This is a genomic window from uncultured Eudoraea sp. (assembly GCF_947260015.1).
In the GTDB taxonomy this organism is placed as follows: Bacteria; Bacteroidota; Bacteroidia; order Flavobacteriales; family Flavobacteriaceae; genus Eudoraea.
This window is the reverse complement of record NZ_CAMYOM010000007.1, coordinates 1-57,671: the sequence shown is the minus strand read 5'-3', so window position 1 is coordinate 57,671 and position 57,671 is coordinate 1. Positions and strand designations below refer to the sequence as shown.

The following is a 57,671-nucleotide window of genomic DNA, read 5'->3' as shown; positions in this document are numbered from 1 at the left end:
AAACTGCACAAAGAACGCCTACAAGTAAAGGGATAAGCCAACACCAGATGTTTATACTTTCAAAATTCATAAGTTGATATTAATTAATTAGTTTTTATACAACAATTCATTATTGCTCTTATCATTGGCCTTTTCCAAATTCATTGCCTTTTTAGCAATAGAAGAATCCACCCGTTTTAAGGAGGCAAGGTCATCTTATAATCCACATTCACTACAGTACATTACAAAAAAATAAATCCCTGCTAATATGGTAATTATAATCCCAAGCAAGTTTGTTGTCTTTTTGGTCATTGTAATTGACTATTTTTTGTTCTGAATACAATGTATTAAAAAAATCTTAAATTTTGTTAAAATTGTAAGTCTTTATAAATTGAATTATCTGGTTAATCCTCTAATAATGGCTAAGATGCTCTTTATTAATATTAATAAAACAAGACATACCTTAATAACTACCAATTACACATTTTTTTGCCCAATTTATAACTTCCTTACATTGAAATAAGCTAAAATTTAGGACATTTGTCATTAATTAAGCTGTAACGCTATTTCTCCCGACGAGGATACGGCATTGAAATAGTGTTCAATTAATACTTCCTACTAGTTTGAGTTAGTTTGGTTAGTTAAGAATCCCGTTGTTATTTATTTCATAAATAGCAGCGGTTTTTTTTGTTTTCTTCAAATTATACAATCCAATCTTCCAATTGTATATTTTTTTATACAAGTGACACATAGTTGTAAAAATCCCTTGTTATTTAATAGTACTTTGAAGTCATATTAAAACATTAGGCAGCAATGAAAAATTTAAAAAAACGAATTCAGGAAGGCTTCACTTTCTGTTGCATGGTGGTAATACTCGGGATTCAAACTTTAGTTCATGGGAGCTGGTCTGTCCAAAAGCCAAATTCATTAAGGGAAGAACAGAAGTCTTTTAAATAGCTGCACCTCACTAAATAAAACACAGTAATATATGTGTTTCAATAATATACCTGCAGGCACATTGAGCCAGTTCCATTAAGATGGGATGAAGGAGCTAATGCGCCTGCATGTATTAATTTACAGATCAAATTTTATTCCCTGAGCCAAAGGTAATTCAGTAGTATAGTTAATTGTATTAGTTTGTCTTCGCATATAAACTTTCCAGGCATCAGAACCACTTTCACGTCCACCTCCTGTCTCCTTTTCTCCTCCAAAAGCCCCTCCAATCTCAGCACCCGAGGTGCCAATATTTACATTGGCAATACCACAATCACTTCCAGCGGCTGAAAGAAAATTCTCGGCTTCCCTTAAATTATTGGTCATAATGGCCGAGGAAAGTCCCTGAACAACACCATTTTGATATTTTATTGCATTTTGTACATCACCTGAATATTTTAATAAATAAAGAATAGGTGCAAAAGTTTCATGCTGTACTATTTCATAGTTGTTATCTGCTTCAGCAATGGCCGGATATACGTAACAACCACTTTCGTATCCTTCCCCATCTAAAACACCGCCATCCACGATCAAGTTTCCACCTTCTGCTACCACCTGCTCAAGAGCCTTTTTATACATAGCTACAGCATCTTTATCTATTAAAGGGCCTACATGATAATTCTCATCCAGCGGGTTTCCAATACGTAGTTGCTTATAGGCAGTAACTATTGAATCTTTTACCTGGTTGTAAATAGATTCATGTATGATAATTCTTCTTGTAGAAGTGCATCGCTGGCCTGCAGTGCCAACTGCTCCGAATACAGCTCCAATAACCGTCATTTTTATATCTGCATCCGGGGTAACAATGATCGCATTATTACCACCTAATTCAAGGAGTGATTTCCCTAATCTTGCGGCAACTGCCTGTGCAACAATTTTCCCCATCCGAATAGAACCTGTCGCCGAAATCAAAGGGACCCTATTGTCATTGGTCATCATTTCACCAACTTTATAATCCCCATTTATTAAACAGGAAATACCTTCTGGAAGTCCATTTGCTTTGAACACCTCAGCCGCAATATTTTGACAAGCTATACCGCAAAGTGGTGTTTTTTCTGATGGCTTCCAAACACAAACATCGCCACAAATCCATGCAAGCGCCGTATTCCAGGCCCATACGGCTACAGGAAAATTAAAAGCAGAAATAATTCCTACTACACCCAAAGGATGGTATTGTTCATACATCCTATGCCCTGGTCTTTCTGAATGCATGGTTAATCCATGTAATTGCCGAGATAACCCTACAGCAAAATCACATATGTCTATCATTTCCTGTACTTCACCCAGACCTTCCTGATATGATTTCCCCATTTCATATGAGACTAACTTGCCTAAAGGTTCCTTTAATTGGCGTAGTTTATCTCCAAACTGGCGAACAATTTCGCCTCTTTGGGGAGCGGGTTTTAATCGCCAAATATGAAATGCTTTGGAGGCAGTTTCTATGACTTTTTCATAATCATTTTGGGAGGTGCATTTTACTTTACCAATTAAAGCACCGTCTACCGGGGAAAATGACTCGATAATTTCCCCTGAAGAAAAATAATCGGTACCTGTTGAGGTACCATTATTGATTTCCTTTATTCCTAATTTTTCTAATGCTTGGTCTATCCCAAAATCTACAGCAACTAGTGTCATTTTATAACTTTTAAAAGGTAGTTTGTTAGATTCTGACAAAGCTACGAATAATAGTGATTATGTAACGCGAAAGTTATGTAATCTTAGGCCTGATTAATAAAGATTAGAAGTAGTGCAATCAGAGCAGGTAGTGCCTGCACAATGAATATTTTTTTATCAGCAGTTAGGGCTCCATAAATACCAGCAATTGAAACACAACTCAGAAAAAAGATAGAAATATTTACACTCCAAAATAGGTCCTGAATAAAAAAAGTCCAAATAAGGCCAGCAGCTAAAAAGCCGTTATACAGGCCCTGGTTTGCAGCAAGAGATTTTGTTGGTTCAAACATGTCTTCAGGAAATTTTTTAAAGATCTTTTTACCCCTGGTAGTCCAGGCAAACATTTCGAACCAAAGAAAATATAGGTGCAGTGCCGCCACAATTCCGATAAAAATAGTAATCGTAAGTTTCATTTTTTATCTTTCTTTTATATCAGTAAATCTATCATCAACAGACATAACCGTTCCACAATTATCACAGGTCCTTAATTCTTCCGAACCGTAGAAATATGAAAAATGCGATAAAAAATCTTTTTCAATATCGTGTAGTATAAAATAAGTTTCATGAAGTTTATGGTTGCAATTATCGCAAAACCAAAGTAGACCGTCCTTTATTTGCATTTGGTTTCTCTTACGTTCTATAACCAAACCAATGGAGCCTTCGTGCCTAACAGGAGAATGGGGGACTTTTGCAGGATGCAGGTACATATCACCAGGCCCCAGTTTCATTGTTTTTTTTTGTCTGTCTTCCTGCACGTGAATATCTATATGACCTTCTAATTGAAAGAAAAGTTCCTCTGTTTCATTGTAGTGATAATCTTTTCTTGCATTTGGCCCTGCAACGATCATAACTATATAATCACCGGCATCTTTATATAAATTCTTATTTCCAACAGGGGGTTTTAGTAAGTCTCTGTTTTCTTCAATCCACTTGTGAAGATTAAATGGAGGTTCTATAGACATTGTTTTCTAATTATTAAGGAATGATATTAGAATGTATTAAAAGTAATACTCCCTGTCAAATGTAAGAAAAGAAAATTTTCTGGAGCAGACTAACGGTAGAACAACTGAGTAAAATAGAATTTACCGCTGGAGTCTTTCTTTACGCTTACGGCAGTGTGTGTAAATTCGCCTTCAATTGTTTTACGATGATTAGGACTATCAAGCCATTTCTCTAAAGCTGTGGTAGCATCTGGGTAATCTTTGGCAACATTTTCAGCTACGTATTCAGCATTTACTGCGCTCGAAATTTTAGAGGCTCTTGAACTAAAGTTATCATGACTTAAACTGCCATTGGAAATCATATAATCGGTATGAGAGTTGGCATACTCATAAGCAACTTCGCTAAAAAGTAATGATGAATAACCCAAACTGTTCCTATGGTCATTTACAATATCCAAAAGTGCCTGTTCTACCAAAACGGCATTTTCAGAACTCGGAATATTTATATTTTCAATTGGCTCTGTGCTACAAGATCCAGCCAACAATACAAATAAAACCAAGACAGCAATAGGCAATCTCATTTTCATATAGTGTTCTATTGTTCTATTTGTAAGTAGGGTAAAGGTAGAGTGGGGTGTTCTCTTGGATCCTTATTAAAAAGATCATCTTGGTAATATTAAAGAAATTATGAAAAAAGCATGTGAAAAACCCATTTTTTTCGATGAACTGCACTTTTCATCAATTATCAGTCATTAAATACTTCAATTACGTTTCCAAAAACCAGAGCGCCCATATCTCTGACCGGTTTATAAAGAATAGATTCTGCAACCGTATTATTTTCAATTAGATTAAATGAAGAACTTGCACTTTCAAAAAAATACAAAAGTGTACCAAGGATAACGGTAGTTTTTAATACACCAAATAACCCACCTGCAAGTTTATTGAGTAATCCAAGCATGGCAAAATTTGCAATTTTTGTAAGTATTTTTCCAGCCATATTAACCAGAAGCACAATAGCTACAAAAGTAATTATGAATGCCGTTAATTTTATGTAATTTTCATCCCAATCCATGTTTTGAGAAAGGTAGTTACCCGTTAAGTAAGAAAATTGAATTGCACCATAAAGTCCAATAATAATGGCGGCTAGAGAGGCGATTTCAACAAAGAGACCATTTTTCAGACCTTTATAAAGGCCATATGCCAGTAATAATCCCAAAATGATATCCAGAAGATTCACGGAAATTTGTTTGCACAAATATAGAATTTTGATTTGTACCTTTGATTTTTTCTAAAAGAGGAGTTCAGGATTAATTTTGATTTTTAAATTTTTTTTGATAATAAAAATGAGCAGAGATATTCAATTAAAAGACAGGTGGGAAGAACTCATTAAGAAATTATCTGCCAGGTTTTCCGATGGAGATCCAATGGATGTAGATGGGATTATTTACCTTATTGGCATCCAGGAGCTAGGTCAATATCACAGGACGTATAAAAAGGAAGAAAAAGTTAACCTGATGCATATTGCCATATGCAAACTATTGGAACCTTATGGATATTATGAGTTTGAGTTTTTTGACGAGGAAGGTTGGCCACACTATATTATCAAGGAGTCACTTCCGCCATTAAAGGCAGGAGAGCAATCTGTATTAATGAAAGAGGCTATAGTGAATTATTTTGTAGAACGAGCTTTTATATATTAAACGGTCATGATAAAACCTTATTATGCCGTAATCTTTACCAGCACCAGGACTTCCGGGGATAAAGGATATGGTCTAATGTCCATACAAATGGAAGAATTAGCCAAAAAACAATCTGGTTATTTGGGTTTTGAAAGCGCAACGGGGGAATTAGGAATATCTGTAAGTTATTGGGAAAACCTGGAATCTATATCAAGATGGAAATCCAATCTCAAACACCTGGCTGCGCAGGAAATAGGGAAAAAAGAATGGTATAAATGGTACAAAATAAGAATCTGCCTTGTTGAAAGGGAATACGAATTTACAGCCACACATTAAAACAAGCTATCGTTTTTTTTTATTGCTTCAATAATAACCTTTACTTAAAGCCTTAGTATTAGTGAAAGGGGTATTAACCTTTATATTTGTAATTGGACCTAAATAAATTTACTTTGATTTATAAAAACGTGCAGGAGAACGTACCATTTTCAAGCCTTGACCGGAATGAAATCATTCAAAACTTAACTAATACCAAATTCGATCTTGTAATTATTGGAGGTGGAATTACCGGAGGTGGTATTGCCCTTGACGCAGCTGCCAGAGGGCTAAAAGTGGCTCTGTTAGAAAAAGGGGATTTTGCATCAGGAACCAGTAGTAAATCTACTAAGTTAATTCACGGTGGCCTTCGATATCTCAAGCAGTTTGATTTTTGGTTGGTAAAAGAAGTGGGATCTGAACGGGCTATAGTTCATAAACTTGCACCGCACCTGGTGCTTCCCGAAAAAATGTTACTCCCGTTAATTGACGGTGGGTCATATGGAAAATGGCTAACATCTATTGGCTTAAAGGTCTATGATATTCTGGCACAGGTTTCAGGCGATGACAAGCGTAAAATGCTTGAAAAAAAAGAGGCATTAGAACTGGAGCCGTTATTGCCAAAGAAGAAATTAAAAGGGGCCGGTTATTATGCTGAATATCGCACAGACGACGCCAGGTTAACAATTGAAAATATAAAGACCAGCCTTACATTCGGTGCGGTAGCATTGAATTATGCTGAGGTCACAGCCTTTGATTATACTGACGATATTATTTCAGGGCTACATTTTAAGGATGTTATCGCCGGACATGAATTTACTATTAAATCAAAATATGTGATAAGTGCTACCGGCCCATGGGTAGATGAATTGCGAAGCATAAATAATTCTAAAAAAGGGAAACGCCTTCATCTTACAAAGGGGGTTCATTTGGTATTTCCGCATTCAAAAGTACCGGTAAAGCAATCTGTTTATTTTGATGTTCCTGACGGGAGAATGATTTTTGCTATCCCCCGAGGTAAAATTACCTATGTGGGGACAACCGATACAAATTATGATCAGGATAAAGATGATGTTAAACTGGATTTGGCTGATGCCCTTTATTTAGTATCAGCGGTTAATAATATGTTTCCTAAGATAAATTTGGAATTGAAGGATATTATCTCTTCCTGGGCTGGTTTGCGGCCCTTAATACATGATGAGGGAAAATCTACTTCCGAATTATCCCGTAAGGATGAGATATTTATTTCAGATACCGGTCTTATAAGTATGGCTGGAGGCAAACTTACCGGGTATCGAAAAATGGCAGAAAGAGTTGTAAACCTGCTATCTAAAAAAATGGAAGAGGAAGAAGGAATTGAACTTGAAGAATGTACAACTGTTCAGATTCCGCTATGCGGTAATGATTTCAGGAAATCCAAACACGTCAAAAAGTACATTTCAGAAATATTTGAACGAATAGCAGCAGAAGGTTTTACAGAATATGATGCTTGGTACCTGGTGACAACCTATGGCAAGCAAACTGAGGCTATTTTAAAGGATTACTCCATACTAAAAGATGAAGATCCATACATAAGAATGGCCAAAGCCGAACTTCATTACGGAATTAATTATGAAATGATAACTTCTCCCATGGACTTTTTTATCCGCCGAACGGGGCGCTTATATTTCGATATTGAAAGCATACCTTTTTTACTGGATCCGATTCTTGGTGAATTCAAGTCAATTTTTAAATTGGAAGATTCACAAATTCTTTCCTGGAAAGAAAAAATGCTTCAAGAAATACATGAACATTCTGTTTTTTCTTTAGACCGGATTTAATATTAATTTTCTAAAAAGTAATGTCCCGGAATCAGAAATTAATATGTAAATCGGGCTATGGTTGGCACCTCTTTACTTTTTTTCTAATATTATGGTCCCTCCAGGTATTGGAATTGAGTAAAATCCATTCTCATCCAGTGTTACAGGAAGCATGGTGTCCCAACATTATGCTTCAGGCATCAAGCCACTCCTTTTTTAATGCATCTTCCGCATCACTTAAATCTCCTCCGGCTTTAATAGAAGTGATTACAAAATTTCGGGGTCAATCTAATTTATCTGTAAGTGCCTTGAAAGTTAATTTGGCGCTCTTCTGCATATAAAGGATATCATACACAGCATCAATAATTGGAGTCTTAACTTTCTTTTTAAATGTTGATTTTAATTTATAAGCACTTTCCGTTGCGTAATAACCTTCTGCTATCATTTTCATTTCCATCATAGCACTTTTTACTCTATACCCTTTGCCAATCATATTCCCGAACATCCTGTTCCGACTAAAAGTTGAATAACCCGTAACAAGTAAATCCCCCAGATAGGCAGAATTGTTAATATTCCGTTTCATCTTGTGAACTCTGGAAATATAACGTTTCATTTCGCGGATAGCATTGCTCATTAAAACAGATTGGAAATTATCGCCATATCCTAATCCGTGAGCTATACCTGCCGCCAATGCATAAATATTTTTAAGCATTGCAGCATATTCAGTGCCTATGATATCATCGGAAATTTTGGTCTTAATATAATGGCTGTTCAGATGTTCAGATAGCATCCTGGCTTTAGCGGTATCTGCACAGGCAACTGTTAAATAGGACAAGCGCTCCAGGGCCACTTCTTCGGCATGACAAGGACCAGTAATCACCCCAATATTTTCAATGGGAATATTATACTTTTGATGAAAATGCTCTCCAACAATTAAACCAGTTTCGGGAACAATTCCTTTGATAGCTGAGAATATAATTTTGTCCCTTAAAGGGATAGTAAGTTTTTTGAGTTCACTCTCTAAAAAAGCAGATGGAATTGCAAAAATCAACAGATTAGCCATGGAAACCGCCTCGTCCATATCATTGGTAAGAACTAATTGTTTCAGTTGAAACTCAACAGAAGTAAGATAATTAGGGTTGTGTTTGTTGACTTTTATATATTCTAAAGCATCCTCATTGCGCATATACCAGATTACTTTATCCTGGTTTTCAGTGAGCATTTTTACAATAGCTGTTGCCCAACTTCCACCACCAAGAACTGCAATTTTTAATTCTTTTTCCATCAAATTAAATTAGACCATCAAATGTAATTAAAAAAAATAACGACTTAGATATTTGAAAGTCATAGAGTTATAATAATTTACGAATAAATTGGCTATGCAAGAGACTAACAACCCCTCAATTTAGAAAACGATGAAATGCATAAAATTTTAACATCGGTTTACCTGTTTCTGTGCAATGAAAACTTTGAATTACGCGTTATTAAAGATAGTAGAGAATGGTATGAGAATGAAAAATTATTTTTGGTTGGTTATTTAGTTAGAAACCGCCCTGGATTTAAATCCAAGGGCGGTTTTTTTTGGTCATTAATTATTTTGGAGACCATTACTAATTTAAAGCTATTTATTGGTGTAGGATGAAAGTAAATTTTCCGGGTTTTGGGTACTAATAAGAATTACCTTTTCAGATATCTTTTTTTAAAATCAGAAGGATTTTCATTCGCAATTTTTTTAAAGATACGATTAAAATAGGATAGACTTTCATAACCACAGTCGTAGCAAGTCTCACTGATATTTCTTCCTTTCAAAAGTAATCGTTTAGCCTGGCTAATACGATATTGGTTTAAAAATGACGTAAAAACACTTCCTGTGGCACCTTTAAAATATCGGCAAAAAGCTTCTTTACTCAAATTGGAAAGTGCTGCCACTTCTTTAAGCTCAATTTTCCTTTGGTAGTTTTCATCTATAAATGCATAGATGTTTTTTAAGCGGTCCTGTTGTTTTTGACTGTATTTATTTATTACCGGATAATCATGTAATAATACATACTCCTTAGAGGCCGCTAAAATGGAGAAAATATGCAGTACTTCAAGAAACTGTGAAAAGGGTCCCAAAACATAAAGTTTTTTGAGTCTTGAGCCAATATTTACCTTTGTTTTTCCGGTGAAAGCTATTCCATGCTGAGATTTTTCAAAGAGTTCAAATACTTCATTTAGCTCTGGGATTTCAGTAAATATTTTTTTCTTGAATGCCGAACTGACATGTAAAACCTCTTTTTTGTATTCGGTCTGAATACCATAATCGAAGTTCAAATGAGGAATATTAGACCCTATTAACACCAGATCACTATGTTCATATTGAGAAATATGATCCCCTACGTGCCTCGTTCCATTAGCCCCTTCTATATACACCAGTTCATATTCCGGATGAGAATGCCAGTAGAATAAATCATTCAATCTGGGATTGTGTAGCAATCGGAAGGAGCTTTTGGCATCCGGATTTATTTGTTCTAATTGTATTTTCAAATCAAAAATTTAACAAAATTGCTATTATCTAGGTAATTAATGTTTTAGAATGTTAATATAGTTCAAATATTGATCAAAATCAAGGTGGTGATCTCCATTCGATCTATTTAGATTTGACTATCTTTTAATCACAATACAATATAAATATGGAAAAAGCAGCCTCCAAACTGGAAATGGCCAATAAGGCTCATAAGGATATTCCTGGAAACCCCTCAACGGCGACAAGTAGCAAAATGGAATTAAATGATCGGTCTAATAATGTTCCGTTAAGGGTTCTTAGCGAAAAGGACTGGGAATTTTGGAAGCATAACGGCTATATAGTAATTAAAAATGCGGTCTCTGCATCCCAGGCAAAGGCAACAGCAGATTTTTTGTGGGAATTTGATGAAAAGGACCCTAACGATAGTGAAACCTGGTATGCTCCACCAAGGGCTGAAATGCAAATGAAAGAACTAACAGGAACGGGTATGGTTGAGGTATACAATAACCAATACTTATGGAATAACAGGCAAATGCAACGCGTTTATGATGCCTTTGTGGATGTTTGGGGAACTGAAAAATTATGGGTAACAATTGATAGAGCAAATCTCAATTTTCCTCAAAGGCCGGGATTTGAAAGGAAAGGTTTTATTCATTGGGATTATGACCCTGAAACCAAACCGCAGAATGTACAGGGAGTATTGGCACTTGCAGATCAAACCGATGAGAATATGGGAGGTTTTCAGTGCATTCCATGGCTGTACCGGAATTACGAAAGTTGGAAGCTTACACAGCCGGAAGACCGGGATCACTTTCAACCGGATATTTCAGAACTGGAAGATAAAATTGTAAAAGTAAAATTAGAAATTGGTGACCTTCTTATTTTTAATAGCACGGAGCCCCATGGGATCAGGCCAAACAAATCTGAAAATAAAGTTAGGATTGCCCAATATATTTCTATGATGCCGGCAGAGGAAGAAAATGAAGAATTAAGACAATGGCGGATTAATTCCTGGAAGAACAGAATAGCTCCTGAGGGTTATGCATTTCCGGGTGATCCAAGAAATTGGGAACAGAACAGATACGATACTGCTAAATTATCTGAACTTGGCAAGAAATTATTGGGCCTTCATGACTGGTAATTTATGAAATCCATAATTCTTTTCAATTAGGGCTATTAACAGTTAATAAGTGCTATTTTTGCCCCCTTAAGATAATAAGGGTTTGAAGAAGTACTTAAATCTATTTGATTTTTCCCAAAAAGTTAATTACAAAACAGAAGTCCTATCCGGATTAACAGTTGCACTTGCTCTGGTACCGGAGGCGATAGCTTTTGCTCTTATTGCAGGCTTATCACCTTTAACCGGATTATATGCGGCATTTGTTATGGGGCTGGTTACTTCTATTCTTGGAGGGAGACCGGGAATGATTTCAGGAGCGACCGGTGCAGTGGCAGTTGTCATAGTTTCACTTGCCATGGATTATGGCGTGGAATATGTATTTGCCGCAGTGATATTGGCTGGAATCCTGCAGTTAGCAGCTGGATTTCTTCGATTGGGCAAATTGATGCGCCTTGTGCCTCATCCTGTAATATTTGGATTTGTAAACGGCCTGGCGATCATTATTTTTTTGTCACAGTTAGACCAGTTCAAGTCGTCTGATGGCTTATGGTTATCTGGTAGCACATTGTTTATTTTTTTAGGATTAGTTTTAATCACAATGCTGGTAATTTGGGGATTACCCAAATTAAGTAAAGCAGTTCCTGCCTCATTAATTGCTATCCTGGCTGTTTTTGGTCTCGTACTTGCATTTGATATTGACACAAAAACAATTGGCGATATAGCGTCTATTCAGGGCGGTTTTCCACCATTTCATATCCCACAACTGCCTTTTACTTTAGAAACCCTTCAGATCATTTTTCCTTATGCGGCCATAGTTGCGGGTGTAGGGTTAATAGAGAGTTTATTGACGCTTAATATTATTGATGAAATCACAGAAACACGCGGGCGCGGTAATAAAGAGGCAGTTGCCCAGGGAACAGCAAACATACTTTCCGGACTCTTTTCAGGGATGGGTGGTTGTGCCATGATAGGGCAGAGTTTAATCAATACCTCCAATGGAGCCCGTGCAAGATTATCGGGGATAGTAGCTTCTGTAATGCTTCTTGTCTTTATTATGTTCGGGGCTAATTTGATTGAAAAAGTGCCTATGGCTGCACTTACAGGATTAATGATTATGGTCGCACTGGGCACATTTGAGTGGGCCAGTTTACGAACCTTCAGAAGAATGCCGAAATCTGATGTTCTTGTAATGATATTAGTAACCCTGGTTACCATTTTTCTACATAATCTGGCGCTGGCTGTCTTGGTCGGTGTAATTATCTCGGCTCTTGTTTTTGCATGGGATAACGCCAAAAGAATACGCGCCAGAAAATATACTGACGAGAATGGAATTAAGCACTATGAGATCTATGGGCCGCTATTTTTTGGATCTGTGACTTTGTTTAATGAAAAGTTCGAGGTACTTGAGGACCCGGATGAGGTTATTATAGATTTTAAGGAAAGCAGGGTAGTAGATATGTCGGCCATTGAAGCATTAAACAAATTAACGGGACGCTATCACAAAGTTGGGAAGAAGGTACATTTAAGGCATTTAAGCGAGGATTGCAGGCTCTTGTTAACGAATGCAGATGCGATAATTGACGTAAATGTCCTGGAGGACCCCACATATAAACTGGCCGTAGATAAAGTTTAATTGTTACTGTATTGCGAATTTTACATTCACAGTGCTCTCTACTTTTATCTTTTCAAATTCAATTTCTATGGGTTGATCTGCATCTGATTGTTTAGACATTTGCACCCTAACCATCCTATCCGTCATCCTATTTTGTACTCCTGTGTTTAGATCAGAAATAAAAAGAGCACTTCCAAGTTTTTGATCTATAGGAATAACCATTGCTTCTGCCTGGTTTTTTGCCGCAACCACAGCTCTTTGTCTTAGATCAATTTTGAGCTTTTCCAGACTTGAATATTCGGTTTTTGCGAGGTTTATATTAGAGATTCCGATAGATTCGAGGCCCATTATTACTCTGCCTGCAGTTACGGCATCATACACTAATAATGAATATTCTTTGTCTTTTTGAACATCTACTTTCCTGAGAAAGTACTTTTTAAAATTACTCCCCAAATCAGTAAGGGTAAGTTGTTTCTCGATATCAATGCCTAGTGTTTTCAGTTTGTCGGCCATATTATTTTCTAATTTTTCAACCGAAGTTTTTCCTTTAGTGTCCGCTTCTGTAATTAGGATTGATAAATAAATACGGTCTGGTATAACTAAGGTATCTACTCTTGCAGTAGTCTCTAAATATGGTTGATCAATAAAGTTTTTACTTTGCCCGTAACTTGTGAGACTTGTTATTAAAAGAAGTGTAATCAAAATTTTCAAAGCCATTTTTTGTCGAATTAAATATTTCATATTTCCAATTTGTCTGTACGAAACTAAAATTTTCTTATTGCTTTTAAAAGATATAATGAGGGAAGTCATTACCTCAGTGAGTGTTCATTACCAATAAGAAAGTAAACACCACTCCATTGATTTAATTATTTAAAAAGAAAAAGTGCCGTACTCATCAATTTATTAACCGAGAACAGCACTAAATAAGATTCTTAAACCGTTTCTAAAGGGTACGTAAGTACTCTGCAATAGCCCTGGCATCTTCTTCACTAAGGTTTTGATTGAGCATGATGGCATTGTTGTATTCCTTTAATAAGGCTATAGCAATAGGGTCTTCTTTAAGCATAACATCCGGGTTTAAGATCATATTCATCACCCATTCCGGACTTCTGCGGTCATAAACACCCGCTAAGGCAGGTCCTATCATACGTTGGTCAGTCATATGGCAAGCCGTACAAATCGTTTTGTATTTTGCTTCACCTGCGGCAGCTAATTCGGCATCTATTTCTGCTGCAAATTCTAAGGAAGTTATAGGTCCAACTCCTTTGTTATTCAAATCAACCGGGACAGTTTCAGATTTAGTTTCTACTTTCACCTCCTTTTTGGCACGGTTCATTTCAAAACCCCCTTCTTTTTTCTCTTCTTTTTTTTCGCCGCAACTCACTAGCAGAGCGCAAATTCCAATTATGGCAAATATTTTTCGCATGTTGTTTAGATTAGAGGCACTAATATATGAAATAGCACGGATCAAAAGAATTCCTTTATAAATTTTAAACCAATTTTTTCTGAATAAGATATGTTTTGTGGACCAAAGAAGCCTACATGTCCTCCATGTTTGGGCATATCAAGAAAAAGAAGTGGATTATTCTTTGCTTCTTCTACCGGGTAGCAATCCCGACCTAAGAATGAGTCGTCCTGAGCATTGATAATCAAGGTTGGAATTTTTATCCGGTGTAAAAACTGAAGACTGCTGCATTGTGCATAATAATCCAAAGCATCTTTAAACCCATGAGCCTTACTGGTATAAATATCATCAAAATCTTTTAGGTTCCCGATGTTGTTTATTTCTTCTATGGATATTAATTCTGGGAATTTCTGCCGTTTTAAATACAATTTCTCCACGAGATGTTTTTTAAATCTTTTGGCATAAAGTGTATTTTTCAATTTTAACAATTGAATAAGAGAATCGTGCAAACTACATGGAACGGATACGGTTACAGCCCCTTTTATTTGACTTGGAACAGGCCCTTCGCCAAGATATTTTAGCGTCAGATTTCCACCTAGACTGAATCCTTTAATATAAATGCTGCTATATTTCCGGCTAGAAATGATATGTTGTATTACCTCTTTGAGATCTTCTGTTGCTCCGGAATGATAGGACCTGAATAGACGGTTGGTTTCTCCGCTGCATCCTCTGAAATTTACTGCACAACTATCTAGCCCATTGGAATTAAAATGCTTAGCGCTTCCTTTTATATATGGGCGCTGCCCATGTCCTTCAAGGCCATGTAAAAGAATAACTACAACATTACTGGGCGCAGGGGCAAAACTCCAGTCCAGATCTATAAAGTCCCCATCCTCAAGTTCCAGACGTTCCCTTTGTTGGTTAAGGTCTGTAACCTTTCTAATCAAGCCGGAATAAATAGTAGATATATGACCACTTTTAAACGGGAGGGGAGGACTGTAATGAGATTTAACCAAAGGCATTAGTAAAGGACATGGTCTTTAGGTTTAACAGGATCGGGAAGGTTTTCTTTATCCAGCATATCGTGTAAATCAATTTTAATTGTTCGGCATAAGGGGGGCATAGGCACATCATTTTGGATAAATTTCCAATAAAGCAATTTGTTCTTCAATTGCCTCTTTAAATTCAGATTTAAGTTTTTCAACGAGTTCGGTAACGGTAAGCACATTATCTACGGTAGCTGCTCCCTGACCTGCTGACCAAATTGTCTTCCAGGCTTTCGCTTCTGTATCTAATTCCTTTCCAAAGTCAACTTTAACATCCTTTTTTAGGTCTTCTTCTGTAATTCCTGCTGCGGCAAGACTGGCTCCAAGAAAATTAGCGTGCACTCCGGATATGGCAGCAGTGTAGGTTATATCACTGGCCCCTGCTTTTATGATCATCTGCCGGTAATCCTCCGGAGCTTTACTTTCAAGAGTGTTAATAAATCGAGTACCCATATAAGCCAAATCTGCACCCATTTGTAAGGCCGATGCAATATCCCTGCCTGTACTTATACAACCTGACAGGATAATGGTTTTATCGTAAAACTTTTTAATTTCTGCCACAAGGGTCATCGGATTAATCGTACCTGCATGCCCCCCTGCCCCCGCTGCAACTAATATTAGCCCATCTACGCCGGCTGCCGCCGCCTTTTCTGCATGCCTTTTTTTAATTACATCGTGAAAAACCAGCCCGCCATAGCTGTGTACGGCATCAACTACTTGCGATACCGCTCCCAAAGAGGTAATAATGATAGGAACCTTATGCTTAGCGCATAACTTCAGATCTGCTTCCAGCCTTGGATTTGTAGGATGCACAATCAGATTTACGCCAAATGGTGCTGCTTTAACTCCTGTTTTTTCTTCAAAAGTGTCTAATTCAGATTTTATTTGAATTAGCCATTCTTCAAATCCTTCACTTGTCCGTTGGTTAAGGGCAGGAAAAGTTCCTATAATTCCATTTTTGCAACATTCAATGACCAATTGAGGACCAGAGATAAGAAACATAGGCGCTGCGATAGCAGGTAAAGAAAGTTCTTTAATAAATGCGGGTTTGTTAGCCATAGTTGTATTTTATGGCATTAAAAATAAGTATAAATTCTTGGGCAGCGTCTACTCGATTTATCAAAACTATATTATTTTGAATATTCTTATGCCCGTTTAAGAACTATTAAAAATAGAAATAATATTTCCAAAGGATTTTGATGCATAAAAAAGTAATATCAGAGCCTCTGGGAATTCTGTAAAATCTGTTTATAAAATATCATAAGCAAAAGATATGTTCTGGCATGGGCATATAACGATAAGAGTTCTTAAAGTATTATTATACTCAATGAAAAGGTTGTTAATGCCATAAAAACATTTACTTAAGCATTGATTTTTAAACGTTTTGGTTTTTTACTTACCAGGTAAACTCCTAACAATACTAAACAAGCAGCACCTATTTTAACAATGGTAAGTTCGTCTTTACCTGTAATTACAGCAAATAAAATTCCAATTACAGGTTGAACATATACAAATGCACTTACTGTGGAAGCTTTTAGTTGAGTTAGGGCAAACACATTAAACAAATAAGCGCAAAAAGTAGTCCCAATTACCACAAATGCCATTTTCCAAATTGCTTCAAATGGCAGTGTTGACCATGAAACTTCTAAAAATTCAGGTAGGGCAACTGGCAAATTATATAGGATACCAATCAGGAACATCCACTTTAAAAGAGTAAAAGGGTGGTATTTTTCCAGCAATTTTTTTACAAGAATAAGATATAGTCCAAAAAATAAAGCGTTCAATAAGAAGAGAGAATTGCCCAAAGGGATATTTGATGCATCTTGTCTAATTTCATTACCGTAAAGCACAAGAAAAAGGGCACCTGCAAGACCAATTAATATACCGGCGATTTTAAGCGCTCTAATTTTTTCTTTAATTAAAAAAAAAGATAAAATAACCACTATGATTGGGGTTGTAGTTACAAGAACTGCGCTGTTTATTGGAGTTGATAATTCTAAACCTTTAAAAAACGCCAACATATTAATCGCCATGCCAAAAAGGGAACATAGTATTACCCTGCCCCAGTCCTTCCATTCGATCTTTTCTTTAGGCCCCAAAAATGAAATACTCCAAAACAAAACGGTTGCTCCAATTACCCTAAGCATTATAAAACCAAAAGGTTTAATATACACGGGCATCACCCCTTTGGCAATAGTATGGTTTAATCCATAAATTGTTGTTGCGCCCAGGGCGGCTAATATGGCTAGAGTTCTTTTGCTCAAGAATGAATAGTTTCTTTGGCTTTAGCAACTACCTTTTTGCTATTTCCAATAAATATTTGATTGTTAACCAAAATAACAGGTCTTTTTAAGAAGGTGTAATGTTCCAAAATCAGCTTCTCATAGTCCTTTTCTTCAAGTTGCCGATCTTTTAATTGGCGTTCACTGAATAGGCGTGCCCTTCTGCTAAACAAGGCTTCATAACTACCTGCTAAATTTCGCATTACTTTTAATTGCTCCGGGGTAATTGGATCTGATTTAATATCCTGAAGCTCAATATCACCAAGGGGTTTTAATTCATTTAAAATACGTTTGCAGGTATCACAACTACTTAAGTAATAAATTTTCTTCATGACTATTTTTTATCGAATTCAAAATTATAATAACTACCACTATTTTATTTAAATGAATATGCTATTTTTATTATTCGTTAGCGCATTGTTACTAATCGTAAAATAGGCACACATTGAAAAAAATATTTGATATCACAATTCAAAACAGGAAGATACTATACAAAATATTAAAACGAACTCCTCCCGAACTTCTATTTGAAATTCCCGAAGGCTATCGCAATAATATTTGGTGGAATATAGCTCATGTTGTTGCTACTCAACAAATACTTATTTATAAAAATAGTAATCTCCCTGCGCGTATTGATGATTCTCTAGTTCAAAAATTCAGAAAAGGGACATTGCCGGATATAAATCCTACCCGTGAAGAGTTAGATCATATTGGCGCTTTTTTACTTTCCACGGCAGAATGGGCTCAGGAGGATTATGAAAATGGGGTTTTCAAAGAGTATAATGAGTATAAGACCAGTACCAAGGTCACATTGCGAAATGTTGAAGACGCTTTGGCATTTAATCTATTTCATGAAGGCTTACACCTTGGTGTTATACTTTCTTTCGAAAAAATTCTATTAAAAGAAAAGGCGCTCTAAGTCTTGATGTTCCCTGATAAAAATTTTTGGATATCCTTATAAGGAAGAGTCAGTTCTATAGGGCCATCTGCAAAGGAGGCCACTTCATATTGATTATACAATAGTTTGAGCCCTTTCTCAGTAAAACCAATATTTTCTGGTAAATAAAAATGGTCTTTCTCAAACATAAAACCGGTACTGTTAATTGGATTATTTACCGGGATATTCTGTTGTAACCTGAATTGGGTTTCTGCATACTGTTCAAAACCTTCCTTATCTTCAAATAACTCCCAGTCTTCCATTTCCTTCCCTCTTTTTTTATTAAAATTTAAATAATCAGTTGATCCATAACCATGAGCACCACCGGTAAATAAATAAGACTGCAGTTCAATAGTGAGGAGTTCATTATCCTCATAGGTAACCATTCCATTTATTTTTGCCTTCCATCCAATAGTTTCATCAGGATAGATTTTTTTTAATTCAAAATAGCCATTTGTAAAGGACTCAATGGCCTTCTGAATGGTTTCGGCATTAATTTCATCATCAAAAGTTAATTTAGAAATAACTTCTTCCTGTAAAGCGAGATTAATAGATTTAGCCAGTTTGTTATTACCCAATGCCTTCGGCAATTCAATGGAAACTTCGGGGCATTCCTTACATTTAGTATTCGCCAGTGTTAATGCTTCAAATGTAATATTACCGCTGTCCTGGCAGCCAACAATTTGGGCTAGAAAAAAAAGGTAGGTTACAATACGCTTCATTGAGATGAATTTGGATCTATTGCAAAACTAAGGATTCATTGGTTTCTCCAAAAGATAACAATACATTTGTGAACATAAATTTACAATATGAGTGGAAAGGAATTGAGATTTAATAGCAAGGTAATACATGGGGGACAAAAGCCGGACAAGGCTTATGGTGCAGTGATGCCCCCTATTTATCAGACATCTACCTATGCTCAAACTAGTCCGGGCGAGCATATGGGGTATGAATATTCCCGCAGTGCCAACCCAACAAGGAGTGCGTTGGAAAATTCGCTTGCCAGTATTGAAAACGGGAATTTCGGATTGGCATTCGCCAGTGGATTAGCAGCGATGGATGCAGTTATTAAACTATTAGGGCCAGGTGATGAAGTGATATCAACTAATGATCTTTATGGTGGAAGTTATCGTCTTTTCCGACAGATCTTTGAAAAGTATGGAATTAAATTTCACTTCATAGGCATGCAGGAAGTATCTAAAATTGCTGCATTAATTAATTCAAACACGAAACTAATTTGGGTTGAGACTCCGACAAATCCAATGATGAATGTTATTGACCTTAAGGCGGTTTCAGAATTGGCCAAAAGCAATAAGTTGCTTATGGCGGTAGATAACACTTTCGCAACACCATATTTGCAACAGCCTTTAGATTTAGGGGCCGACATAGTCATGCATTCTGCGACTAAATATCTTGGTGGGCATAGCGACGTGGTCGTGGGAGCTTTGGTTGTTAATGATGAGGTATTGGCAGAGAAATTGTATTTCATTCAGAATGCCAGCGGGGCAGTATGTGGCCCTATGGATAGTTTTTTAGTACTTAGAGGAATTAAAACATTGCATGTAAGAATGCAGCGGCATTGTGAAAACGGGAAGCACATTGCAGAATATTTGCTTGCACATCCTAAAATTGAAAAAGTATACTGGCCCGGCTTTAAGGATCATCCCAATCATGAGGTTGCCACAAAACAAATGAAAGCATATGGCGGAATGATATCTTTTGTGCCCAAAGGGAGCAGTTTTAAGGATTCCATTGCAATAGTAGAAAAGCTAAAGGTTTTTACACTTGCAGAATCATTAGGAGGGGTGGAGAGTTTAGCGGGTCACCCGGCAAGTATGACTCATGCCAGTATTCCTAAAAAACAACGGGAAAAAAGCGGGGTTGTCGATTCACTTATTCGACTTAGTGTTGGAATTGAAGATGTCCAAGATCTTATTTCTGACTTGGAACAGGCAATCGCATAAATTTTATCATATTTTTAAAAAAGGCTACTTTAAATTGCAGAAAAGATATAATTTTGCTCTGTAATTTTTAATTCAATAAAAACTTTAGCTAATCAATTTTAATATGAACACAAATATCGAAGCATTTATGGACGAGGTCAGGACCCGAAATGGTCATGAACCGGAGTTCATCCAAGCAGTACAGGAAGTAGCTGATACGGTAATTCCTTACATAGTTCAACATGAAATCTATTACGGGAAAAACATCTTGTTGAGGATGGTGGAACCGGAGCGGTTGATTTCCTTTCGAGTTTCCTGGGTAGATGATGACGGTGAAATACATGTAAACCGGGGATATCGCATACAAATGAATTCGGCAATAGGACCTTATAAAGGAGGACTTCGTTTTCACCCATCAGTTAACGCGAGTATTCTTAAATTTCTGGCTTTTGAACAGGTATTTAAAAATAGTTTAACTACCCTTCCCATGGGCGGGGGAAAAGGTGGTTCAGATTTTGACCCAAAAGGTAAATCTGACGATGAAGTTATGCGGTTTTGCCACGCTTTTATGACAGAGTTAAGTAGGCATATAGGACCTAATACAGATGTTCCGGCAGGGGATATTGGAGTAGGAGCAAGGGAAATCGGATTTCTTTTTGGGATGTATAAAAAGATAAGAAATGAGTTTACCGGGGTACTTACAGGTAAAGGTTTATCGTGGGGTGGATCCAAAATCCGCCCGGAGGCAACAGGATACGGAACCGTTTATTTCGCTCAAAGTATGCTAAAGACAAAGAATGAAGAAATTAAAGGAAAAACAGTAGTTGTTTCAGGTTCAGGAAATGTTGCCCAATTCGCTGCGGAAAAGGTTATTCAAATGGGAGGAAAAGTAGTAACATTATCAGATTCCGGAGGATATATTTATGATAAAGACGGGATTGATAATGAGAAGTTGGACTTCATTATGGATCTTAAAAACAATAAACGGGGAAGAATATCCGAATATGTTGAAATATTTAAATCAGCGACTTATCATGACGGGGAACGTCCCTGGGGTGTTAAGTGTGATGTTGCCTTGCCATGTGCCACTCAAAATGAATTGGATGGTGTAAATGCCGAAGAATTAATTGCTAATGGATGCATTTGTGTGGCAGAAGGAGCTAATATGCCTTCTACACCTGAAGCGATCCATGCCTTCCAAAATGCAAAAATTTTATTTGCGCCAGGAAAGGCCTCCAACGCCGGTGGGGTAGCTACTTCTGGCTTGGAAATGTCTCAGAATTCTTTAAGAATCAGCTGGACCAGAGAAGAAGTAGACGAAAGGCTAAGAGGAATTATGGAAGACATTCATGATTCATGTATTGAATTCGGAAAAGAAGCAGACGGGTATTGCAATTATGTTAAAGGAGCAAATATTGCAGGTTTTGTAAAGGTTGCAGATGCCATGCTTGCACAAGGTGTGATCTAAGTAATAATTTGGGGATTGGCAATTACAGGAACGGAGCTATAATTTTTATAAAAGATTTGGTTCCTGTAATTGCCAATCTTATTTTATTGTTAATTCAACCTATCTTTGCTTTATTCTAAGCGTAATAGATGCAAATTACTACTAAAGCTTTAATTCTATCTTCTTTAAAATATGGAGATACAAGTTTAATAGTTAAAGCTTTTACTTACTCTGATGGATTGAAATCGTATCTGCTCAAGGGAATCTTAGCCTCCAAAAAAGGTAAACTAAAAACTGCCTATTTTCAACCCTTAACGCAACTGGAAATAGTTGTGAATCATAAAAACAAGGGGACCCTGGAACGACTTATTGACGCTAAAGTCAATTATCCATACCAAACTGTACATACAGACATTGCTAAAAATGCAATGATCTTATTTTTGGCGGAAATGCTGGTCAACAGCATTTTTGAAGAAGAACAAAATAAAGACTTATTCCATTTTCTGGAAGCATCACTTCAATGGCTTGACACACATGATAACATTAGTAATTTTCATTTGTTTTTTCTATTGGGATTATCAAAATATTTGGGGTTTTATCCAGACACCAGGAAAATGAATTACCCGTATTTCGATTTAGTGGAAGGTGCTTTTATTGAGTACCCGGGCATAAATCCAATTATCAAGGAGGAAGCTCTTGATCTTCTCAAAGTATTTTTGGGCATAAATTTTGATACAATTCATTCGGTCAGGATGGGCAAAAAAACCAGGCAAGAACTATTACAATCCCTTGTACTCTATTTTGAAGTACATTTGCACGGATTTAGAAAACCCAGATCACTCGCTATTTTGAACGAAGTTTTTAGCTAAAATGCATAGGGGAATTTTTCTTGTTATACTTCTTTTTATTAACGTTATATCTGGTCAGGAAATAACGATTCTTGATGTGGAAACACAGGATCCAGTCATTAATGCGGTTCTTTACAATAACGATAAGTCAAAGACTGTCCTGTCCGATTTTGAAGGAAAATGTGATATTACTGTTTTTAACAGGAATGAGCGTATTACGTTAAGGCACCTTAGTTATCAGACCAAAAGATCCACTAAGGAACTGCTTATAAAAAGGGGGGGGAAGGTTTATCTTAGTTTAAAGCGCGAACAGCTTGATGAAGTGGTGATGTCTATTTCCAAATGGGAACAACAAAAAAAGGACATACCCCAAAAAATAGTTACCATTAACGCACAGGCAATAGCATTTACAAATCCACAGACTTCAGCAGATCTTTTACAAAACAGCGGGAAAATCTTTGTCCAGAAAAGTCAGTTGGGTGGCGGTAGCCCAATGATCCGAGGTTTTGCAACAAACAGGCTTGTGTTAACTGTGGACGGAGTACGTATGAATAATGCCATTTTTAGGGGTGGTAATATACAGAACATAATATCCATAGACCCATTTACCGTTAAGAATACCGAGGTGGTTTTTGGACCTGGTTCTGTGATATACGGGAGTGATGCCATTGGTGGAGTAATGAATTTCATTACTATTAAACCACAATTTTCAACCACTGATAGTTTAGATATTTCAGGAAATATGAATTATCGATATGCGTCGGGGAATGATGAAAATACAGGGCATTTCGATATAAACCTGGGGTTGCGTAAATGGGCTTTTTTAACCAGTGCTACATATAATAATTTTAATGATTTAAAAATGGGCCAACATGGTCCGGATTCTTATCTCAGAAAACAATATGTAAAGCGATTGAATGGGCTTGATGTATTGGTCGAAAATGAAAATCCCCGTATCCAATTCCCAACAGGGTATGATCAGATTAATCTAATGCAAAAGATATCCCATAGACCTAATAACAATTGGAGCTATGATTTGGGAATGTTTTATTCCACTACTTCAGATTACTCGAGATACGACAGATTAATAAGGCCAAACAGCAATGGAACCGGATTGCGTTCCGCAGAATGGTTTTATGGACCACAAAAGTGGTTTATGGGTAATTTACAGATCTACAAAAAAGGCCGTGGTAAGTTTTATGATGGTTTAAAAATTACAACGGCATACCAAAATTTTAAAGAAAGTAGAAATAAGAGACAATTTCAGGATCCCATTCGCTATACAACAAAAGAAAATATAGATGCACTTTCCTTAAATATTGATTTTGAAAATAAAAAAATTGGAAATTTAAGACTGTATTACGGGGCGGAATATATTTTTAATAAAGTGGGATCTATTGGGAAACAAACCAATATTGAAACCGGATTTGTAGAAGCGGCCCAGTCCAGGTATCCCGATGGTTCTTCCTGGCAGACCCTGGCAGCTTATGTGAATAGTGAATTGAAATCTAAACCAAATTTCTCCTGGTTGGCGGGGATTCGCTATAGCCATGTCTGGATTAATGCAGATTTTGATACAACTTTCTATCCTTTTCCTTTTGATAATTCAAATTTAAATAATGGAGCTTTGACAGGAAACATAGGATTTAGCTGGTTTCCTAAGGCCGACTTGCAGTTCACACTTAACGGAGGGACTGGTTTTAGAGCACCGAATATTGACGATATAGGTAAAATATTTGATTCTGAACCAGGGTCTGTTGTAGTGCCAAATCCCTATTTGAAACCGGAATATGCCTATAATGCAGAATTTGGAATACAGAAGAATTTTAAGGATAAAGTAGTGCTAAAAGGGGCTACTTATTATACTTATCTGGTAGATGCTCTGGTTCGAAGAGATTATCTGTTTAACGGGGAAGAAGAAATTCTTTATAATGGGGAATTAAGTAATGTGCAGGCCATTCAGAATGCTTCCAATGCATATGTGTATGGTTTCGAATTTGGTTTGGAGGCATTTCTTTCAGATAATTTCTCCATACTATCAAATCTCACTTTGACTGAAGGAAAGGAAGAGGACGAAAATGGCAATGACACTCCGGCAAGGCACGTACCACCAACTTTCGGCGATTTTCACCTCATTTGGAGGAATCAAAGGTTGAAAACAGATCTATTCCTGAATTACAATGGTCAAATATCCTTTAATGACCTCGCTATTTCAGAAATTAATAAAAGTTATATTTATGACAAAGACAAAGATGGAAATCCTTATTCACCTTCCTGGTACACTTTAAATTTAAGGTCTCAGTATCAAATTGCTAATCCTTTAAAACTAACATTTGCTATTGAGAATATTACCAATCAGAGATATCGTCAATATTCTTCCGGAATTGCAGCAACAGGAATTAATTTTGTACTGGGAGTGACTTTTCGTTTTTGAGATTATAAAAGGACATATTATTTAAATTAAAAACTTTTTCATCCTTCTACCCCCTTTTAACTGATATACCGTGTTATTACTTTTAGAAGATCAGGGAATACGGAAAAAACTCACTGTATTTATCATATATCGACATTTTTGAGAAAGACTCATAATTTCATTCTAATTCGTTAATTTTGCAGCCTTAATTTATATCAAAGGAAACTGTTTGTATGAAGTTTGCGGAATATAGAGGATTGGATTTATCTAAGGTTGGGGAAGAAATGCTTCAATTTTGGAAAGCCCGACATATTTTTGAAAAAAGCATTACCACAAGGGAAGGGCTGGAAACTTATGTTTTCTATGAAGGCCCACCTTCCGCAAATGGGATGCCTGGAATCCATCACGTTATGGCCAGGACTATAAAGGATATATTCCCCAGATATAAGACCATGAAGGGTTTTCAGGTAAAACGAAAAGCAGGCTGGGATACTCATGGTCTGCCAATTGAACTGGGTGTAGAAAAAGAACTGGGAATAACTAAAGAGGATATAGGGGTAAAGATTTCTGTAGAAGAATATAATGAGGCCTGTAAAAAAGCCGTAATGCAATATACAGATGCCTGGAATGATCTTACCGAAAAAATGGGGTATTGGGTAGATATGGATAACCCTTATATTACCTATAAGCCCAAATACATGGAAACCGTTTGGTGGCTGTTAAAACAGATTTATGATAAAGGACTTATCTATAAAGGATATACAATTCAGCCTTATTCGCCAAAAGCAGGTACAGGTTTAAGTTCTCATGAACTGAATATGCCCGGCACTTATCAGGACATAACCGATACAACTGTAACCGCTCAATTTAAAATTATTAGTAGTTCATTGCCCAAATTTCTGGAACCGTTTAAAGACGAACTTTATTTCCTGGCATGGACAACTACTCCGTGGACACTTCCATCAAATACTGCGCTGACAGTTGGGACAAAAATCGAATACGTTTGGGTAAAAACGTACAATCAGTATACATTTAAACCCATAACCGTCATCTTGGCAAAAAACCTGGTAGGCCAGCAGTTTTCAGGTAAATTTGTAGAGGTTGAAAATGAGGGAGAACTATTATCTTTTTCTCAGGAAGATAAAAAAATACCTTATTATCTAATCGGATCCTGTAAGGGTGGAGAATTAGTAGGAATAAAATATGAGCAACTAATCGATTATGCAAAGCCCTACAACAATCCTGAAAATGCCTTCAGGGTAATAGCTGGTGATTTTGTTACTACGGAAGATGGTACAGGGATAGTACATACTGCACCCACTTTTGGCGCAGACGATATGCAGGTAGCCCAAAAGGCAGAACCACCCGTGCCTCCTATGTTGGTATTGGATGAAAATGGGAATGCTGTCCCGTTAGTTGATTTGCAAGGCAGGTTTCGAAAAGAAATGGGAGACCTGGCAGGCAAATATGTCAAAAATGAGTATTACGAAGATGGGGAAGCGCCGGAACGCTCTGTTGATGTTGAAATTGCCATTAGATTAAAAGAAGAGAACAAGGCATTTAAAGTTGAAAAATACTTACATAGCTATCCCAATTGTTGGCGCACAGATAAACCAATTCTATATTACCCTCTGGATTCGTGGTTTATAAAAATTACGGATGTAAGGGAACGCATGTATGAACTTAACCAAACTATAAATTGGAAGCCTAAAGCCACAGGAGAGGGAAGATTTGGTAACTGGCTTGCGAGCGCAAACGATTGGAATCTTTCAAGATCCAGATTTTGGGGAATACCATTACCAATTTGGAGAACTGAGGACGGTAAAGAAGAAATTATTATAGGTTCTGTCGAACAATTGAAAAAGGAAATGTCGCGGTCTGTTGAGGCAGGCCATATGAAATCTGAAGTGTTCAGGGATTTTGAAGTGGGAAATATGACAGAGGAGAACTATGATAAGATAGATCTTCATAAAAATATAGTAGATCAGATTGTCCTGGTTTCAGATTCGGGGAAACCGATGAAACGAGAAAATGACCTTATTGATGTTTGGTTTGACAGCGGATCTATGCCCTATGCACAATGGCACTATCCTTTTGAAAATAAAAAACTTATTGATAAGCGGGAAACTTTTCCAGCAGATTTTATAGCAGAAGGTGTTGACCAGACCAGAGGGTGGTTCTATACACTGCATGCTATCGCAACAATGGTTTTTGATTCCGTCGCCTATAAAAATGTGGTCTCCAATGGGCTGGTGCTTGACAAAGAAGGAAAAAAAATGTCGAAGCGACTTGGAAATGCTGCAGACCCATGGATGACTATAAAAGAATATGGCCCGGACGCAACACGTTGGTATCTTATTTCCAACGCCAACCCATGGGATAACCTTAAATTCGATCCCGAAGGGATTGCGGAGGTAAAAAGAAAATTTTTCGGAACACTATACAATACCTATTCATTCTTTTCTCTGTATGCAAATATTGATGAGTTTAATTATTCTGAAAAGGAAATACTTTTGGAAAATCGTCCGGAGATTGATCAATGGATTTTATCGGAGTTACATACCCTGATAAAAAAAGTAGATGAGGCATATGATAATTATGAGCCTACCAAAGCTACCCGGGCTATTGCATATTATGTACAGGAAAACCTTAGTAATTGGTACGTTCGTTTAAGCAGAAGAAGGTTCTGGAAAGGGGATTACCAGGAAGACAAAATATCTGCTTATCAAACCCTTTACACATGCCTTGTTACTATTGCTAAACTTTCTGCCCCGGTTGCACCTTTCTTTATGGACAGGTTGTTTATAGATTTGACCAGTACAACAGGAAAAGATGTTTTTGATAGTGTTCACCTGGCTCACTTTCCAGAATATGATTCTTATTACGTTAATAAGGAATTGGAAAGTAAAATGCAAAAAGCACAAACCATATCTTCTCTTGTTTTATCTATTCGCCAAAAAGAAAAGATTAAGGTACGCCAACCTTTGCAAAAAATTATGATTCCTGTTTTGGATGAAAAACAGCGTTCAGAAATTGAAGCCGTGGCAGATTTGATAAAAACCGAAGTCAATGTAAAAGAAATTAAACTTTTGGATGACGCCTCCGGGATATTGGTAAAACGTATTAAGCCCAATTTCAAAGTATTGGGCCCCAGGTTTGGTAAAGACATGAAACTGATAAGTGCTGCCGTTAATAAGCTGGATCAAAAAGATATTCAAAAAATTGAACGTGAAGGTCAAATTTCACTTGTAATAGAAAATAAATTTATTATATTACAGTTACAGGATGTAGAGATATCTTCACAGGATATAGAAGGTTGGCTGGTCGCCAGTTCGGGTTCACTAACAGTGGCATTGGATATCACCATTGATGAGGCGTTAAAACAAGAGGGGATAGCTCGGGAACTTGTAAATAGGATTCAAAACCTGAGAAAAGATTCTGGTTTTGAAGTAACAGATAAAATAGATATAAGAATTTTAAAGGACGGTTTAGTCGAAAGAGCAGTTAAGAGTAACATTAGTTATATAAAAAACGAAACTTTAACCTCTGAACTTAATTTTGAAGAAAAAATGGAAGATGGCGTGGCCATTTCCTTTGATGATGTAAACACAAAATTGTCTATCCAAAAACACTAAAATTATGGGACAAGATTTAAAAATAAGGTATACCGATAAAGAATTAGAAGAATTCAAGGTTCTTATAGAAGAAAAGATAGAGAAAGCTCAAAGCCATCTCGATTTACTTAGGAGTTCCTACATGAATGACGGGAATAATGGTACTGATGACACCTCTCCAACTTTCAAGGCATTCGAAGAAGGCTCTGAGACAATGAGCAAAGAAGCCAACACTCAGTTAGCTATACGCCAGGAAAAATTTATAAGGGATCTTAAAAATGCATTGCTAAGGATAGAAAATAAAACCTATGGTATTTGCAGGGTAACTGGGAAGCTTATAAATAAAGAAAGGCTCAAGTTGGTACCTCATGCTACTCTTAGCATTGAAGCCAAAAACATGCAAAAATAAAGATCAGCTACTATTTATCTTTTGTTTATCAATCTTATTGTTAGCACTGTGATTAATTCCAGTAGAAATTCTTTGTTATCTGCTTGAAGGTATAAGTATTACTTTCGCCCGGGTAAATTCTTGTTATCGATTGGTTACTTTTAAATGAATATCCTGGCCTTTTGTTGGTAGAATAATCCCTATTTTAGCCGAATCTATTTTGAAAAAGAATGAATACTAAAAGTTCACTGCTGATTATTGCGATTGTTTTATTAATAGATCAGCTTAGTAAAATATATATTAAAACCCATTTTGAACTGGGAGAATCAACGGAAGTTTTTTCCTGGTTTAGAATTCTTTTTATTGAGAACGAAGGAGCCGCCTGGGGTGCCAAATTAAGTGATATTTTACCGATATCAGACAAAATCGGCAAATTGGTTCTCACTGTTTTTCGCCTTTTTGCAATTATTGGAATTGGATATTGGCTTTATGACATTATTAAGAAGAAAACAACGGCAACGCTTATTACTGCTGTTTCCCTAATTTTTGCCGGAGCACTTGGAAATATTATTGATTCTTTATTTTATGGGATACTTTTTAATGACAGTTATAACCAGGTGGCAACACTATTTTCTGAAGAACCATATGGCAGTTTATTTTATGGTAAAGTAGTTGATATGCTTTATTTTCCGTTAATTGATACGAATTGGCCGGAATGGGTTCCTTGGGTTGGAGGGGATAATTTTCGATTTTTTGAACCTGTATTTAATGTGGCCGATACTGCCATTAGCACCGGGGTAGGGATATTAATCGTATTTAATAAAAGGGCTTTTGAAAAAAAAGCATCTTAAAAAACATAGACTTTCTTAGGAGTAACACAGTAATCCATTCGAATATCATGCTTCTGCGTATCACTAATTTTATCCACAGGCTTAAATAAGGAAAGACCAATTTTAATAACATCTTCACGGCATTCCTTTAAAAACTTATCGTAGAAACCTTTGCCGTAACCTACCCTGTATCCAAGTTTATCAAATGCCAAAAGGGGAATAAATACAACATCTATTTTAAGCGGAGGCACCTCTAATCCGTCCACAGGTTCCGGAATGTTCCATTTGTTTTTTCTTATAATGGTATTATCCGTTAGTAAATAATGAACCAGCTTAGAATCGTCCAACACTTTTGGGAGTGCAATATTTTTATCTTTTCCCTGCAGGACAGACAAAATAAAAGCAGTATCAATCTCATTTTTCTCTGAGATTGATAAAAAAACGTGATATAAATTGAATGTCCATACAGGTAATTCCAGTACCCTGTTTGCAATTTCTAAACTGTAGTTTGAAATTGTTTCTGAAGACAATTCATTTCTAAATTGAAGGTAGTTTAATCGAAGCTCTTTTTTTAGCATAAATACCGATTAAACCTGTAACTAGTTTGGGGAACTATTTTAAAAAAAACTAATCTTTTGCCGCAACAGCAAAATATATTTTAAAAAACAGCATCAAAATAAGGTACATACCTAAGGTGATGACATAATTTTCCATGCAGTAAATAAATTTTCTGGATAAATATAAATAAAAATATGTCAGTTATCCTATAAAGAGCACAAAATAATCGATGAAATGCACAATATTTACAATTTACTTAACATATTCCTTGCTACTAAATATTACAAAAACTTTAAATATATGATGTTAAAAAGTTGATATTCAATTGATTATCTAACGGGCTAAAATATGTAGTCTCTTTATAGTAAGAAATTGTTAATTGAAGACATTTACAAATCATCATTTCTATCCCTTGTGATTTTAAACTTAACAGAAGGGTTAACCGTTTATAATAATTTAAATGTAACTTATCTTTGTATTGAAGAGAACCATTCAGTATACAAATTTATGCCCGAAATACCATTGGAGATTAAACTTAGCACATTGCCTGACAGTCCTGGAGTATATCAATTCTATGATGCGGATGGTAAAATATTGTATGTGGGTAAGGCAAAGAATCTCAAAAAAAGGGTTTCTTCTTATTTTCATAAGACCCATGAGTATGGAAAGACTCGTGTATTGGTAAAGAAAATCGATTCCTTAAAACACATAGTTGTTAAAACTGAATCTGATGCATTACTTCTTGAGAATAATCTAATAAAAAAATACCAGCCAAGGTATAATGTACTACTCAAGGACGATAAATCCTATCCCTGGATTTGTATTAAAAATGAACGCTTTCCAAGAATATTTCCGACTCGAAAGTTTATAAAGGATGGATCTGAATATTTTGGTCCATATACCAGTATGAAAACCGTAAAAATTTTACTTGAACTTATAAAAAGTGTTTATCCTCTGAGGACTTGTAATTATGATTTGTCCCCTGAAAAAATAAATGCTGGAAAATATAAATTATGCCTGGAATATCATCTTGGAAATTGCAAAGGCCCATGTGAAGGACTTCAAAATTCTGAAGAGTATCATAAACAGATAGATGATATAAGACAGATAATCAAAGGTAATTTTAAGTCCTCCATTCACTATTTTAAAACGCAAATGAAGACACTTGCAAAGGAGATGCAATTTGAAGAAGCACAGCGTGTCAAGGATAAAATTGAAGTCCTGGAAAATTATCAGGTTAAATCTACTATAGTAAATCCCAAAATAAACAACGTTGACGTATTCAGCATTATTTCAGATGATGCATTTGCCTATGTAAATTTCCTTCAACTTTCTCATGGATCCATAGTTCGGTCGCATACCATGGAAATAAAAAAGAAATTGGAAGAATCTGATAAAGAGCTTTTACAATTGGCGATTATTGAAATTCGGCAGCGTTTTAATTCTCAGTCCAAAAGTCTTTTACTCCCTTTTTCATGCACTATAGGCGATGATATAAAAGTTACTGTTCCCAAATTAGGGGATAAAAAAAAGCTCTTGGAATTGTCTGAAAGAAATTCGAAGTACTATAGACAAGAAAGATTTAAACAAGTTAAGATAACAGATCCGGACAGACACACAAACCGGATTATGGCTCAAATGAAAACAGATCTTCGTCTGGCTGAAGAGCCAAGGCATATAGAGTGTTTTGACAATTCAAATATCCAGGGAAGTAATCCCGTTGCGGCATGTGTGGTTTTCAGAAATGGGAAACCGTATAAAAAGGAATACAGGCACTTTAATATTAAAACTGTAGACGGCCCTGATGATTACAAATCTATGGAGGAGGTCGTACACAGACGTTACAAAAGATTATTGGAGGAAGATTCGGGACTACCACAACTTATAGTGATCGACGGGGGAAAAGGTCAACTGTCTTCTGCTGTAAAGAGCCTTGATTTGCTCGGGCTTAGGGGTAAAATAGCAATTATTGGAATTGCGAAAAGGCTGGAAGAAATTTACTTTCCCAATGATCCAATACCATTATATCTGGACAAAAAATCTGAATCTCTAAGGATAATCCAACAATTAAGAAATGAGGCTCATAGATTCGGGATTACTTTTCACAGAAATAAGAGAAGTAAAGCAGCTATTGATTCTGAATTGGAACGTATAAGAGGAGTAGGTAAGAAAACGGCAGAAGAGTTGCTCAAAAACTTTAAATCTGTCAACAGAATAAAGAAAGCTTCAATTGAGGATCTATCGAAAACTGTTGGACATGCTATGGCAAAGAAAATTTATGAAAACTTCCATTAATCCCATATCTTAACCTGATGCAAAAATTGGCTTTGATTCTTACGTTTATTCTATGCTTCGGAGTTAGTCGGGCCCAGTTCATTGAGCCGGATAAACCGATAAAAGTAGGCTTGGTTCTTAGTGGTGGCGGGGCAAAGGGGATGGCTCATATAGGCGCGTTAAAGGTTATTGAAGAAGCTGGGATTACAATTGATTATATTGGAGGAACGAGCATGGGAGCCATAGTTGGGGCATTATATGCTTCCGGATATTCTGCAAATGAACTGGATTCATTATTTAGACAAGCCGATTTTAGTGATCTTATTCAGGACAATCTTCCACGAGGTGCTAAGACGTTTTATGAGAAAGAAGATTCTGAAAGATATGCACTTACGCTCCCTTTTAATAAATTTAAAATATCGTTCCCAAAGGCCATTTCAGGGGGTCAAAAAATTTACAATGAACTCGTACGGCTGCTATATCATGTAAAGGACGTGAACGATTTTAATAAGTTACCTATTCCATTTTTTTGCATCGCAACTAATATGGAGACTGGTACTGAGGTCTTACTTAACAAAGGATATCTTCCCGAGGCTGTTATGGCAAGTGGTACATTTCCTTCATTATTTGAACCCGCGGAAGTAGATGGCCTGATTTTAATCGATGGTGGGGTATTAAACAATTATCCTGTAATGGAAGTAAAGCAACTTGGAGCTGATATTGTTATTGGAGTGGATGTGCAGCATGGTCTGAGAGACCGTGAATCTCTTAAATCAGCTACGGATATATTACTTCAGATTAATAATTTCCGGACCATTGACGATATGAAGGAGAAGGTCAAGGAAACGGATATTTATATTAGACCCGATGTGGACGACTTTTCTGTTATGGATTTTGATTTAGCGGAGGCTATTATAGAAAGCGGTAAGTTGGCAGGCCTTGAACATTTTGAGACCTTAAAAGAATTGGCGGAAAAACAAAAAAGTATTAGAAAAAATGTCAAGAATATAGAACCCAAAGATTCCATATTTATTAATAAATTGGTCATAGAAGGTAATATTAGTTATTCCCGGGCATATGTCAAGGGGAAATTGCGGATTGATTTACCGGCCAAAACTACGTTTCAAAAGCTACAGCAGGGGGTTAGTAATCTTGCTGCTACAAATAATTTCACTTCAATTCGTTATGAGCTGGTTTCAGATGAGGTAGGCGAAGAATTAATTCTTAAGTTAAGGGAAAACCCCAATAAGGGATATTTAAGGCTAGGTGTGCATTATGATGATTTATACAAAACTGCTGCATTAGTAAACCTTACAAAAAAGAATTTGTTTATGAAGGATGATGTGGCTTCAATTGACTTAGCCCTTGGAGATAATATAAGATATAATTTTCAATACTACGTGGATAAGGGCTCCTACTGGAGTTTTGGGGTAAATTCCCGACTCAATGATTTTGATTATGAAATTGATTTAGATGTAATTCGCTCTAATTTTAGAGTGGCAAATCTCGCAGGAATAAATGAAATAAATCTTAATGTATCAGATTTCACAAATCAGCTATATCTGCAGACTGTTTTTAAAGAAGAATTTGCTTTTATAATAGGCGCTGAACAAAAACTGTTAAAGTATAGTACGCGTACCTTTAACAACCCGGATATTGTGGACCCTCCAATTGCAGCGGGTGATCGCTTATATTTTGAAAACAGCAATTATTTTAGCGTTTATGGCAAACTCATACTGGATACATATAATGATAGATACTTTCCCTCAAAAGGGCTGTATTTTAATGGGGATTTTCATTTGTATTTATTTTCCTCAGATTTTAATGATAATTTCAAAGAGTTCTCCATTGCCAAAGCAAAATTTGGGGCAGCTTTTCCTATTGTGGGAAAACTTTCCGTGAACCTTACAACAGAAGGTGGGTTTAAACTAGGTAGTTCTGATGTGAAAGCATTGGATTTTGTTTTAGGGGGCTATGGAAATGATCTCATTAATAATTTTATTCCTTTTGTAGGGTATGATTTTCTTAGTTTACCCGGGAATAGTTATGTTAATGCGTTTGGGCGTTTGGATTTTGAGTTTGTTAAAAAGCATCACGCTATGTTTTCTGTTAATTTCGCTAATGTTGAAGATGATCTCTTCAGAACCGGGGAATGGTTTACCCTACCTGATTTTTCGGGCTATGCCTTGTCTTATGGGTGGGAATCTTTTTTAGGTCCTGTACAATTAATGTATTCCTGGACACCTGAATCAAGTGATGGTAATTTTTTCGTTAGCATTGGTTATTGGTTTTAGAAGTTTATGTAATATGCTAATGAGGGGAAATGTACCTGGTTTTTACCAAGATTGGTAGTTTTTTCCGATATTTGCAAGGTATAACAAGCATAATGTTAGAAACCAGAATTGATATTTCTGCCCATCTTAGGGCAATGTGGTAAATAGACCAGATCTCAGGAAGGGACTAGGCTTTCCCAAAATACTTTTAGTTACTATTCAATTCAAAAAAGAATCATGGAAATATTAGATAAAACATCATTAAGGTTGCCGAAGGAAAATCCCGAAGCTGAAGATTTTTTACCTCTTTTGGGCACAGACCATGTAGAACTTTATGTGGGTAATGCGAAGCAGGCAGCATACTATTATATGTCGGCTTGGGGCTTTCAACCTTTAGCTTACGCTGGCTTGGAAACAGGGCTTAAAGACAGAGTGTCTTATGTTATAGAACAAGATAAAATTAGGCTTGTACTTACATCATCTCTTGTTCCTGGAGGGGAAATAAACAAACATGTCGAATCCCATGGTGATGGAGTAAAAGCTATAGCGCTGTGGGTAGATGATGCTACTCAAAGTTATAAGGAAACTACCAGTAGAGGTGCTGAGAGTTATTTTGAACCTAAAGTAATTAAGGATAAAAATGGTTCGATAATTCTATCTGGAATACATACATACGGGGAAACGGTCCACGTATTTGTAGAACGAGGTCAGTACAATGGGGTTTTTATGCCTGGATATATTAAATGGGACCCATATTACAAGCCCACAGATGTTGGGCTTAGGTATATAGATCATATGGTTGGTAATGTAGGATGGAATGAAATGAACAAATGGTGCGAATTTTATGCTAAAGTCATGGGTTTTGCACAATTGATTTCATTTGATGATAAGGACATCTCAACAGATTATACCGCTTTAATGAGCAAGGTGATGAGTAATGGCAATGGCAGGATAAAATTTCCAATTAACGAACCGGCAGAAGGCAAAAAGAAATCTCAAATAGAAGAGTATATCCAATTTTATAACGGGGCAGGAGTTCAGCATATGGCAATGGCAACGGATAATATTATAAATACCGTTACGGCTCTCAGAGATAGAGGCATTGAATTTTTGACAGTCCCCTCGAGTTATTATGAAGATGTGCTCGACAGGGTAGGAGAAATTGATGAAGATCTTGCGCCTTTACGGGAATTGGGAATTCTGATTGATAGGGACGATGAGGGATATTTGCTTCAAATTTTTACAAAACCCGTTTTGGACCGCCCCACAATGTTTATAGAAATTATTCAGAGAAAAGGGGCTAAGTCTTTTGGTAAAGGTAATTTTAAAGCACTTTTTGAGGCCATTGAAAGAGAACAAGCCTCCAGAGGCACACTTTAATGACATTTTTCTTAAGATTTTGTCAAAATTTGACTTGCTTTTATAAAGTATTGTTAATAGGCTAGTTAAAGTAAGTTAAAAGATTTTCAAGGGAGATAGTTATTAAGTAAATTTGAAAGACATAAGGGGTGGTTCCCTTATAACTTTAAGTATTGGTTTTTCATAATTTAAAGTTTGGTTGGTTATTTAGGAAAAGCCCTGATTTCTTAATCAGGGCTTTTTTTTGAAATAAAATGAAAAAAATGGGTCTACTTATTTGTCGGTTTTGTATCCAACACCTCATTCAAATAGTTGCAATTGACAGGTGTTTTGCATAGAATAAATTTAACCTGAATAGACTAATCGATATTTAGAATACAATACTTTGGAACAAATTTTGTTTATATAATTGTAAAATAAGATTTATTTTACCTGATTATTTGATAATTTTGAATCGTAAATTGGTTATGAAAAAGATCATTATTCTATTTTTTGCTGCAATAACCCTGTCACTAACCGGGCAGTTTGATGTTGTTAAATCCTATAAAAATAACAACCCCAAAACAGTTGAGGAAGTTTCTAAGCCCTCGGCTTTTAAACCCGGAGAATGGCTGAAGTTTAGGGTGCACTATGGTTTTTTAAACGCGAGCTATGCCACATTGCACGTTAAGAATAATATGATAGACAGTATTCCGGTATATCACGTAGTGGGTACGGGCAAAACAACTGGTTTTGCAAGCATATTTTTTAAAGTTGATGATAAGTACGAAAGCTATTTTGATAAAGAAGACGGTAAACCTTACCGGTTTGTCAGAAAGTTAAATGAAGGCGGTTATACAAAGGATGTGGAAATTAATTTTGATCACGAAAAAGAAGTAGCCGTTCTAAATGATAAAAAGAACGATAAAAAATTTAATTTTACATTACAGGACAGTGTACAGGATCTTATTTCAGCATTTTATTATTTAAGAAATAACTTTGAATTTGATGATCTGGTCCAGGGAGAGGCTTTAGAACTTAAAGTTCTTTATGATGATGACGGTATATATAGATTTAGACTGAAATATTTGGGTAAGGAAATACTAAAAACAAAATTTGGTAAAGTAGAATGCCTTAAATTTCAACCTTTGGTGCAATCTGGACGCGTTTTTAAAGAACAGGAAAGTTTAGCTTTATGGGTGTCAAATGATTTAAACAAAATACCAATAAGGATCAAAGCGAATCTCGCTGTAGGAGCAATTTCTGCGGATTTGGATGGGTATAATGGCTTAAAGCACCAGTTCAAAATAATAATGGACTAAACAAATATGAAAAATAAGGAGCGCTTAGAATCCCAAATATTAAAACTAGAAGAAAAATATAAGGATTCAGGTCAGGATTTAAGCTCTTACTTAGATGGTTTATTGTACCAACGTTACCTCACCTACTGGGATTATATCCACCTCGATACGCTTTTGAGTTTGCAGGTTCCCAGAACACATTTCCCCGATGAGGAAATATTTATCATGTATCATCAAATCACAGAGCTATATTTTAAGTTAATACTTCATGAAGAAAAACAAATTGTGGATGATAAATCTCAAAATGTGGATTTCTTTATTGAAAAATTAAATCGAATTAATAATTATTATAAAGCATTAATTTCTTCCTTTAGTATTATGATTCGTGGGATGGAACGTGAACAATTCCTTCAATATAGAATGGCATTGTTGCCTGCAAGTGGATTTCAATCTGCTCAATATAGGACCATAGAGATTTATGCAACGCCCCTTGAACACTTAGTATTTCCTCCAAAAAGGAAAGATTTTTCCAAAAAGAATAGTATCGAAGAACTATATGAACAAATTTATTGGAAAAAGGGAGCGACTGATAAGAGTACCGGCGAAAAGACCCTTACCCTTAAACAATTTGAATATAGGTATACCCCCAGATTTATACGAATTGCCAAACAATTGAAAAACAACACGATATATCACAAATATTTAAATTTATCAGAAGAGAGCAAGCATAATAAAGTGCTCATTGAGGCGTTAAAAATAATGGATGTAAATGCAAACATAAATTGGCCTTTGATGCATTTGGGATCAGCCCATAGATATCTAAACAAAGAGAACACTTCAATTGAGGCCACAGGGGGAACTAATTGGAAGGAATATTTGCCTCCAAGTTTTCAAAAGGTTGTATTTTTTCCGAATTTGTATTCAAAACAAGAGTTAAATAATTGGGGAAAGCAGTGGGTGGACCATATCTTTAACCCAGAAAAAATTGAAACCTGACCATGTATAAATATTGGGGCACATTTTTATTACTTAGTATATTTATTTCCTGCAAGCAAGTTCAAACGGACAAAGAAGTTAAAGAGAATGAAGATATAGCAATCTCAAATGATTTATCTGCTGATAAACAATACGGATTTAATCTTGAAGACTTTTTAGTAGTGCGCGATACTGTAAAGCGCGGGGATAGTTTTGGAGAATTGATGATTCAAAATAAAGTGGATTATCCCAAAATCGCTAAAGTATCTGAAGAATATAGAGATACTTTTGATGTTCGAAAAATTAGAGTAGGCAAACCTTATCTCATTCTCAAGTCCAAAGACACTACTGAAGCAGCTCAGGTTTTTATTTACCAGAATGACCTCATAAACTACACCGTGGTTGACTTTCGCGACTCCGTGCTCGCGTACAAAGATCGTAAGCAAGTAAAATATGTACAGAAAGAAGCAGCCGGAATTATTAAGACTTCACTTTCTGAAGCAATATTGGATCAGGGAATAGATTACAATGTTACTAATGACCTCTCTGAAATTTATGCCTGGACCATAGATTTCTTTCGATTACAAAAGGGAGATAAATTTAAGGTTATCTATAAGGAAAAGTATATCAACGATACTATTTATGCAGGAGCTGAAGCTATTGAATCTGCCTACTTTGAACATAACGGTACACCATTATATGCTTTCGCTTATGAGTCTGATTCCCTTAAAAATATAATTGATTACTTTGACGACGAGGCAAATAATCTTAGAAGAACTTTTTTAAGAGCACCGGTAAAATTTAGCAGAATTTCATCTCGTTATAATTTAAAGAGAAAGATTCGTTACTATGGATATAAGGTAAGACCACACCGGGGAACTGATTATGCGGCGCCAGTTGGTACTCCTATAATGGCAACAGCCGATGGTACGATTACTGAATCTACAAGAAAGGGAGGTAATGGAAAATATGTAAAAATTAGGCATAATGGTACTTATAGTACTCAATACCTCCATATGAGGAAACAAAAAGTAAAGAGAGGAGAATTTGTCAGACAGGGAGATGTTATCGGATGGGTAGGAATGACAGGAAATACCGGAGGTCCTCACGTGTGTTATCGTTTTTGGAAAAATGGCCGTCAGGTTGACCCGTTTCGAGAAAAACTTCCGGCGGCAGAACCTCTTCCTGAAGATGTAAGACTAGATTATTTCAAATTTATTAGTCCGCAAAAAGCGCAATTAGACTGTATTGAATTTCCGGAAAAACCAGATGAAGAATTGCTAACACTTAACTAACTCAATGCCATTACAGAACACTAACCCGACAACCACTGCAGCCTGGAAACTGCTTGAAGAGAATTTTAAAGAAACAAAAAGCTTACAACTCAAGGACCTCTTTGCAGCCGACAAGGAACGCACAACAAAATTCACATTAAAATTTCAGGACTTTATTGTTGATTATTCCAAGAACAGGATAACAGATAAAACCTTAGCGCTTTTATTACAACTTGCAGAAGAAGTGAACTTAAAGGATGCCATTAAAAAGATATTCAATGGCGATCTTATTAACCAAACTGAAGGCAGATCGGTACTTCATATAGCCCTTAGAGCAAAAAAAACAGATACGATCATGGTATCTGGGGTTAATATTATCCCCGAAGTTTATCAAGTAAAAAACCAGCTTCGTCAATTCTCTGAAGATATAATTAACGGACAGAGGAAGGGGTATACGGGTAAAGTATTTACCGATGTTGTAAACATTGGTATTGGAGGTTCGGATTTGGGACCCTTAATGGTAACAGAGGCTTTAAAATATTATAAAAATCACTTACGGACCCATTTTGTTAGTAATGTAGATGGAGATCATGTCTATGAGGTATTAAAGGAACTAGACCCTGAGACTACATTATTCATAATTGTTTCCAAAACTTTTACTACTCAGGAAACACTCAGTAATGCTAATACAATTAGAAAGTGGTTCTTAAAATCTGCAACAGAAAGAGATGTGGCAAAACATTTTGCAGCCGTTTCTACAAATACGAAAAAGATTAATGAATTTGGAATAACTGAAGAAAATGTATTTCCCATGTGGGATTGGGTGGGGGGAAGATTTTCGCTTTGGAGTGCCGTTGGCTTGTCTATTTCATTGGCAATAGGGTATGAAAATTTCCAAGAGCTTTTATCAGGTGCAAACGAAATGGACACCCATTTTAAGACCGCGAATTTTGATGAAAATATTCCTGTTATACTAGCCCTTTTAAGCATTTGGTATAATAATTTCTACCAAGCAGAAACAGAGGCCATTATTCCATATACCCAATATCTAAATAGATTTTCTGCTTATCTGCAGCAAGGTATGATGGAGAGTAATGGCAAGAGTGTGGACCGCGACGGGAATGTTACTAATTACCAGACAGGTACTATTATTTGGGGAGAACCGGGAACAAATGCGCAGCATGCATTCTTTCAATTAATACACCAGGGCACAAAATTAATCCCTGCAGATTTCATTGGTTTTAAGGATTCACTACATGGAGATTCGGATCATCACAATAAATTGATGGCCAATTTTTTTGCACAGACCGAGGCACTAATGAATGGCAAAACTGCTGATGAGGTTAGACAGGAATTAGTAGCTAAAGAAATGCCGGTAAATGAAATCGAAGCACTTGTTCCTTTCAAAACTTTTGAAGGAAATAAACCTACAAATACTTTATTAATAGATAAACTTACCCCCAAAACATTAGGAATGTTAATCGCCATGTATGAGCACAAAATATTCGTACAGGGGATTATTTGGAACATATACAGTTTTGATCAATGGGGTGTGGAACTTGGGAAACAACTTGCTTCCACAATATTGAAAGACATCAATGATTCAGATATTGCCAAACATGATAGTTCTACATTGAATCTTTTGCAGTTTTTTAAGAATTAAATGGGCTACTTCGCAATTCGAAAACTCTCTTAAAAATAACGCTGTTTTTTATCAATTTTTTGCCAAACTAATGTTAAGTTTGTTATTGGTTTTTTAACATTACCTTAATGCATATGTGCCTTAGATACAGGACATTTGCAGGATTAATCAAAAATAAATTAACACTTAGTAAAATGAAAAAAATCTACTTTGGCTTAATTGCTTTTTTAGTGTCAGCTATGGCATTTTCACAAGGCGTTACAACCTCTTCTATTGGGGGTAAAGTAACAGATAATACTGGTGAACCCTTACCAGGGGCAACAATAGTCGCCGTATATGTTCCTACAGGGGCTAAATATGGTGCTGCAACTGATTTTGATGGTTTTTACAGGATATCAAATATGAGATCTGGCGGCCCTTATAGAATTACAATTTCCTATGTTGGTTTTACCGATTTTGTCAGCGAAAATGTAAACCTAACTTTAGGCCAATCCAGCAGAATAAGTACCCAACTATCGGAGTCGGCCACGGCCTTAGATGAAGTTGTCGTTACCGGTGTGAGCGATGGCGTTTTCAGTTCATCAAAGACAGGTACAGAAACTAATGTATCGCAGAGAGATATTCAGACTTTGCCGTCGGCATCCAGATCCCTTGCAGATTTTGTAAGGATTACGCCTCAGGCTCAGTTAACAGAAGGCAATGATGGTTTTTCTATTTCTTTGGCCGGACAAAATAACAGGTATAATGCCATTTATATTGATGGAGCTGTTAATAATGATGTATTTGGACTTGCCGGCTCAGGCACTAATGGTGGCCAAACCGGGGTTAATCCCTTCTCTGTAGATGCCATTGAGACTTTTCAGGTAAATATTGCGCCTTTTGATGTACGGCAATCTGGCTTCTCTGGTGGATCTATTAACGCTATTACCAGGTCTGGTTCTAATGAATTTAGTGGTTCGGCCTACGGCTTTATAAGAAATCAGGATCTCGTAGGTAAAACACCACCCGATTTGGTTGGTGATGGTGAGCAAAGAGAAAAAGTATCCGATTTTAGTGCCTATACTTATGGATTAAGAATAGGTGGTCCAATAATAAAGGACAAACTATTCTTTTTTGTAAACTACGAAAGACAAGATGAAGAAACGCCACAGCCTTTTAATTTTAGTAATTATACAGGCAACTCAACACTTGCAGATATTGACGGCCTTTCTAATTTCCTGCAATCTACTTATGGTTATGACCCGGGGATCTTTGATGATAATACAAGAACGCTAGTAAGTAATAAACTGGTGGCAAAAATAGATTGGAATATAAATCAGGACCACAAAATCACTTTAAGACATAGTTATGTTGGGGCTGATAATCTTGAAGCTCGAAGCTCCGGTAATAGAAATATTGGATTTATCAATGGGTCAGAAACATTTATCACTACAACCAATTCAACTGCCCTGGAATGGAGTTCAAGGTACGGAGATAAGTTTGCCAATAACCTCGTTTTAGGTTATACCCGTGTCAGAGACGACAGAGACCCTGCAGGAGCCCCTTTCCCAACTGTAGACATACAGGATGGTGGAGGTACTATTTCTTTTGGGGCTGAACCTTTTTCAACAGCCAACTTACTGGATCAGGATGTTTTTACAATTACCAATAATTTTGATGTTTATGCCGGCAGGCATACATTTACTTTTGGTGCTAACCTTGAATTTGCAAAAGTCAAAAATTTATTTTTTGCCTTTAACTATGGGGATTACACTTTTGAAGACCAATTTGATGATGCTGGTACTTTACTTTCCAGTGGTCTGAATCAGTTTTTAACTATCCAGAATAGTGATGTCTACCAACATGGATATTCTTTGGTAGGAGATGGTACTGTTGGGGATCAATCGGACGGTGCTTCCGAATTCGACACCTTTCAACTGGGTCTTTATGTACAAGACGAAATACAGGTTTCAGACAACTTTAAAACAATTCTAGGTTTCCGTGTTGATGTACCTTATTGGTCTGATGGTACTGTTAATGAAGATTTTAATACAAGAACCGTTGGTTTATTGGAATCAGCCGGTAAAAATTTACAAGGTGCCAGAGTTGGTCAGGGGATAAACCCAACGGCTATGATTGCTCCTCGCGTTGGTTTTAACTGGGATGTTGAAGGTAACAATACCACGCAAATACGTGGTGGATTAGGCGTATTTACATCCAGACTTCCCTTAGTATGGCCCGGAGGGACCTATAACAATAATGGTGTGACAGGAGGTTTTATGTTTGAGTTTGATCAGCCTTTTGAACCAGACGTAAACAACCAGTTTGAAGATCCTCTTCCGGGAACTGGAGGTGTAGGAGGAAATGTAGATTTAATTTCAAAAGATTTTAAATTACCACAGGTGGTTAAATACAATATTGCGGTAGATCAGAAATTGCCCATATGGGGATTGATAGCTACAGCAGACTTTTTATATACAGATGTTATTACAGACATCTATTATGAGAATTTAAATCTTAAAGGCCCTGTTGGAAACTATTCTGGAGCAGATAACCGACCTTTTTACGATAGACGGGATTTAATTGATGGCACATACGGGGGAATTTATTTGGCCTCAAATACAGGCGGTGGAGATGCTACCAACTTTACGTTCTCGTTGAGAAAACCGTTTGAGAATGGTTTTGCCGGACAGGTATCTTATTCATGGGGTGATTCTTTCAAGGTTTTTGATGGCACTTCTTCACAGAATAGCTCTCAATGGAGAAACATACAATCTGTTAATGGTAAAAATTCTAATTTACCGGTTAGTCGTTCAGATTTTGCACTGGGAAACAGAGTAACTGCGAATGTTAGTTATGAGGTGAGATGGAATGAAAATGTTAAAACAACTTTTGGGGTTTTTTATGATGGGTCACAATCTCAGCCTTATAGTTTTACCTATAGAGAAGGACGCGACTTATTAAATGATGATTCCCGGGATAATGCACTGATTTATATTCCGGCATCTCAGGACGAAATAGTTTTTTCAGGTGATCCTGCTGAACAGGCTGCTAAATGGCAACAACTAGATACTTTTATAAACAGTGTAGATTATTTAAGAAATAGAAGGGGGGAATATGCCGAGAGAAATGGCTCTCGAGGCCCTTGGAGCAATATTGTTGATTTGAAATTTCTGCAGGATTTTTCATTTGATGTAGGTGGTAAAAAGAATACCATTCAAATTTCTGCAGACATTTTTAATTTCACTAATCTTTTGAATAAGGATTGGGGGAAGAGAAAATTTACACAAAGTAACGTTAGTCCACTTACTACAGTATCTACAGATGATACGCCAACATTCGATATTAATTCTGGTATTATTAATGATGATGGATCACCGAACATTGTTGAATTAGACGATTCAGGATTGCAGTCTTCCAGATGGCAAATGCAACTGGGATTGCGTTATATATTTAATTGAGTTTATCCAAAATTGAGTAGAAAAGCCCCAACAAAAATGTTGGGGCTTTTTAATTATATAAATTCCGTATTTTTAGAAAAAATAACTTAGTATGGAAATTTTACAAACGGCTCATTCTTACCTGGCTTATGTGGTTCTGGCAATTCTCTTTATTGCAGTAGCTAATGCAATTACTGGTTTAATGGGCAACAGAATGTTTACATTGGAAAAGGATTTTAGGATAAGTCTTTTTGCCCTTATACTTGCGCATATACAATTAGTTTTGGGTCTTATCCTGTTTTTTGTTTCATCTAATGGGCTTGCTGCAATTAAAGAACTTGGCATGGGCGGTTTAAATTCGGCCGCAAGACTTTTAGCGGTGGAACACCCTTTTATCAATATTATAGCGATAGTATTAATCACTATTGGCTGGTCTCGCCATAAAAAGTTTATGGAGGCTAAAAAGAAATTTAAAGCAATAGCCATTTTTTATGGTCTTGGTCTTGTGCTAATATTAAGCAGAATTCCGTGGGGGCAGTGGTTTAATTAAACTATATAAATTATGAAGCTAATCAATACTCTGATATTCCTGTTCGTTAGCATAGTAGTTCTGGCGCAGGAGCAATCTTTATTTAACGGGAAAGATCTTTCCGGTTGGACCATTTACGGCACAGAAAAATGGTATGTGGAAGATGGTTTATTGGTTTCTGAAAGTGGTCCTGACGCTCAATATGGTTATCTGGCAACAGATGAACATTATAAAGACTTTGTACTTACACTTGAATTTTTTCAGGAAGCTGATGGTAACAGTGGAGTGTTTATAAGGTCTACGGTTGATGGAACTAAAGTTAGTGGTTGGCAGGTTGAAGTAGCACCAAAAGGGAAACATACCGGAGGGGTTTACGAATCCTATGGAAGAGGTTGGTTAATAAAACCTAGTCCTGAAAAGGAGAAGGTGCTTAAAGAAGGGGATTGGAACAAAATGAAAATTCAATTATCCGGAGATAAACTTACCTCATGGCTAAATGGAGTGGAAATGGTTACCATTGAAGACGATAAAATAGGTGAGGGTGATGGCTCAATAGCACTACAGATTCATGCTGGCGGGGGAATAAAGGTGAAATGGAGAAATATTAAAATAACCACTCCAGAGTAAGTCCTAATCCACTTTTTTAATCAGAAACGCATAAACCGGAAAATGATCACTATACCCGCCGATATATCTTCCGGCCACATGGGTGCGAAACGGATAGCCCTTGTAGTTACCTGTTTTATTTATAAGGAATGAAGGATGAAATACACCAGCTTTCCAAAATGTATATGAATTCCTATTTTCATTAATAAGATTTTTTGAGAGTAGAATTTGGTCGAACAAACTCCATTGATCCCTATATGCGAGAGAACCGTCACCTTTATTATATAAGGACTCCATTGGATTAAAGAAAGCAGGACTTTTTGCATTCTCCATATCAGACGATGTCAGCGTATTATTTATACTGCTATCAGTAGGATTATCATTAAGATCCCCCATACTTATTATTTTTGCATCAATGTTAAGTCTTAGCAAAGAATCTATAATTCTTCTGTTGAGTCTGGCAGCAGCTTTTCTGTAAGGCTTGCTTCTTGCTACTCCACCGCTACGGGAAGGCCAATGATTAACAATGATATATAATTCTTCGCCTTCCAATAATCCACTTACTACAAGCTGATCTCTGGTGTAGTCCCGTTGATCAGAATCATTAAATATCAAAAGCCTGTGACTTTTAAATGACATTGGAATAAATCGGCTGCCTTTATATATTAGTGCCACGTCAATACCTCTTTCATCCGGGGAATCAAAATGAATAATATTGAAACCGTAAGGCCTGAGAAATGGATGCTTTACCAGGTCCTTTAGCACTTTCAAATTCTCCACCTCACAAAGTCCTACTAAATCAGGGCAAGTCTGTGTCGTTGAATGTCCAATCTTTGAAATTACTTCAGCTATATGGGTTATTTTTAGATTATAACGATCTAAGGTCCAGTTATAATTTCCTTCCGGAGTCATTTCATCATCAAAGTACAGTGAATCGTTGACCGTATCAAAAAGGTTTTCAACATTGTAGAAAGCAATGGTACATATACTATACCGGCCCTCTTTTTGTGATTGAGCAATATTTGATACCAGTAAAAAATACAAAAATATATGCTTTGAATTCATAATGTTTTATGGTCTTTACCTATTACATGATTTTCTTAATACCAAGTTATACCTGAGTGCCGCAAGCAAAATGCAGCGAGTAAGAATACTTTAGGTCTGAACCTTATGGCAATTTGAATGCGATTTATCCACTGTATTTTTATAGTCTTATTATTTTCTCAAATACTTAATGGCCAACAAATAAGTATAAACGGCAGTATATGGGACGCACAAAGCCACATGGAAATTTCTTATGCAACTATTGAAATTGAGGGTACATCATTAAAAGTAAATACTGATAAGAAAGGAAGGTTTGAAATAATCACAATTTTAAAAGGAGAATTCATACTATCTATTAAGGCCAAGGGGTATGGAGTAAAAAGGCTTCCTTTAGATATCTCTATAAACGAATTGAAGTTAGGACGAATATTAATAGAAAAAGATGTTTCTATTGATCAAAATGATGTTTTAATAACACTGAATGATACCCAAATTATTGATGAGGAATTAGATGGAGGAAGTTTGGGGATGTTAACGGCTACGCGCGATGTCTTTTTAAACCGTGCAGCCTTTGATTTTGGGCAGGTATTTTTCAAAGTGAGGGGCTACGACTCCCGGAATGGTAATGTATTAATCAATGGAGTACTAATGAATAAACTGCGTGATGGGAGGCCGCAATGGAACAATTGGGGTGGACTTAATGATGTACTACGGAACCAGGATTTTTATTTAGGATTACGGGCTTCTCCATATCGGTTTGGAGGACTTCTTGGGGTAACTAATATAGACACAAGACCATCAGGACTTCGCCCGGGATTCAGATTCTCTGGTTCTTTTTCTAACCGTACTTATTCGGGTCGTATTATGGCAAGTTATACCTCCAAAAGGAATAAAGGCAATTTTATCTATTCTCTTGCGGCCTCCCGAAGATGGGCCAAGGAAGGTTTTATAAACGGAACATTATATGATGCCTTTTCTATATATGCTGCACTAGAGTATCAATTCAATACTAATAATAATTTACTTTTTACGGGAATTCTTTCTTCCAATCGCCGCGGGAGTTCCTCAGCTATAACTGAGGAAGTATATCAATTAGCCGGTAATAGGTACAATCCTCATTGGGGATTTCAAAACGGATACTATCGCAATTCCAGAGAACGGAAAATCATGGAGCCCATAATTATGCTAAACTATTACGGCAAATATGGAAAACTTGGTATTAATGTTGGAATGTCGTACCAATTTGGCAACTTTTCAAAAAGCAGGATAGGATATTTTAATGCTCCTAATCCGGAACCCACCTATTATAGATATTTACCCAGTTTTTATATTAACAGTCCAATTGGCGCCAATTTTTTAAATGCAGATCTGGCTAAAAAAGCTTTTTTGTTAAAACCCCAATTAGACTGGGAAAACCTTTATAGAGCAAATTCAATAAACTCAGCTAATGGGATGGCCGCATATGTTTTATACGACGATACCATTAAAGACAAACAATTAACGCTAAATACTAACTTTAATATTAAACCTAATGAGGTGATTTCTATAGACATGAATTTGTCTTTTAGGAATACTATTTCCAATAATTTTGCTAAAATTAATGACCTGTTAGGAGCAGATTATCATGCAGATATAGATCCTTTTTCAAATACCCGAAATGATGTAAATGGTCAATTGGAAAAGGCTAAGGGAGATATTTTTAACTATAACTATACTTTAAATTATCAAGAATTCGATGCTTTTGCGCAGATGAGTATCGTTAAAAGTAAATGGAATTCCTTTATAGCTGCCAACTATACCTATTCGACATATCAGAGGACCGGAAATTTTTTAAATGAACGCTTCCCCGAAAATTCTATGGGCAAAAGTAACCCTGTACAATTCAGTAATTATGCGATTAAAGGCGGATTTACGTATAAATTAAATGGGAGACAATGGATTAGCACTAATGGAATGCTCTTAAATAGAGCCCCGCTGGCGGTAAATACCTTTATAAACCCAAGGGAGAACAATGCAATTGTTCCCAATTTAAATAATGAAAAAATCACGAGTGTTGATATTAACTACTTTACCAGGTTTCCAAACATAATAGGAAGATTAACTTGTTTTTATACCCGTTTTCAAAAGCTTACTGATATTAATTTTTTCTTTGTTGATGCCGGAGTAGGCTCAGATTTTGTCCAAGAAGTAATTACTGATCTTGACAAGCTTAATATGGGAATTGAGATGGGTTTATCCTATCAGCTTTCATCATCTGTAAATTTATCAGCTGCCTTTGCTTTAGGTAAATTTATTTTTGCAAGTGATCCCAATCTGGCAATAAATTTTGATACTGCTGGAGATGAAGATGATTTGATCACCATTGAAGGAACAAAAGACTTAGGAATAGCAGAAATTAAAAACTACAAACTGCCTACAGGACCTCAGACAGCACTTTCATTAGGAGTAGATTACAGGGATCCGAAGTATTGGTGGATAAGTACAAAAATTAACTATCTCTCGGATAATTATACTAGTATTTCAACTATAAGAAGAACCCAGAGTTTTTATTTGAATCCCGATACGGCTCAACCATTTGATAATGCCACTCCGGCTAATGTAGCTAGAATCTTAAAGCAAAATCCCATGGATGATATTTATCTCCTAAATCTGGTTGGAGGTAAATCCTGGCTACTAAATGGTAAATACCTAAGCGTATTTGTAAGTATAAATAATGTATTTGACACTGATTTTAGAACCGGAGGTTATGAACAAAACAGGAATGGAAACTACGGTCAATTCGTTAAGGACAATTTAAGCGGCTCACCGTCATTTGGGCCGAAATACTGGTTTGGTTACGGAAGAACTTATTTTTTGAACCTTGCCCTAAGCTTCTAAAATTAAGCAGAGTCAACTAATATGATATGAATAGCTATTAAAATGAAAAGTATAAAGAAATTGAAACCAGCTTTTTTACTTAAATATTATTGTTTGCTTTTCATTTTCGGCTGTGTAAAAGATCCAAATTTTAAGAGCCCGGAAACTTCCTGTAATGATCAATTAATTGCTAATCGTACTTTTGTTGAGGTCAAAAATTTATTCGAAGGAGAAGTTATACAAATACATCAAGATTTAGTAATTGAAGGTTATATTGTATCTTCAGATCAGGCTGGAAATTTTTTTAGCACACTTCATATACAGGATAACTCCATAAACCCTACAGCTGGCTTTCAAATAGAAATAGACCTTAGGGATTCATACCTATTTTATGAATTAGGAAGTAAAGTATACGTTAAACTAAAAGGGTTATATTTTGGGAAGAGTAAAGGTGTTTACAAGCTAGGGGGCGTATTCACATCTTTTGGAAATTTAAGTGTAGGAAGGCTACCGGCCCTTGCTGTTGGAGATCATATTTTTCTTTCATGTGATCCTATTAGTAATTTGGTTCCTGAAATCACCTCTATACCAAATCTTAACGAAGATTTAGTAAACACGTTAATACAACTGGAAAGTCTCGAGGTTTTAGAAGAGGAAAAAAATTTAACTTTTGCTCTTCCGCAGGAGGAAACCATAAGGAATCTTTCTGATTGTAATGGTGGTTTGATTGAATTATTAAATAGTGGATATTCTGATTTTCGGGATACAATATTACCATCGGGGAATGGATCTGTAACTGCTGTTCTTTATAGAGAAAATAATGATTATCAATTAATCATTCGCACATTAAATGATATGGAGATGCCAAATGAGCGTTGTGCAGATTCAGAAGTTCTTTTGACATCTGACCAAATATTTATATCTGAGATAGCTGATCCCAATAATAATTCTGAAGCCAGATTTATTGAACTTTACAACGCAGGTAACCAGCAGATTCAATTAGATGGTTGGTTTTTGTTAAGGTACACTAACGCAAATGTTACTTCAGGATCAGAAATTGATCTTTCAGGGATAATAATTGATTCAAATAGCACTCTGGTTTTCTCACCAAATGCCACAGAATTTCAGGCAGTATACGGCTACCCTCCCGATATTGAATTGGGTAGCAATAGCCCTGCAGATTCTAATGGCGACGACAATTTAGTGCTGATAGATCCCTTTGGAACTGTAATTGATATCTTTGGACTCATAGGAGAAGATGGTTCCGGTACAGATCATGAATTTGAGGATGGAAAAGCCGAAAGGAAGATAAATATTGTGACCGGAAATTCTGTCTTTACATTTAGTGAATGGACCATTTATAATGATACAGGAGGTTTTGAAACTATAAATTTACCACAGAATGCTCCCGAAGATTTTTCACCGGGAATTCGATAATTTATTTATATCTGTAACCATTTGTATGATCTATTAGTGGTAGTTTTTTTATACATTTAATTTTTATGGAAGACACGGTAACAACTTTTTTCAACGAAATAAGAAAAGGAAATATTGAAACAGTTAAAGAATTGGTTACAGAATTCCCCGAGCTGGTAAATTCTGTTGACCAGAGAGGTTCTACCCCTTTAATTCTTGCGACTTATTATGATCATAGAGAAGTGGCGAGATTCCTTTTGGACCGGGGGGCTAAAATTGATGCTAAAGATGCTTCCGGGAATACTGCATTAATGGGAACTAGTTTTAAGGGCTTAGTTGAAATAGCTAAGGATTTAATAAAAAGAGGAGCGAACGTAAATGAGAGAAATACCATGGGTGCTACCTGCCTTATTTATACCGCTACTTTTAACAAGGAGGAATTAGCAAAGCTGTTATTGGAATCTGGTGCGGATACAACGGTTAAAGATGCAAAGGGAAATACGGCTTTGGACCATGCCAAAATGCAGGGTTTTTCGGATTTAATTGCTCTTTTAGAAAATAACGGATAATTATGCAAAGTGAACTAAGAGTAGCGCTGATACAAACCCCATTGATATGGGAGAATCCCTTGGATAATAGAAATATTTTTTCGCAAAAGATAAGGGAGATTCCAAACGATACGGATATGATTATCTTGCCCGAAATGTTCACAACCGGATTTACCATGAACCCGGACAGAGTAAATGCTAAAGAGGGAGAAAATACCGTGAAATGGATGAAGCAAATAGCCAGAGATAAAAATATGGCCTTAGTTGGAAGTATTTCATATAATGAAAAAAATAAATTTACTAACCGACTTTTTTTTATATATCCTGATGGTACTTCCAAGAGCTATGATAAGAAGCATACTTTTACATTTGCCGGAGAGGATAAAGTATATGATTCCGGTAAAGAGAGATTAGTGTTTTCTTATAAAGGATTCCGAATTTACCCTTTAATATGCTATGACCTTCGATTCCCAGTATGGGCTAGATATAAAGGAGATTATGATCTTTTGCTTTTTGTAGCCAATTGGCCTGAACCCAGAATTGATGCCTGGGATACTTTGTTAAAAGCAAGGGCCATAGAAAACATGAGCTATTGTATAGGGGTAAATAGATTGGGTGAGGATAATAATGCAATTAGGTACCCTGGCCATTCAGCTATATATGACCCTATGGGAAGTCAGATTGTTTTCTCCAAACAAGATGAGGTACTCTACGCTACTTTAGACCTGAAACACTTAAAAAATTTAAGGGCACGATTTAAATTTTTAGAAGATAGAGATCATTTTAGTCTAAAATAGTAAATGTCTCAATTTTTTCCCAATTGGCCCGCATTTCAATAACACTCGGGTAGTAGATAACCCTTTCTGGTTGAATCTTCTTTAGATAATTACCTGTATCCCATATGCCGTTTGAATTGCTATCAAAAATAATCCTAATAAGATAATTTCCGGGCTTAAGTGTATTAAAATCTAAGGCTGTTGCTTCGGATACATATATTTCCCTGTATAATTTCTCTTTTTCATCAGTTAATTGTACAATAATAGGATAGGTTATTTCACCTGCTAAATTCAAGCGCAAACTGCCAAAGTCAGCATACCCTCCGGTAGATAATCTATAGTTAATTGTATCATTAGTTGCCCCAAAGAAGTCTGTAATAAAATAAGGAAGCAAATTTAGATAATATTTCTCATCAGCCTCTTTTTCGAAGTCCAGAGACATCCGGTTTTTTGTAGTGTCTAATTTAGCTTTGAAATTAACTGCTATAGTATCCTTGTTGAAGATAGCTATCCTGGTTGTGTCCATAGCAACAATCGGAATATTGGATGTTATGTAGAATTCATCAGCGAAGTTTATAGTGTTTCGATGACTGGGAGTAAGCATTACAGAATCAGCAACCAATTTTCTTGTTTTTACCGTAAACGTATCAATTTTCTTCAAGTTCTCATTAGTCACTTTAAAAATGATAGAATCTATTTCAAAAGGGGTGAACCAATAGTTAAGGGTATCTTTTTCAGGATCCTTGACAACAAGTGTACTTATAGAATCGGGAATTTCTGTTAAAGCTTCAATATCTAATTTTTCATTTCCGCCAGAATAACCAAATATAATTTTGTTAGCCGCGGCATAATTTGGCGTCTTCAAACTATAATTAGGGATCTCTTTAAAAAGATTAAGAAGAAAAACAGTATCGGTTGGGAGAGAGACGGTGTCGTCAATAAAGCCTATTTTATCTGTATTCTGATCGAATACATTGTTTTTAGATTCATCCTTGAGAGCAAAAATTGCATATTTTCCCGCTTTGAGGTATTTAAGTTGGAAGATAATGGTGCTGTCAAGCGTATTTGTAATATAATTGGGAGGTTTATTATAGACTGTAGAATCATTATAGGCAGTGTCTATTTCGTATAACATAACACTAATAAACTCGTCTGCTTTATTATTAAAGGCATCTTTAACAACCCCGGATACGGTTAATGAATCAATATATGTACCGGTAGAAAAAACATAAGTTAAGAAGCTGTTCGGATTGCCCTCATTGTTATCTACTATACCCTGTCCGAAGTTTAATGTATAGGTTGTATTTTCTAACAAAGTATCTTTTAAAGTGATTTCTACATATTTCCTGGCCCCTCCCTGAGGTGTAACTTCAGGATTATATTTTAAAGGCGGTGATACAATAAGCTGATTTTGAATATCTTCCAATTTGATATATTCATCAAAATAAAGCCTGATTTTTTTGGCCTTGAATTCAGTTGTCAGATTTTCAGGTTCTGCCTTTAATAAAACCGGAGGGGTATTGTCTTTGGGCCCGCCAGTAGGAGATCCCCTCCTGGCACATTGTAAAGCGGCCAGAACAACTGCAATTAGAAAAAAGAAGGATAAAATACGCTGTATTCGAGGCATTTGATTTTTCTATAAAGCAAAGAAACAACTAATTTAAAGAATTGTGAAATTATGGAACAACCGCCATCGCAGCAACTGAAACAGTAACATCTTTTGCCTTTTTTATTGCCCGTGTACAGGCTTCTATGGTGGCACCGGTAGTAATCACATCATCAATCAACAGTACATTTTTGTTACATAAAAAAGCGGGATTATTTACTCTGTAAAGATCTGGCATACCTCTCCAGCGATAAAATCTGTTTTTTTTGGTTTGGGTACGGGTATTGGCTGTTTTTACAAGAATATCATCCATATAACTAGCATTAAGATGGTTCGCAATTCTTTTAGCAAATCCAGATACTTGATTATATCCTCGTTTATTAAGCTTTTTTTTATGTAATGGAACAGGTATTACAATATCAATATGGTCTAGAGCGTTACTTTCTCTCAGAACCTGGCCATACCAGTCCCCTAAAAATTGTCCTATTTGAGGTTGATTTTTATACTTTAAAAAGTGGATTAAATTTTTAACAATCCCTTGATCTGAATAAAAAAGGAACGCAGAGGCCTTTTTTATGTCAATTCGGCCATAAAATATAGTATCCACTGCATTTTGCTCAATAAAATTGTATTCGGTAAGTGGTATTTGGTTTCGACAAAGGGTACACAACAGCTGCTCTCCTCGATATAATTGATCATTACATCCAAAACACAACCTCGGTAGAAGTACCGTGTTGATATCATTTATTATATTTGATAGCTTGGAAAAGTACAAATCTTAAATAAACCTAATCTTATTTACTTAGCCTATCTGAATGGATATTCAAGATAATAAATTTAACTATAAAATAATACTTGCTGCATTAGTTGCCGTAATTATCGGCATATTAATAGCTTTCTACTATAGTTATGCCCAATCCAGAACGCAAATAAACTATTTGGAAGATGAAAAAGGCCTGCTTGTAAAGGATTTAACCCTTATGAAGACTGAAGTAGACCGGCTTTCTGCACTTAATGAAGTAAATGAAATAGAATTACAAGATTCCAGATATCGTGTTCAGCAGTTATTGGATTCTGTAGGCAGACTCAACTTTACCGTAGCCAAATTAAAGGAGTACAAGAAAGAACTTCGTGAGTTAGAAGTAAAACACGATAGCCTTAAACTTAAAAACAATTTCCTTAAATATAATAATATGCTTCTCTCCGATAAATATGAGGAGACTCGCAAAATGATTGAAGAATTACGAGGTAAAAGTAGTTCTCTTGCAGAAGCGGAAGCATTACTGCGTGAGAAGAATAAGGAGCTCAATAAGGAATTGCGAATAAAGAGTTATTTGAAATTGCAAAATTCTGAAGGAAGTGGTTTTAGGCTGCGAAGCGGTAAACCTATAAAAACGACCAAGGCATCGACTATTGAAAAGCTAAGGGGATGTGTTACCATAATAGGAAACCCAAATGACAGAAATGAAGAAAAGATTATTTACTTTCAGTTTCTTGGCCCTAACATGGGGGTTATTGAAGACAACGCTAATGTCATTTCTGTAAGCGGAAATATCTATAGTAAGAGAGTAGAGCTAATATCCGCGGGAGAGGAGATCAGTGTATGTGATTTTATAACCATTCCAGAAGGTTCGTTGGAACCTGGCACTTACACGCTTAATGTTTTTGAAGATGAAAAACTACTAGCATCTTCAGAATTTCAATTGAAATAAACACTACATTTTTCAATGTTATTCCATTTTATTTAATAGTCTTAAAAATTAAATGCTTTAATATTCTATTTTTGCCGAATGGCAAATCAAGAAGACATCTTTAGAAAGGTAATTTCACATGCTAAGGAATATGGCTATGTGGTGCAATCAAGTGAAATATATGATGGCTTGAGTGCGGTTTACGACTATACCCAGAACGGGGCAGAACTTAAAAAAAATATTAAAGAATACTGGTGGAAGGCCATGGTGCAGATGCATGAAAATATTGTAGGCATTGATGCCGCAATATTTATGCACCCTACAACCTGGAAAGCATCGGGCCATGTTGATGCTTTTAATGATCCGCTTATTGATAATAAAGACTCCAAAAAGAGATATCGGGCAGATGTATTAGTTGAGGACCATGTCGCCAAGATAGAAGCAAAAATTGATAAGGAAGTTCAAAAAGCTTCAAAACGATTTGGTGAGTCCTTCGACAAAACTCAATTTCTTACAACTAATCCTCGTGTTTTGGGCTATCAGGAGAAAGCACAAAGTATACTTAAACGCTTAGGCAGATCATTGGAAGCCGAAGATTTAGAGGATGTTAAAAATCTAATCGAAGAGTTGGAAATAGCTTGCCCCGTTTCAGGGTCTAAAAACTGGACCGATGTTAAACAATTTAATTTAATGTTCGGGACAAAACTGGGAGCTTCTGCCGAAAATGCCACCGATCTTTATTTAAGACCTGAAACAGCCCAGGGGATTTTCGTAAATTTTCTTAATGTTCAAAAATCCGGACGTCTGAAAATACCATTTGGGATTGCACAAATTGGAAAGGCATTCAGGAATGAAATTGTTGCAAGGCAGTTTATATTCAGAATGCGGGAATTTGAACAAATGGAGATGCAATTCTTTATTAAACCAGGAACACAGATAGAATGGTATGAAAAGTGGAAAGAGTTACGCATGAAATGGCATTTATCACTGGGAATGGGCGAGGAGAATTACCGTTTTCATGATCATGAAAAACTGGCCCATTATGCAGATGCAGCCACAGACATCGAGTTTAAATTTCCATTTGGATTTAAAGAACTCGAGGGGATTCATTCCAGAACCGATTTTGATCTGGGGAGCCATGAAAAATATTCAGGAAAAAAATTGCAGTATTTTGACCCTGAACTCAACCAGAATTATGTGCCTTACGTTGTGGAAACTTCTATTGGAGTTGATAGAATGTTCCTGGCTGTTTTTTCAAATTCGCTGAAGGAAGAGGAATTGGAAAATGGAACAACCCGGATAGTTTTAAAATTACCCGCTGTTCTTGCACCAACAAAGGCAGCTGTTCTACCACTTGTAAAAAAGGATGGATTACCAGAAATAGCGCATAAAATTATTGATGATCTTAAATGGGATTTCAATGTGGTCTATGATGAAAAAGATGCTGTAGGGCGAAGGTATCGAAGGCAAGATGCTGCTGGCACGCCTTTTTGCATTACCGTGGATCATCAAACTCTGGAAGACGAAACAGTCACTATTCGGTATAGAGATACTATGGAACAAAAGAGAATAGCAATAGGCGCCGTTAATGAGACTATCGCCGATGAGGTTGGAATAAGGAAATGGTTGAAGAAAACGGAATAAAGTATTATTCGAACGTATAATTCATAGTTGATAATTAATTCCCAGACTTACATAATAATTTCTATCATTCCCCGGGTAATAATAGCGAGGTTCGGCTCCGCCAAATCCTACGGCATTTATTAATACAGATTGG

Annotated in this window: 48 protein-coding genes (1 of these 48 running past the window's edge); 29 read left to right on the top strand and 19 right to left on the bottom strand. The window is 36.2% G+C overall.

Annotated elements, in window-relative coordinates; genetic code table 11:
* The 6 genes from Q0X66_RS05645 to Q0X66_RS05620 form a co-directional block, all read right to left on the bottom strand.
* Nucleotides 1–70 carry the beginning of a hypothetical protein gene (locus tag Q0X66_RS05645; protein WP_297704132.1) on the bottom strand. Its footprint begins 455 nt before the window's first position, so only the first 70 of its 525 coding nucleotides appear in the window; it begins with the start codon at nt 68–70; its stop codon lies beyond the left edge, outside the window.
* A gap of 983 nt (nt 71–1,053) precedes the next feature.
* Nucleotides 1,054–2,607, bottom strand: coding sequence for an aldehyde dehydrogenase family protein (locus Q0X66_RS05640; protein WP_297704129.1), 1,554 nt, complete (start codon nt 2,605–2,607; stop codon nt 1,054–1,056).
* Between the two features lie 83 nt (nt 2,608–2,690).
* Nucleotides 2,691–3,059: a DUF1304 domain-containing protein gene (locus Q0X66_RS05635; RefSeq protein ID WP_297704127.1), complete on the bottom strand. Its 369-nt coding sequence runs from the start codon at nt 3,057–3,059 to the stop codon at nt 2,691–2,693.
* Nucleotides 3,060–3,062: 3 nt separating this feature from the next.
* Nucleotides 3,063–3,608, bottom strand: a complete 546-nt coding sequence (locus tag Q0X66_RS05630) for a 3-hydroxyanthranilate 3,4-dioxygenase (protein WP_297704125.1) — start codon at nt 3,606–3,608, stop codon at nt 3,063–3,065.
* Between the two features lie 89 nt (nt 3,609–3,697).
* Nucleotides 3,698–4,174, bottom strand: coding sequence for a CAP domain-containing protein (locus Q0X66_RS05625; RefSeq protein ID WP_297704122.1), 477 nt, complete (start codon nt 4,172–4,174; stop codon nt 3,698–3,700).
* Between the two features lie 158 nt (nt 4,175–4,332).
* Nucleotides 4,333–4,824 (bottom strand): CvpA family protein, encoded by a 492-nt coding sequence (locus tag Q0X66_RS05620; RefSeq protein WP_297704120.1) that lies wholly within the window; start codon nt 4,822–4,824, stop codon nt 4,333–4,335.
* Nucleotides 4,825–4,930: 106 nt separating this feature from the next.
* Here Q0X66_RS05620 and Q0X66_RS05615 point away from each other — a divergent pair, with 106 nt between their 5' ends.
* The 3 genes from Q0X66_RS05615 to Q0X66_RS05605 all read left to right on the top strand — a co-directional run bounded on the left by Q0X66_RS05615 (nt 4,931) and on the right by Q0X66_RS05605 (nt 7,398).
* The gene (locus Q0X66_RS05615) at nt 4,931–5,287 is read left to right on the top strand and encodes a hypothetical protein (RefSeq protein ID WP_297704118.1); all 357 of its coding nucleotides are present in this window, start codon (nt 4,931–4,933) and stop codon (nt 5,285–5,287) included.
* Between the two features lie 6 nt (nt 5,288–5,293).
* A complete protein-coding gene (locus tag Q0X66_RS05610; protein WP_297704116.1) occupies nt 5,294–5,602 on the top strand; it encodes an antibiotic biosynthesis monooxygenase in 309 nt (102 codons plus the stop codon).
* A 113-nt stretch (nt 5,603–5,715) separates the two neighbouring features.
* Nucleotides 5,716–7,398 carry a glycerol-3-phosphate dehydrogenase/oxidase gene (locus Q0X66_RS05605; protein WP_297704114.1) on the top strand — a complete coding sequence of 561 codons (1,683 nt, stop codon included), beginning with the start codon at nt 5,716–5,718 and terminating at the stop codon, nt 7,396–7,398.
* 262 nt (nt 7,399–7,660) lie between these two features.
* On the opposite strand, the gene Q0X66_RS05600 is transcribed toward Q0X66_RS05605, so the two are convergent.
* A complete protein-coding gene (locus Q0X66_RS05600) occupies nt 7,661–8,662 on the bottom strand; it encodes an NAD(P)H-dependent glycerol-3-phosphate dehydrogenase (RefSeq protein ID WP_297704112.1) in 1,002 nt (333 codons plus the stop codon).
* A gap of 392 nt (nt 8,663–9,054) precedes the next feature.
* Nucleotides 9,055–9,903, bottom strand: coding sequence for an AraC family transcriptional regulator (locus tag Q0X66_RS05595; protein WP_297704110.1), 849 nt, complete (start codon nt 9,901–9,903; stop codon nt 9,055–9,057).
* 146 nt (nt 9,904–10,049) lie between these two features.
* Here Q0X66_RS05595 and Q0X66_RS05590 point away from each other — a divergent pair, with 146 nt between their 5' ends.
* A complete protein-coding gene (locus Q0X66_RS05590; protein ID WP_297704108.1) occupies nt 10,050–11,024 on the top strand; it encodes a phytanoyl-CoA dioxygenase family protein in 975 nt (324 codons plus the stop codon).
* An 82-nt stretch (nt 11,025–11,106) separates the two neighbouring features.
* Nucleotides 11,107–12,636, top strand: a complete 1,530-nt coding sequence (locus Q0X66_RS05585) for a SulP family inorganic anion transporter (RefSeq protein ID WP_297704106.1) — start codon at nt 11,107–11,109, stop codon at nt 12,634–12,636.
* A gap of 3 nt (nt 12,637–12,639) precedes the next feature.
* Here the strand turns inward: Q0X66_RS05585 and Q0X66_RS05580 are convergent, their stop codons facing one another.
* The 6 genes from Q0X66_RS05580 to Q0X66_RS05555 all read right to left on the bottom strand — a co-directional run bounded on the left by Q0X66_RS05580 (nt 12,640) and on the right by Q0X66_RS05555 (nt 17,680).
* Complete coding sequence (locus Q0X66_RS05580) at nt 12,640–13,332, bottom strand: SIMPL domain-containing protein (RefSeq protein WP_297704104.1); 693 nt, start codon at nt 13,330–13,332, stop codon at nt 12,640–12,642.
* A 226-nt stretch (nt 13,333–13,558) separates the two neighbouring features.
* Nucleotides 13,559–14,041, bottom strand: coding sequence for a cytochrome c (locus tag Q0X66_RS05575; protein ID WP_297704102.1), 483 nt, complete (start codon nt 14,039–14,041; stop codon nt 13,559–13,561).
* A 41-nt stretch (nt 14,042–14,082) separates the two neighbouring features.
* Nucleotides 14,083–15,042: an alpha/beta fold hydrolase gene (locus Q0X66_RS05570; RefSeq protein WP_297704100.1), complete on the bottom strand. Its 960-nt coding sequence runs from the start codon at nt 15,040–15,042 to the stop codon at nt 14,083–14,085.
* Nucleotides 15,043–15,150: 108 nt separating this feature from the next.
* Nucleotides 15,151–16,125: a nitronate monooxygenase gene (locus Q0X66_RS05565; RefSeq protein WP_297704098.1), complete on the bottom strand. Its 975-nt coding sequence runs from the start codon at nt 16,123–16,125 to the stop codon at nt 15,151–15,153.
* A gap of 302 nt (nt 16,126–16,427) precedes the next feature.
* Nucleotides 16,428–17,330, bottom strand: coding sequence for a DMT family transporter (locus Q0X66_RS05560; RefSeq protein ID WP_297704096.1), 903 nt, complete (start codon nt 17,328–17,330; stop codon nt 16,428–16,430).
* A complete protein-coding gene (locus tag Q0X66_RS05555) occupies nt 17,327–17,680 on the bottom strand; it encodes an ArsC/Spx/MgsR family protein (protein WP_297704094.1) in 354 nt (117 codons plus the stop codon). The genes Q0X66_RS05560 and Q0X66_RS05555 overlap by 4 nt, the downstream gene beginning before the upstream one ends.
* Nucleotides 17,681–17,793: 113 nt before the next feature.
* Between Q0X66_RS05555 and Q0X66_RS05550 the strand changes: the two genes are divergently transcribed.
* Nucleotides 17,794–18,267 carry a DinB family protein gene (locus Q0X66_RS05550; RefSeq protein WP_297704092.1) on the top strand — a complete coding sequence of 158 codons (474 nt, stop codon included), beginning with the start codon at nt 17,794–17,796 and terminating at the stop codon, nt 18,265–18,267.
* Here Q0X66_RS05550 and Q0X66_RS05545 read toward each other — a convergent pair.
* A complete protein-coding gene (locus Q0X66_RS05545; RefSeq protein ID WP_297704090.1) occupies nt 18,264–19,007 on the bottom strand; it encodes a DUF3298 and DUF4163 domain-containing protein in 744 nt (247 codons plus the stop codon). The genes Q0X66_RS05550 and Q0X66_RS05545 overlap by 4 nt on opposite strands.
* Nucleotides 19,008–19,094: 87 nt before the next feature.
* On the opposite strand from Q0X66_RS05545, the gene Q0X66_RS05540 reads away from it, so the two are divergent.
* The 7 genes from Q0X66_RS05540 (at nt 19,095) to Q0X66_RS05510 (ending at nt 29,789) form a co-directional block, all read left to right on the top strand.
* A complete protein-coding gene (locus tag Q0X66_RS05540) occupies nt 19,095–20,249 on the top strand; it encodes a cystathionine gamma-synthase (protein WP_297704088.1) in 1,155 nt (384 codons plus the stop codon).
* 103 nt (nt 20,250–20,352) lie between these two features.
* A complete protein-coding gene (gdhA, locus tag Q0X66_RS05535) occupies nt 20,353–21,696 on the top strand; it encodes an NADP-specific glutamate dehydrogenase (protein WP_297704086.1) in 1,344 nt (447 codons plus the stop codon).
* A gap of 128 nt (nt 21,697–21,824) precedes the next feature.
* Entirely contained in the window at nt 21,825–22,544 is a 720-nt protein-coding gene (recO, locus tag Q0X66_RS05530; protein WP_297704085.1) for a DNA repair protein RecO, read from the top strand.
* A 1-nt stretch (nt 22,545) separates the two neighbouring features.
* Entirely contained in the window at nt 22,546–24,957 is a 2,412-nt protein-coding gene (locus tag Q0X66_RS05525) for a TonB-dependent siderophore receptor (protein WP_297704083.1), read from the top strand.
* Between the two features lie 212 nt (nt 24,958–25,169).
* Nucleotides 25,170–28,571, top strand: coding sequence for an isoleucine--tRNA ligase (gene ileS / locus Q0X66_RS05520; RefSeq protein ID WP_297704081.1), 3,402 nt, complete (start codon nt 25,170–25,172; stop codon nt 28,569–28,571).
* Between the two features lie 4 nt (nt 28,572–28,575).
* Nucleotides 28,576–28,959: a TraR/DksA C4-type zinc finger protein gene (locus Q0X66_RS05515; RefSeq protein WP_297704079.1), complete on the top strand. Its 384-nt coding sequence runs from the start codon at nt 28,576–28,578 to the stop codon at nt 28,957–28,959.
* Nucleotides 28,960–29,168: 209 nt separating this feature from the next.
* Nucleotides 29,169–29,789: a lipoprotein signal peptidase gene (locus Q0X66_RS05510; protein ID WP_297704077.1), complete on the top strand. Its 621-nt coding sequence runs from the start codon at nt 29,169–29,171 to the stop codon at nt 29,787–29,789.
* Here Q0X66_RS05510 and Q0X66_RS05505 read toward each other — a convergent pair.
* Nucleotides 29,786–30,346: a 5-formyltetrahydrofolate cyclo-ligase gene (locus Q0X66_RS05505; RefSeq protein WP_297704075.1), complete on the bottom strand. Its 561-nt coding sequence runs from the start codon at nt 30,344–30,346 to the stop codon at nt 29,786–29,788. The two genes, Q0X66_RS05510 and Q0X66_RS05505, sit on opposite strands and share 4 nt — an antisense overlap.
* Before the next feature lie 487 nt (nt 30,347–30,833).
* On the opposite strand from Q0X66_RS05505, the gene uvrC reads away from it, so the two are divergent.
* The 10 genes from uvrC (at nt 30,834) to Q0X66_RS05455 (ending at nt 45,978) form a co-directional block, all read left to right on the top strand.
* Nucleotides 30,834–32,621: an excinuclease ABC subunit UvrC gene (uvrC, locus tag Q0X66_RS05500; RefSeq protein WP_297704073.1), complete on the top strand. Its 1,788-nt coding sequence runs from the start codon at nt 30,834–30,836 to the stop codon at nt 32,619–32,621.
* Between the two features lie 17 nt (nt 32,622–32,638).
* Nucleotides 32,639–34,894, top strand: a complete 2,256-nt coding sequence (locus Q0X66_RS05495; RefSeq protein WP_297704071.1) for a patatin-like phospholipase family protein — start codon at nt 32,639–32,641, stop codon at nt 34,892–34,894.
* Between the two features lie 216 nt (nt 34,895–35,110).
* Nucleotides 35,111–36,253 carry a 4-hydroxyphenylpyruvate dioxygenase gene (gene hppD / locus Q0X66_RS05490; protein ID WP_297704069.1) on the top strand — a complete coding sequence of 381 codons (1,143 nt, stop codon included), beginning with the start codon at nt 35,111–35,113 and terminating at the stop codon, nt 36,251–36,253.
* A gap of 446 nt (nt 36,254–36,699) precedes the next feature.
* A complete protein-coding gene (locus Q0X66_RS05485; RefSeq protein WP_297704067.1) occupies nt 36,700–37,533 on the top strand; it encodes a DUF3108 domain-containing protein in 834 nt (277 codons plus the stop codon).
* 6 nt (nt 37,534–37,539) lie between these two features.
* Nucleotides 37,540–38,508 carry a tryptophan 2,3-dioxygenase family protein gene (locus tag Q0X66_RS05480; RefSeq protein ID WP_297704065.1) on the top strand — a complete coding sequence of 323 codons (969 nt, stop codon included), beginning with the start codon at nt 37,540–37,542 and terminating at the stop codon, nt 38,506–38,508.
* Between the two features lie 2 nt (nt 38,509–38,510).
* On the top strand, nt 38,511–39,782 hold the full coding sequence (locus Q0X66_RS05475) for a peptidoglycan DD-metalloendopeptidase family protein (RefSeq protein ID WP_297704063.1): 1,272 nt from the start codon (nt 38,511–38,513) through the stop codon (nt 39,780–39,782).
* 4 nt (nt 39,783–39,786) lie between these two features.
* The gene (pgi, locus tag Q0X66_RS05470) at nt 39,787–41,424 is read left to right on the top strand and encodes a glucose-6-phosphate isomerase (protein WP_297704061.1); all 1,638 of its coding nucleotides are present in this window, start codon (nt 39,787–39,789) and stop codon (nt 41,422–41,424) included.
* Nucleotides 41,425–41,597: 173 nt separating this feature from the next.
* Complete coding sequence (locus tag Q0X66_RS05465; RefSeq protein ID WP_297704058.1) at nt 41,598–44,843, top strand: TonB-dependent receptor; 3,246 nt, start codon at nt 41,598–41,600, stop codon at nt 44,841–44,843.
* A gap of 91 nt (nt 44,844–44,934) precedes the next feature.
* Complete coding sequence (locus tag Q0X66_RS05460) at nt 44,935–45,372, top strand: hypothetical protein (RefSeq protein WP_297704056.1); 438 nt, start codon at nt 44,935–44,937, stop codon at nt 45,370–45,372.
* Nucleotides 45,373–45,384: 12 nt separating this feature from the next.
* A complete protein-coding gene (locus Q0X66_RS05455; RefSeq protein WP_297704054.1) occupies nt 45,385–45,978 on the top strand; it encodes a DUF1080 domain-containing protein in 594 nt (197 codons plus the stop codon).
* 3 nt (nt 45,979–45,981) lie between these two features.
* Here the strand turns inward: Q0X66_RS05455 and Q0X66_RS05450 are convergent, their stop codons facing one another.
* Nucleotides 45,982–47,022: an endonuclease/exonuclease/phosphatase family protein gene (locus Q0X66_RS05450; RefSeq protein ID WP_297704052.1), complete on the bottom strand. Its 1,041-nt coding sequence runs from the start codon at nt 47,020–47,022 to the stop codon at nt 45,982–45,984.
* 117 nt (nt 47,023–47,139) lie between these two features.
* Here Q0X66_RS05450 and Q0X66_RS05445 point away from each other — a divergent pair, with 117 nt between their 5' ends.
* The 4 genes from Q0X66_RS05445 (at nt 47,140) to Q0X66_RS05430 (ending at nt 52,618) form a co-directional block, all read left to right on the top strand.
* A complete protein-coding gene (locus Q0X66_RS05445; RefSeq protein ID WP_297704050.1) occupies nt 47,140–49,878 on the top strand; it encodes a carboxypeptidase-like regulatory domain-containing protein in 2,739 nt (912 codons plus the stop codon).
* Nucleotides 49,879–49,971: 93 nt separating this feature from the next.
* Nucleotides 49,972–51,294, top strand: coding sequence for a DUF5689 domain-containing protein (locus Q0X66_RS05440; RefSeq protein ID WP_297704048.1), 1,323 nt, complete (start codon nt 49,972–49,974; stop codon nt 51,292–51,294).
* A 65-nt stretch (nt 51,295–51,359) separates the two neighbouring features.
* Nucleotides 51,360–51,842, top strand: a complete 483-nt coding sequence (locus tag Q0X66_RS05435) for an ankyrin repeat domain-containing protein (RefSeq protein WP_297704046.1) — start codon at nt 51,360–51,362, stop codon at nt 51,840–51,842.
* A gap of 2 nt (nt 51,843–51,844) precedes the next feature.
* Nucleotides 51,845–52,618, top strand: coding sequence for an amidohydrolase (locus Q0X66_RS05430; RefSeq protein WP_297704044.1), 774 nt, complete (start codon nt 51,845–51,847; stop codon nt 52,616–52,618).
* Here Q0X66_RS05430 and Q0X66_RS05425 read toward each other — a convergent pair.
* Both Q0X66_RS05425 and Q0X66_RS05420 read right to left on the bottom strand, forming a co-directional pair.
* Nucleotides 52,605–54,224: an Ig-like domain-containing protein gene (locus Q0X66_RS05425; protein ID WP_297704042.1), complete on the bottom strand. Its 1,620-nt coding sequence runs from the start codon at nt 54,222–54,224 to the stop codon at nt 52,605–52,607. The genes Q0X66_RS05430 and Q0X66_RS05425 overlap by 14 nt on opposite strands.
* A gap of 49 nt (nt 54,225–54,273) precedes the next feature.
* The gene (locus tag Q0X66_RS05420) at nt 54,274–54,810 is read right to left on the bottom strand and encodes a ComF family protein (protein WP_297704040.1); all 537 of its coding nucleotides are present in this window, start codon (nt 54,808–54,810) and stop codon (nt 54,274–54,276) included.
* 208 nt (nt 54,811–55,018) lie between these two features.
* Between Q0X66_RS05420 and Q0X66_RS05415 the strand changes: the two genes are divergently transcribed.
* Both Q0X66_RS05415 and Q0X66_RS05410 read left to right on the top strand, forming a co-directional pair.
* Nucleotides 55,019–55,915 carry a hypothetical protein gene (locus tag Q0X66_RS05415; protein WP_297704038.1) on the top strand — a complete coding sequence of 299 codons (897 nt, stop codon included), beginning with the start codon at nt 55,019–55,021 and terminating at the stop codon, nt 55,913–55,915.
* Nucleotides 55,916–55,993: 78 nt separating this feature from the next.
* Nucleotides 55,994–57,538, top strand: coding sequence for a glycine--tRNA ligase (locus tag Q0X66_RS05410; protein WP_297704036.1), 1,545 nt, complete (start codon nt 55,994–55,996; stop codon nt 57,536–57,538).
* The last annotated feature ends 133 nt before the right edge of the window (nt 57,539–57,671 follow it).

Excerpts from the sequence above, each read along its gene's own strand:
- Q0X66_RS05415 (WP_297704038.1), top strand. The coding sequence starts at position 55,019 with ATGGATATTCAAGATAATAAATTTAACTATAAAATAATACTTGCTGCA.
- Q0X66_RS05435 (WP_297704046.1), top strand. The coding sequence starts at position 51,360 with ATGGAAGACACGGTAACAACTTTTTTCAACGAAATAAGAAAAGGAAAT.
- Q0X66_RS05615 (WP_297704118.1), top strand. The coding sequence starts at position 4,931 with ATGAGCAGAGATATTCAATTAAAAGACAGGTGGGAAGAACTCATTAAG.
- Q0X66_RS05610 (WP_297704116.1), top strand. The coding sequence starts at position 5,294 with ATGATAAAACCTTATTATGCCGTAATCTTTACCAGCACCAGGACTTCC.
- Q0X66_RS05515 (WP_297704079.1), top strand. The coding sequence starts at position 28,576 with ATGGGACAAGATTTAAAAATAAGGTATACCGATAAAGAATTAGAAGAA.
- Q0X66_RS05510 (WP_297704077.1), top strand. The coding sequence starts at position 29,169 with ATGAATACTAAAAGTTCACTGCTGATTATTGCGATTGTTTTATTAATA.
- pgi (WP_297704061.1), top strand. The coding sequence starts at position 39,787 with ATGCCATTACAGAACACTAACCCGACAACCACTGCAGCCTGGAAACTG.
- Q0X66_RS05565 (WP_297704098.1), bottom strand. The coding sequence starts at position 16,125 with ATGGCTAACAAACCCGCATTTATTAAAGAACTTTCTTTACCTGCTATC.
- Q0X66_RS05495 (WP_297704071.1), top strand. The coding sequence starts at position 32,639 with ATGCAAAAATTGGCTTTGATTCTTACGTTTATTCTATGCTTCGGAGTT.
- Q0X66_RS05630 (WP_297704125.1), bottom strand. The coding sequence starts at position 3,608 with ATGTCTATAGAACCTCCATTTAATCTTCACAAGTGGATTGAAGAAAAC.
- Q0X66_RS05485 (WP_297704067.1), top strand. The coding sequence starts at position 36,700 with ATGAAAAAGATCATTATTCTATTTTTTGCTGCAATAACCCTGTCACTA.
- recO (WP_297704085.1), top strand. The coding sequence starts at position 21,825 with ATGCAAATTACTACTAAAGCTTTAATTCTATCTTCTTTAAAATATGGA.
- Q0X66_RS05455 (WP_297704054.1), top strand. The coding sequence starts at position 45,385 with ATGAAGCTAATCAATACTCTGATATTCCTGTTCGTTAGCATAGTAGTT.
- gdhA (WP_297704086.1), top strand. The coding sequence starts at position 20,353 with ATGAACACAAATATCGAAGCATTTATGGACGAGGTCAGGACCCGAAAT.
- Q0X66_RS05600 (WP_297704112.1), bottom strand. The coding sequence starts at position 8,662 with ATGGAAAAAGAATTAAAAATTGCAGTTCTTGGTGGTGGAAGTTGGGCA.
- Q0X66_RS05635 (WP_297704127.1), bottom strand. The coding sequence starts at position 3,059 with ATGAAACTTACGATTACTATTTTTATCGGAATTGTGGCGGCACTGCAC.
- Q0X66_RS05570 (WP_297704100.1), bottom strand. The coding sequence starts at position 15,042 with ATGCCTTTGGTTAAATCTCATTACAGTCCTCCCCTCCCGTTTAAAAGT.
- Q0X66_RS05555 (WP_297704094.1), bottom strand. The coding sequence starts at position 17,680 with ATGAAGAAAATTTATTACTTAAGTAGTTGTGATACCTGCAAACGTATT.
- Q0X66_RS05545 (WP_297704090.1), bottom strand. The coding sequence starts at position 19,007 with ATGAAGCGTATTGTAACCTACCTTTTTTTTCTAGCCCAAATTGTTGGC.
- Q0X66_RS05505 (WP_297704075.1), bottom strand. The coding sequence starts at position 30,346 with ATGCTAAAAAAAGAGCTTCGATTAAACTACCTTCAATTTAGAAATGAA.
- Q0X66_RS05575 (WP_297704102.1), bottom strand. The coding sequence starts at position 14,041 with ATGCGAAAAATATTTGCCATAATTGGAATTTGCGCTCTGCTAGTGAGT.
- Q0X66_RS05580 (WP_297704104.1), bottom strand. The coding sequence starts at position 13,332 with ATGGCTTTGAAAATTTTGATTACACTTCTTTTAATAACAAGTCTCACA.
- Q0X66_RS05465 (WP_297704058.1), top strand. The coding sequence starts at position 41,598 with ATGAAAAAAATCTACTTTGGCTTAATTGCTTTTTTAGTGTCAGCTATG.
- Q0X66_RS05430 (WP_297704044.1), top strand. The coding sequence starts at position 51,845 with ATGCAAAGTGAACTAAGAGTAGCGCTGATACAAACCCCATTGATATGG.
- Q0X66_RS05590 (WP_297704108.1), top strand. The coding sequence starts at position 10,050 with ATGGAAAAAGCAGCCTCCAAACTGGAAATGGCCAATAAGGCTCATAAG.
- Q0X66_RS05410 (WP_297704036.1), top strand. The coding sequence starts at position 55,994 with ATGGCAAATCAAGAAGACATCTTTAGAAAGGTAATTTCACATGCTAAG.
- ileS (WP_297704081.1), top strand. The coding sequence starts at position 25,170 with ATGAAGTTTGCGGAATATAGAGGATTGGATTTATCTAAGGTTGGGGAA.
- Q0X66_RS05525 (WP_297704083.1), top strand. The coding sequence starts at position 22,546 with ATGCATAGGGGAATTTTTCTTGTTATACTTCTTTTTATTAACGTTATA.
- Q0X66_RS05475 (WP_297704063.1), top strand. The coding sequence starts at position 38,511 with ATGTATAAATATTGGGGCACATTTTTATTACTTAGTATATTTATTTCC.
- Q0X66_RS05460 (WP_297704056.1), top strand. The coding sequence starts at position 44,935 with ATGGAAATTTTACAAACGGCTCATTCTTACCTGGCTTATGTGGTTCTG.
- uvrC (WP_297704073.1), top strand. The coding sequence starts at position 30,834 with ATGCCCGAAATACCATTGGAGATTAAACTTAGCACATTGCCTGACAGT.
- Q0X66_RS05625 (WP_297704122.1), bottom strand. The coding sequence starts at position 4,174 with ATGAAAATGAGATTGCCTATTGCTGTCTTGGTTTTATTTGTATTGTTG.
- Q0X66_RS05425 (WP_297704042.1), bottom strand. The coding sequence starts at position 54,224 with ATGCCTCGAATACAGCGTATTTTATCCTTCTTTTTTCTAATTGCAGTT.
- Q0X66_RS05480 (WP_297704065.1), top strand. The coding sequence starts at position 37,540 with ATGAAAAATAAGGAGCGCTTAGAATCCCAAATATTAAAACTAGAAGAA.
- Q0X66_RS05640 (WP_297704129.1), bottom strand. The coding sequence starts at position 2,607 with ATGACACTAGTTGCTGTAGATTTTGGGATAGACCAAGCATTAGAAAAA.
- Q0X66_RS05445 (WP_297704050.1), top strand. The coding sequence starts at position 47,140 with ATGCGATTTATCCACTGTATTTTTATAGTCTTATTATTTTCTCAAATA.
- Q0X66_RS05540 (WP_297704088.1), top strand. The coding sequence starts at position 19,095 with ATGAGTGGAAAGGAATTGAGATTTAATAGCAAGGTAATACATGGGGGA.
- hppD (WP_297704069.1), top strand. The coding sequence starts at position 35,111 with ATGGAAATATTAGATAAAACATCATTAAGGTTGCCGAAGGAAAATCCC.
- Q0X66_RS05450 (WP_297704052.1), bottom strand. The coding sequence starts at position 47,022 with ATGAATTCAAAGCATATATTTTTGTATTTTTTACTGGTATCAAATATT.